This window comes from Saccharopolyspora sp. NPDC049357 (assembly GCF_040677225.1).
Lineage (GTDB): Bacteria > Actinomycetota > Actinomycetes > Mycobacteriales > Pseudonocardiaceae > Saccharopolyspora.
Genome location: NZ_JBFAQJ010000010.1, coordinates 114,954 through 172,624, shown reverse-complemented (window position 1 = coordinate 172,624; position 57,671 = coordinate 114,954). Strand labels below are relative to the sequence as shown.

Genomic DNA, 57,671 nt, shown 5'->3' with positions numbered 1-57,671 from the left:
TGGGGTTCGGGATCGGGGCGGCTGGCTCGCTGCTGGCGCTACTGTCGTACAACGCGATCCAGTTCGCACTCTACGGCCTGTTCGGTGCGAGCGTCTCGGGACTGCTGTCCCATCAGTTCGGAGTGGAAACACCGTGGTGGGTGTGGGTCGTCGCAGCCGTCGCCATGGTGTGCTTCCTCGGCTCACGCAAGATCGAGCTTGGAGCCCAGGTGCTGGCCGTGCTGGTCGGCTTTGAACTGCTGCTGCTGATCGTCTTCGCTGTCGCGGTGCTGTTCAGCAAAGGAGTCTCGGCCCTGGACGTACCGGCGAGCTTCGGTCCCGGCGCCGTACTGGCGGGAGCGCCCGGCGTCGCGATCATGTTCGCGATCGCCTCGATGTTCGGTTTCGAGTCGACTGCGATCTACTCGTCCGAGGCCAAGAACCCGCGCAAGACCGTTCCCCGCGCGACCTACATCGCCGTCATCGTCGTCGCGGTGTTCCTGTCGTTCGTGACGTGGATGCTGGTCTGCTTCTACGGTGCCGGCCAGGTGCGGGAGGCCGCTGGCGCGGCACTGGCAGGTGACCCCGCGGGCTTCGCGCTCGGTCCGCTCGACAGCGTGCTGGGTTCGTGGTCCAGCACCGCCGCGGAGTACCTGCTGTGCACGTCGCTGTTCGCGGGGTTGTTGTCGTTCCACAACATGATCACACGTTATTTCCACGCCATGGCAGGCAAAGGACTGTTCCCGCCGGTGCTCGAGCGCACCAACCGGCATCAGGCGCCCTCAATGGCGTCGCTGAGTCAGTCGCTGCTCGCGGCCGTGGTCATGGTGCCGTTCGCGATCCTGGGCATGAACCCGGTTGGCACCCTGTTCAGCTGGTTCAGCGGCCTGGGCGTCGCCGCCCTGATCGTGCTCTACACGGTCACTTCGATCGCGGTGATCGTCTATTTCCGGCGGAACCGGGTGGAACCGAACCTCTGGACCACTCTCGTCGCGCCCGCACTGGCAAGCCTGCTGATGCTCGGCATCCTCGTTCAAGTGGTGCGCAACTTCGGCGTGCTCACCGGTGGCAGCGCCGTGACGGTGGGCTTGCTGCTCGTACTCGTCCCGCTGACATTTCTGGCCGGCTGGGCCAATTCCCGTCGTGTTTCGGCCCGCGACGAGATCGCAGCCGTGACCGTCGAGGCCACCGAACCCGCCCGACCGCACAACTCGTGAGGAGAGCACGTGCTCGACGCGACGACTCAGCACACCAATTTGTTCCTCGCAGGTGCCTGGAGGCCCGGCAGGGCCGGCACCTTCACAGCGGTCAACCCCAGCACTGGCGAGCCTCTGGCCGAGATTGCCTCCGCTGGTGAGCATGACGTCGACGACGCCGTCACTGCCGCCACTGCGGCCCTGCGCGGCCACTGGGCTGACGTGGCTCCATCGCGGAGAGGTGTCCTGCTCGCACGGCTGGCCGATCTCGTCGAACGCGACTCGCAGATACTGGCCACTCTCGAATCCCTCGAAATGGGAGCACCTTTCGGACTGGCCAGTGGCCTGTTCCTGCCGAGCCTGGCCGCGTCGCTGCGTTACTACTCCGGATGGGCGGACAAGATCAACGGTGAGGTCATCACCACCGACGGCTACTTCGGTGCCCCCACCCACGCCTACACCCGCCGCGAACCCCTCGGTGTGATCGCGGCGATCGTGCCGTGGAACTCGCCGCTGATGATCCTGGGCTGGAAGCTCGCCCCCGCGCTGGCCGCCGGCAACGTCGTGATCGTCAAACCCGCCGAGGACGCGTCACTGGCGATCCTGCACCTCGCGAGCTTGATCGAGGAGGCGGGATTCCCCGCCGGGACCGTCCAGGTACTGCCCGGTTTCGGGGCGGTCACGGGAGAAGCGCTTGCGATTCATCCTGGTGTCCACAAGGTGAGCTTCACCGGTTCGACCGAGGTCGGCAGGCGGATCCTGCGCAACTCCGCGCTCAACTTCACCCGCACAACCCTGGAACTCGGCGGTAAATCACCGCAGATCGTCTTCGCCGACGCCAACCTCGACACCGCGATCCAAGGTCTGGCGACCGGGATGTTCACCAACCAAGGTCAGGTTTGTGCGGCAGGTTCTCGGATTTTGGTGCAGCGCGGGCTTTACGACGCTGTCCTCGACGGACTTAAGGCTGCTGCGGAAACACAGGTTCTCGGCGATCCGTTCGATGAAGCCACCACCATGGGGCCGCTGATCAACCGTTCCCAGCGCGACAAGGTCACCGGCTATGTGGAAAAAGGCAGGTCCGAGGGCGCCCGCTTGGTCGCCGGCGGATCCGAAGTCGACGGTCCGGGCTTCTTCGTAGCACCGACGGTGTTCGCCGGGACCAACGACCTGACCATCGCCCGAGAGGAGATCTTCGGCCCGGTCGGCACGGTCATCCCGTTCGATATCGACGCCGAGGCGATCGCCATGGCCAACGACACCGACTACGGACTCGCCGCGACCGTGTGGACCGGCGACCTCGGCCGCGCACACGCCGTGTCCGCAGCGTTGCACGCTGGCGCAATCGGGGTCAACGGCTGGTCGCCCCTGGCCCCGCAACTGCCCTGGGGCGGAGTCAAGGCCAGCGGTATCGGCCGCGAACTCGGTTACGAGGGGATCCTCGCAAACACCGAGACCAAGACCGTCACCGTCGTGCTGTGAGTCGTGTACTTCCTCGTGATGCTCGCACTGACTCTGAACGTGATGGCCGTGGGGACCCGACCAAAAACGGCCGAGATCTGAGTATTGCCAACGCCTTCGGACATGTACGTCGTACCGAAGTCCAAAATCGGCACCGATATTGAGAGGAAAGAGATTTCGATGACTTCAGACAAGACCATCGCAGATCTGACCCGCCGGGTCCGCATTCTCGAGGCCGAAGCCGAGATCCGCCGGATCCAGGCGCGTTACATGTTCTTGTGTGACACCCCATGCCCGGAGTTCGGGGTCCGGGACGACGAACACCGCATTGAACTGATCATGGAGCTCTACGCCGACGACGCGGTCTGGGAAGGTGTGGGCGAGTACTACGACAACCAGTTCGGTCGCGCCGAGGGCGCCGACGCCATCCGCGCGCACTTCCAGTCGTTCTGGGGCGAAAAGCAGGATCCCGCGTTGTTGCTCAACGCCCACTACCTCACCTCGGAGCAGATCCGGGTCGACGGCGACGAGGCTACGGGCCAGTGGATCCACATGCAGCCCTGGCTGTTCTCCAACGGCAAGTCGCTGCTGCGCTCGAGCAGGCTCAACAACGCCTTTCGCAAGGACGGCGAGACCTGGAAGATCACGCGTACTCGCACCGAAAATGTCTTCGTCGCGCCCCTCTCCACCGGCTGGGCCAGCGACTACCCGTCCGCCTCGGTTCTGATGAAGCCGTAGGCACGCCAAGGCGCTTATGCGGAAAAGGGTGAGTGCGGTGGACTCGGACGAGCCGGTGAAACCGGATCCTGTGGTGCATGTCGTCGACGACGACGCCGATATGCGGAAATCGCTGCTGTTCCTGCTCAACAGCATCGGTTTGCAGGCACTGACCTATCCCGACGCGGATACCTTCCTCTCCGAGTTCGACCCTGCTGAGGAGGCCGTGGTCATCGTCGACGTCCGGATGCCAGGCATCAGCGGACTCCAGTTGCAGGAGCGGCTGCTGGAGATGGACTACCCCGCACCGGTGGTTTTCTGCTCCGCGCACGGCGACATCCCGATGTCGGTCCGCGCGGTCACCCGCGGCGCGGTCGACTTCCTGGAAAAGCCTTACCAGCCACAACGAATGGTGGAAGTGGTCCAGACACAGGTGCGCGAAGCTCGCCGACGCTTCGCCGAACACGATCAACGTATAGCGGTGCGCGAACGGCTGCGGATGCTGACCCAGCGGGAACGCGAAGTGCTGCGACTGGTGATCGAAGGAGTTTCCAGCCAACTCATCGCCCGCCAACTGGGCACCAGCGTCAAGACCGTCGACGTCCACCGTGCCCGGATCAAAGCCAAGACCGAAGCGGACAGCCTCGGTGCTCTGGTGCGCGACGTCCTGCTGCACCGAGTCAGCGTCTGACCGGCCGCTGCCAGAGCCCGAAACGGAAGGAACACGCCATGCCCCTGACCGGCACCGGAACACCAGTCGAACCCGGTGATTACGTGAACGCGACCAAGCGGTTCTGGCACCCCATGGGACCCTCGACATCCGATCCGAAGAGCGAAACGCTGATCATCATCTCCGGCGACGGGAACCACGTGACCGACACCGAGGGAAACCTGTTGCTCGACGGTGTCGGCGGACTCTGGAACGTCAACGTCGGCCACAACCGTGTCGAGGTCAAAGCCGCCATCCACGCCCAACTTGACCAGTTGGCCTATTATCAGATGTTCGACGGGGTCGCCCATCCCCGCGTCTACGACCTCGCCGACCGGATCACCGGGATGTTCGCCAAGGAGGACATGCACCGCGTCCTGTTCGGCACCAACGGGTCCGACGCGATCGAGACCGCGCTCAAACTCGCCCGGCAGTACTGGATCGCCGCGGAGCAGCCCGCACGAACCCGCTTCCTGTCACTGCGCAACGGCTACCACGGCTTGCACATCGGCGGGACCTCGATCGGTGGTAACGCCGTCTACCACTACAACCACGGCCCGCTGCTGCCTGGCGCGCACCTGCTGGATGCGCCCTGGCTGTACCGCAACCCTTGGGACAGTCGCGATCCGGTCGAACTCACGAATCACCTGATCCGACAACTCGAGGAGCAGATCGAGTTCCTCGGGCCGCAGACGATTGCCGCGTTCGTGGCCGAACCCGTTCAGGGAGCGGGAGGCGTCATCGTCCCGCCCGACGACTACTGGCGCCGCGTCCGCGAGGTCCTCGACCGCCACGACATCTTGCTCGTCGCTGATGAAGTGGTCACCGGGTTCGGCCGCACCGGCAACATACTCGGATCCCGAGGCTGGGGCGTCGCGCCCGACATCCTCTGCTTCGCCAAGGGGATCACCGCTGGCTACATCCCACTCGCCGCAACCGTGTTCAACGGCCGCGTATCGAAGACGATCGAGAATGGCCCCGGATTCTCAAACGTCATCATGCACGGCTACACCTACAGCGGGCATCCCACCGCCTGTGCCGCTGCCCTAGCCGTCCTCGACATCGTCGAAGCAGAAGACCTCCCCGGTAACGCAGCCCGCGTCGGGGAAGTGCTCCTCGAATCGATGCGAGACCTCGAACGACACGACGTGGTAGGAGAGACACGAGGCAAGGGGCTCATGGCCGCCGTCGACCTCGTCGCCGACAAGCGGACCCACGAACCCATCGATCCCGCCACCGGCCTCGCCCAACGCATCGCTGCGCAGGCACGCCGCGAAGGTGTTGTGGTGCGCCCGGCCGGAACGAAGATCATTATCTCGCCACCGCTGACCCTCACCGGTGACGAAGCTCGCACGATCGTCCGCGCACTCGACGCCGCCCTCACCGCGGTTGCCTGACCTAGCTAAGGAAAACGCATGACGATCAAGGCCGACGTCGTCCATCGCAATGCCCGCATCCATACCCTCGTTCCCGCCCAGCCACGGGCTTCGGTCCTGCTTGTCGCCGACGGCAGGATCGCCGCGATCGGCGACGAGCAGTTGCTCGAACAGGTCCAAGGCGCCCCCGAGGTCGTCGATCACGGGGGCGCGGTCCTCATGCCCGGCTTGGTCGACGTCCACAACCATCACATGATCGCCGGCCGGGCCGACCTCTTCGAGCTCCAACTCGACCCCACCGCCGATCTCCCCGCGCTCCTCCACGCGATCCGGGACTGGTCGGCCGAGCTCGCACCCGACGCGTGGGTCGTTGGCGGTGGCTGGGGCATCGGAATGATCCCGGAGCTGTCCCACCCGAAGGTGCTCGGCGCCCTCGACGCGGCCGCCGGAGGGCGTCCCGTACTACTCCGTGACGACAGCTGCCACAATCGCTGGGTCAGCTCGGCCGCACTCGCGTTCGCCGGCATCGACGCCGAGTTCCCCGACCCCACCGACGGCACCGTTGTCCGCGACCCCTATACCGCTGCCCCGGTCGGCTTGCTCTTCGAGGCAGCCGTCGCTCCCGTCGAACACGCCTACCTCGCGTCGGCCCCCCCGACCGTGGAGCAAGATGCCGCCGCATGTCGGCGGGGCGTCGAGATCCTGCACACGTTCGGGATCACCGCTTTCCAGGACGCTGCCGCCTCCCTGCCTATGTTGAAAGCACTCAAGCACCTCGACGGGACCGGCCAGCTCGACGCCTGGGTGGTGACCTCACTTCAGATCAACGACAACATCTTCGGCACCCAACCGATCGGGCAAGAACTGATCGACCAGCGTGAGGCTTACCGCAGCCCCCACCACAGGCCCGACTTCGTCAAGATCTTCCTCGACGGCGTCCCACCCGCAAGGACTGCGTCCTTCCTCGAGCCCTATCTTCCCGATGACGTTCACGGCGCCGAATGGCAAGGCAAAACAGCGATGAGCCAGTCGGAACTCACCGAATGGCTCCTGCGCGTCGCTGGACAGGGGCTCTCCGCGAAGATCCACAGCACCGGCGACCGAGCGGTACGCATGAGCCTCGACGCCATCGCTGCTGTCCGTGCGGCCGGGCACACCGCGAACCGGTTCCAGATCGCGCACGGCAACTTCATCGCGGACGACGACCAGCACCGCCTCGTTGAGCTCGACGTCATCGCCGACATCTCGCCGCCACTGTGGTACCCGGGGGATATCGTCCAAGCTCTCCGCTGCTGTCTCCCTCGTGATCGCGTCGAACGACTCCATCCCAACCGGAATCTCCTCGACGCCGGCGTCCTCGTCGCAGGCGGTTCGGACTGGCCGGTCGTGCCCGCGCCCAATCCCTGGCATGGCATACAGGGCTTGGTGACCCGTGCCGACCCAACCGGGGCCTTCCCGGGACAGTTGTGGCCGGAACAGGCGATCTCGCTCTACGAGGCTGTGTACGCCTACACCCTCGGCGCCGCGCGGGCGATGAGCACCGACGACGTCACAGGTTCACTCGAAACAGGAAAGTTCGCGGACTTCGTCGTACTCGACCGCGACCCGTTCGCCGTCCCCATCGACCAAGTGGCTGGCACCACTGTGGAGCAGACCTGGTTCGCCGGCCGCAAGGTCTACGAACTCATTCGTGCCGAGTGATCATTCGAACTCCCTGCGACATGGGAAGTTCCCCACTTGCGGTGTCCCGACAACAATCCGAACAGGACTCGACAGATGGCCACCAGTAACGTAGCTTCTGGCAAGCGTTCCAGCATGGGGCGCGTCGCTTTCGCCAGCGGTGTCGGTACCGCACTCGAATTCTACGACTTCGCGATCTACGGCACGGCCACCGCACTCGTATTCACCAATACGTTCTTCCAGACCGACGACGCTTGGTTCAGCACATTCATGGGCCTGGCCACGTTTGGCATCGGTTTTCTCATGGGCCCGATCGGTGCGGTGCTCTTCGGCTGGATCGGCGACCGATACGGTCGGCGGCGCGCACTGATGCTCACCTTCATGGGAATGGGAGCGGCCACGGTGTTGATGGGCTTGCTTCCGACATACGCGCAGATCGGCCTTGCGGCTCCGATCCTGCTCGTCATACTGCGGCTTGTGCACGGACTCACCGGCGGAGGCGAGATCGGGGGTGCCGCGGTGTTGGCGATCGAGCACGCCCCCACCGAAAAACGCGCGCGGTACGGTGTGTTCGCGGCACTTGGCGCCCCAGTCGGGACGATCCTGGCGAATCTCGCGTTCGCGTTGGTGCTGCTGGCACCTGCTGAGAGCGTCCAGAGCTGGGTCTGGCGGCTGCCCTTCCTGTTCGGTGGGATCGTGTTGCTGATCGGTCTCTGGCTACGAAGAGGTGTGGCAGAGAGCCCCGTGTTCCGGGAGATGATGCGCGAGAAGAAGAGTGTCCTTCAGAAGCAGGCGCCGCTGTCGCAGGTGTTCCGTTCCAACTGGCGACGGGTACTTCTGGCGGCCGGAGTCAGCATCGGGATCAACTCCATCGCGTTCGTCCTGTCCATCTACATGCTTTCCTACGCCACCGCTCCCGCACCGGAGGGGCTAGGGCTGCCTCGCCAACCGATCGTCGTGGGGAGCATCGTCGCCCTGCTGTTGCACGCCGTGGCTAACGTCGTCTCCGCGTTCCTGTCCGACCGTGTCGGTCGCCGCCCGGTGATGATCGGTGGTGCGGTCGCCTCGATTGGCGGCGCGCTGTTCATCTTCCACCTTGCGGCCCATGGCACGGTGGCTTCAGTGAATGCGGCGCTGGCGATCGGATTCGTCGCGACCGGCCTGCTGTTCGGCCCGTTGTACACCTATTTCACCGAACTCTTCCCACCGGAGCAGCGCCAGACCGGGCTCGGTATCGCGTTTCAGGCCGGTGCGGTACTCGGCGGGGGAGTCGCGCCGGTGATCGCCAACCGGATCGTCGCCATCACCGGGGATGCCTCGCATATCGGTTACTATCTCGCCGGGCTTCTGCTCGTCTCGCTGGTGTGCCTGATAGTTCTGCCAGAAACGGCGCCCGCACGAACGCGCGCGAGATCGCTCGACTCTCCGTCGCCGGTTACCTCGGTCGACTAACGGTCGATACCGCAGATGTTTGTGATCCGGCGCGGAACGGTCCACTTTGAAGCACCGAACACTCAGGGTGCCCGGGTGGGTAACCAGCGAAGCTGCCGCAGTGAGGATCGCACCGAGACTCCCATTTCCAGCGCCCAACTCGGCCCAGCGGCACGGAGTTCCGCTGGATCGTGGGTAGCGTTGAAGTCGTTGACCACGATCCGGCCGCTGTCGAGTGGGCTCGTGTTCTACGGGATGCAGGGCAGTCACCTCTCGCAGAGCACCTGATCGCACGTCTGGGAGAAGGCCCGGCGCGCTGGGCTGGGGGAGGACGAGTTCAGATCGCCTCTGGCCAAACGGCCGTACGTCCTGCGACACGCCGCGGTCTCGACGTGGCTCGCTGTCGGCGTGGCGCCGACGCAGGTCGCCGAGTGGGCGGGGCACAGCGTGGCCGCCCTGTTGCAGATCTACGCCAAGGTGCTCGTCGGCCAAGAGGACATCGCCCGTAAGAGGATCCAGGAGCTGGTGAGCAGTGACTGAGTGAAGCGCGTGGCCACAGATACCCGCAGGCGTCCAGATTCAGTCGGGTACAACCGCAGAACGAAACACCGGGTCCGAGTCCTGTTATTGCAGTTCAGGGCCCGGTTTTCGTGGTCAAGCGAAGTGCCCCCGGTGCGATTCGAACGCACACTAGACGGATTTTGAGTCGGCAAGGGCCTCAGGCTTGGGCAAACAGCACGAATCGTGGACGAAGATGGCGCTTCGTAGGCGCCCTTGGCTGCAGTTCACACCCTTCGCACCCAAGCTCAGAACACTGGTTATGGGAAGGTTGCTTGCCGCGGCTGCGCGTGCCCATGTCGTGCGCGGATGCAGATCGAGTTCTATGGCGCATCGTCGGCTCCCGAGAGAGCCCCACCGATCAGTCAAGCTCAAGCCGTTGGCGTTCTGCCTGCACGATCCGCTGATCAATCGGGATCGTGGTGTCGTGCAGCAGGTTCTCGTTGACCGTGGTGACGTCGGTGGCCGCCGTGTTGCTGTCCTTGGTGGTGCTTTCGCGGGCGTAGGCGTCGAACAGGCGGGTCTTGCCTTCGAGCACTTCCTGGAGTCGCTGGTCGATGGTGTCTTTGGCCATCAGACGGTGGACGTGGACCTTGCGGGTCTGACCCATGCGGTGGCAGCGTGCAATGGCCTGGGACTCGGTGCTCGGCTTGAGCTGGGGCTCTGCGATGATAACCACCGATGCCGCCTGGATGTTCATCCCGACCCCGCCGGCGTTGATCTGGCAAGGGAGGACCGCTGGCCCATCGTGCGAGCTGAACTTGTTGACGAGTTCTTGTTTGGCTTCGGGTGAGAGCTTGCCGGTCAGCGGTGGCATCGAACTCGGGCCCACGACCTTGCGCACGGATTCGAGGACGTCGAGAAAGTACGAGAACACCACGACCTTCCAGCCGTTGGCGGCCGACTCCTCGACGATGTCGCGCAGCCGGTCGAGCTTCGCTGAGTCGTTGACGGTGCCTGGCGCGTAGGCGGCTCGCCGCATTGCCATGAAACTGCCGTCGACGACCGCTTTCCGGTACGTGCGCCCGTCGGCGTCGCCGAGTTCAACCCAGTCGTCGAGTTCGAGCTTCTCGGGCAGTTCGGTGAGCACGTCCTCCTGGTTGCGACGCAGATACACCGGTGCCACGGTCCGCCGGAACGCCTCGGGAGCTATGAGCGCATCTTGCCCTCGGATCTTCCGCGCGACATCCGGCTGCAGGTAGGAGACCAGCTGCTTGAACTCCTCTACTCGGTTCTCCATGGGAGTGCCGGAGAGGAAAAGCGCGTGCTCGGCTTGCCGAACGTGAGCGGCAACGACCTGAGAACGCTTGGCGCCCGGGTTCTTCACGTAGTGCGCCTCGTCGACGACGATCACGCCCAGCCGCACTTGGTGAAACTCGGGTAGCCGCCGCAGGGTGTCATAGGTGGTCACCGCGACGCCGCCTTCGCGCATCCACCGTCGTGCCTGCTCATCGCGGTCCCGCCCGTGCAGGATGTGGACGTCGAGGCGGCTGTGCTTGCCGGCCTCGGAAGACCAGTTGACCAGCACACTCGCCGGGCAGACGACCAGGTGGTGCCGCCGGCCGGTCGCGGTGAGGTGTGCCAGCACAGCGAGGGCCTCGATCGTCTTCCCGAGCCCCATCTCATCGCCGAGGATCGCGAAGCGACGCGCCAGCGCGAACTTGGCGCCGAACTCCTGGTAGCCGCGCAGGGAGACGCGGAGGAGGCTCGTGTCGAGTGCCGTCGCGGAGATCTCGCGCTGGATCTCGCCAGGCATCGTCTCCCGCGTGGAGTCCGTGGATCGCTCGCCGGTGACGCGGCCGAGGAGGGTGTTGTAGCTGGCCGCGCGTTGCCGGTAATCGCTCCACAGGGACTTCGGGTCGGTTTGGGTGGCCTCCCCGAACCGCCGGGCTGCCGCGAATGTCCGTTCCGCGAGCGGCCCGCGGAGCACGTTCGCGAGCTCGTCCAACGCCTGCCGTGCCTCGGACTTCTTCCTCGGCGTCGAGAAGAGCATCCGCACGCGGCTGCCCGTGCGTCGCGCCTGCTTGTGCAGCCCACCGACATGGCCGGTCAGAGGGTGGACGCCCTGGCCCAGTTCTTTGACCTCGCGCTCGGCGACCTCCAGGGCATGCAGTGTGCTGAGCAGCTGTTTCTGGGCTTCATCCGGACGGTCTGCGTCGAACCGGAAGACCGCCTTCTTCCGAGCCGAGCCGGCCAGCGCGTCAGCCGCATGGCGGATCTGCTGCGCTGTCTTCGGCCCGATACCAGGGTGGCGCTGCAGCTCCTCGAGCGACGCGAAAGCGACGTCGCCGACGCTCCGTCTCCCCGCCTTCTCGAGGCCGCCGAGCCGGAGCTGCCCCGAGCTCACCTCGCGCAACCTCTCGAGAGGCATCTGCCCCAGAAGCCGCCGGACCTCCTGCTCCTGCAACCAGCGATACTGCTCATGAGCCCGCTGCAAAAGACTCTGGGGTGCCGTGAGAACAGACCCCGCAGCATCCAGGAACGACTTGGCATGCGAGAGCACGGACCTGGCAGCCGAGAAGCCACCCGAAGCCGGCAGAGATCCCCCAGATTCCGGAGCCATTCCTCTCCTCACGTCGCCGAGCATTATGCCGGATCGCAGTTCCGCACTGATCCTCAAGGGCCGGCCAGTCCCAGGCTCCACTGTTCTGGAACTCATCGATCCCAGTGAGGGCTCCGGCTGCCGAGCTCTCGATAGATGGCGCGACCGAAGAAGTGGCCTGTGGGTCCTGATATTCACGAGAAGCGGATGGTGGCATCACTTCTGTCAAGGACCCACAGGCCTTTCTCGCGGTCGCAGCTTGATCAGGTTGCATACCTCAAGTTGGTGTCCCGAGGCGTCGAGCGGAATTGGTGACTCTGTAGTGGCTAGCCGCCGACCCGCGTGAGACGTTCCTCGAGGTCGTTCAGTACGACGTGAACAGGTGCCCAGCAGAGGCGAACGCTCTCCTGATCGAAGTCCGGAAGCTCGGCGAGCTCCTTTCCGGGGTGGACAAAGTTCCGGTAATCACGGACCCGGTGCATGAAGTCGGCGGCGACGAACTGGATCCAGTTCTTGGACCGGGCTGTGTTGATCAGAAGTTCGAGGCCTGCGCGCTGCGGGGTGACGTGCTTACCGTTCTTCCCAGCAGGGAAGCCGTTTTCGCGGATTTCGCGGTCGCGCTCGATCAGCAGGGCTAATAGCATTCCTTCTACGAAGCTTCCGATCCCAATGATCGCAAGCGTGTGCGCCCCGGAACTGGCACATATGTCCGCTTCCTTTGCTCGCTTCACCAGAACGTCGACAGTGGTCTTGCTCTCGATCAGTCCTCGCAGCCTTTGATCAAGGTTTGGCGGCTGGACGAACATGGGCTCGCCGCCGTCATCCGTCAGCTCACCGAGCACCGGGCGGCCGCTGATGTAGGTGATCGCAAGTCGCTCTGGCTGGAGCTTCTCATTGATGATCTGGCAAAAGACGTCCGCTGCGGGCTTGCCCTCGTCGTATTCAAGAGGGTCACATATGCGGCAGAGGAACCGTTCAATCGCTGAGCGATCAGTCGAACGTTCCGTCAGCTGTTCGACAACCCATGGAACTCGTGGGGACCCATCGTACTCCGGTGGGTCGACCCAACCGGCAGCAGAGAAGAGCTGTTCCAGCTGCCACCCCTTCCGCTCGTAATGGCCGCCTGTGTCGACCACGATTGCGGCGATGCGTTCGATCGTCCGCGGGTCCAAGGGGAACATCAACTCTCCTCTTTATCTGCCAAGTGCTGCGCGATCTGTGCGGCGCGGGTCAATCGCTCTGCGATTTTCCGGCCCCTGCGTCGGTAGCCGAGCTCCTGGATTGCTTGCGTGATCCGTTCCTCGCGGTCGAGAGGCAAGCCGTCACTCAGCAACCACCGGAATAGCGCGATCAGTTCGGCTTCCTCGTAGCTATCGATGCTGGTGCCCGGTGCGCGTAGAAGGGGCCTGGGGCCACGACGGCTTGCCAGGTCGGGCTCTGGCGCGCTTCCGCGGACTGTGGGAGTCTTTTCGGGCTTTGGCGTCGGTTCTGGTCGGGGTACCGCAGGTTTGCTCGCGTGGGCAACCGCGTCCTTCCACGCGGCTACGATTTTGCGGGTTTCTCCTTCGGGGTCGGCGAACCAAGCTGACGCCCAGACTCGATGGAAGCGCCATCCCAGCCTCTCCAGGTGTTCCTGCCGGAGCCGGTCGCGATCGCGCGCACTACCGGCTTTGTGGTAGCGGTCTCCGTCGGCCTCAACAGCAAGGACCATCCGGCCGGGCTCGTCGGGGTGAGCCAGGGCGAAGTCAATTCGGTAGCTCGACACGCCCCATTGCGGGTGGACGTCGATGCCTTGGTCTGTCAGTCGCCGTGCGATGTCCTGCTCGAAACCGTTCAACTCGACGTCTTTTGCTCGCCCGATCTCGGCGGGATCGGATCCTCGCTCGGCCATCTCCAGGAAACGCCGCAGCAGCTCGGTGCCCTTCGCTGACTCTTCAGGAGTGAGTGCGCTTGAAGGGAACGAGCTGACAACAGTCATACGAACTCGTGCTCGGGTCACGGCTACGTTGAGTCGCCGGCCGCCGCCCTGCCTGTTGAGTGCGCCGAAGCCGGTACGGTTCACCCGCCCAGTCGGGCCTGCGGCAACGCCGATGCTGAAGATGATCGCGTCTCGCTCGTCGCCCTGTACGGTCTCGATGTTCTTGACGAAGAACCGGCGGTTCGAGTCGCCGTCTTCGGCGAAGAATTTGTCCAGGTCGCGACGGTCGCGACGCGCATTCGTGACCGATTGCTCAATGCGGTCTCGGTGCTTGCTCCCCAATGTGATCACACCGAGTGTTTCGTGAGGGCGATTTTCGGCGTGTTCGATGACGAGTTCGACGACTCGCCGGACCTCTTCCTCGGGCAGGCCCGCCTGCCCGGGTGATGCCGCGCCGGATTCGACTTGTACGTGGCGCAGCGGGGTCTCCTGGCGCGCACCAGGGAAGGTCACGAGGTCGCCGTTGTAGATCTCTTTGTTCGAGAAGGCGATCAGACGTTCATCTTGGCTCCGGTAGTGCCAGCGAAGTGTGCGGCTGATCGGTACGACAGGTCGGAGGGAGGTAAGGATTGATTCGTAGTCGGACAGCTCGTCGGGGTCGTCCTCGTCTTCGCTGTGGCTTTCAAACTGCCGGTCGAAGAACGAGGACGGAGGGAGTTGCTTCTCATCTCCGGCGATGACCAGCCGTTTTCCACGCATGATCGATGTGATCGCTTCGTGTGGCCTGACCTGACTGGCCTCGTCGAAGATCACCAGATCGAAAAGCTGTGCTGCAGGGAGAGTCTGGCTCACCACCAGAGGCGACATCGCCCAGCACGGCCGCAGGGAGAGCAGGACGTCGGGCGCCTGTTCGACCAGCTTGCGCAATGGCATGTGGCGAGTCTTCTTACTGGCCTCCTTGCGCAAGTCCCTGGTCTGCTCAGGGAAATCATCCTTGGCCTGCCGCGCCGCAACCGCTACTTTGCGGCGGATACGCGAAGCTGCGGTATCCCGATGCCTGCGGTCGGCATCCTGGAACTCGGCCGCGTATCGGTCGTGCTGGCTCGGGGTGAACTGGCGCAGCGCCGGGCTGTGCATCCTGAACTCGTCATCCAGGCATCGCAGCCAGGTGTGCCTGAAGATCCGCTTGGCGTCTTTCCCTCGGACGCGCTTCGCCGCGAACTCCTCGAGCAGCGGCGACAGCCCTATGGAGGTGAATCGCTGACGTAGACCGTTGATTTGGGGGAGCCGAAACAGCATCTCCTTGTCCGCTTTCAGCTCCTCGAGCTGTTCGGTGACCCTTGAGATCGGTTGTGATTCGAGGTCGCCAGCCTTGGTGGACAACGCGACGGCAGCCAGCTGCCGTCGGAGTTGCTGGTACTCGTCCATCATGTCGGCGAGCCCTATAACCTGCTCAGGCTTCGTCTCAGGGCCGCCGATCTGCCACCAGCGATCTCGCTGTCTGAGGACTTCCGCAAGTGCGTTGTGTAGTTGGTCCTTCTTTCGGAGTCCGTCCTTCGGCAGCGAACGGGCACGCTTGAGCAGTGACCGGCGCTGCCGCCAGTCCATACCCGGCCGGTGTTTCCTGCGCTCTGCTCGGACGGCAGTCGCGAAGAACATGTCGTCCAGGTCGTTGCCGAAGACCTCTGGCCCGAACCGGTCCACGCTTCGAGCAACTTCATCGAGAAGGTGCAGTATTGGTTGCCAACCGCTGATCTCCTGCGGAAGCGGTAGGCCGGCTTGGCTGACCAGTTTGTGCATCCGGTCGCTACTGCGATTCAAGTTCTGGGTGGTGACCGCGTCCAACTCGTGCATGACACGAGCCATGTCCTTGTCGTCCCATACGTCGGCATGGGCCCACGGAGACTCCTCGTTGAGGATCCGAAGTCCACCCTGCTCGATGAAGTTTTCAAGGTCTTCTTCGATTTTGGGGATGACATCAGCGTGTAGATCTCTCAGTTGTCGGCCGCGAAACGAGCACTGCGATCGGTACTCGTCGCCGAGGTCTATGAGCTCGTCCCGCACCTGATAGGGGCTGAGTCCCCAGGGATCCCGCTTATCGTGCAGCTCGCGTTCGTAGTCGTTCAGCTTCGCGCGGCGGGTAGCAAGACGTTCGTGGATCGAACTGACGTCAACAGGCGGTTCCTGCGTAAGCCGGGCCAGGCTTTCCGATAGCTGCTGCGCGACGTGCTTCTTGTCGATCGTGCTGCGGTGGAGATCAAGTACCAAGTCAGCGAGGTGGACCTGCTCCAAGCGGTCCGTTACCGCCTGGATGGCAGCACGCTTTTCAGCGACGAACAGAACGCGCTTCCCACGTGCGGCCGCCCCGGCGATGATGTTCGCGATCGTCTGGCTCTTTCCCGTTCCGGGAGGACCTTCGATCGACAGGTGGTGGCCGTTCATGGCGGCGTCGATGGCCTCGAACTGAGACGAGTTCGCGTCCACCACGAGAAACTCGTCCTCGGGTTTGAGCGAGTCCGGTGCGGTAGGCTGGTACCCGGCAGCCTCGTTGTGTGCCAGTTTCACGGACTCGTTGTCGCCTGCAAGTGCAGCAATCAGCTCGTGTTTGGCTAGAAGCTCGCCGGCTGCCTGGAGGTCGCGCACCATCGGAAGCTTCTGGTAGTTGAAGATGCCGAGCGCACACCCGTGTTCCAGTTGAAGCTCTAGCCGCTCTGATCGTGCGATCTCTTCCAGAACTTCGAAGGTGCCGTCGACCTGATCCTGGAACTCGACGAGCTCGGTCAATCGGGCGGTGACCTTCTCGTTGATGTCATCAAAGGCGAGATCGAGTCCGTACTCGCGGTCGAGTGCATGTAGCAGCACCGGGTTCAGCTCGGCTTCTGACTCAACGGAGATGCTGAAGTCGTTTCCTGCGGCAGTCTTGGGGTCGAGGGCAATCGGGCGAAGCAAGAGCGGTGCGTAGAGAGGCAGGCTGGGGCGGGAACCGGTTTTGACCGACTTGACCTTGACGAATCCGCTTGCCAGGCGACCGACCTCGACGCCCTGCTCCTCCCGGAAAGTCGTGATTTTCCGGTTCAGGTGCATGGCCCGGGTGCATGCGTCTTTGTGTTGCTGGGCCTCCGGAAACAGGGACTTCAACGAGGTCTTGTTGCCGGAGAGGAGGCGGGCGAGGGTTTCCGTTTCGCATCCGGACAGGTCAAGACTTCCGGTCTTTGAATGACGGAAGTTCACCAGCGTATTCTTGTGGTCGAGATCGATGAGATCTTTCGCCCACTTGTCTGACTGTTCCAGCACCAGTTGTTGCCGCGTGGCATCGGCCGGACTGGCCATCCACTACCTCCATCAGAACGGTCGACCTGTCCGCATCAGCCGAGTCAGGGTCCACCTGCTGAAGGTGAACTTTCCAGTATGCATCAGAGATCGGGTCCTGTCATCATTTGATAGGGAACAAGCTGGTATCCGTCGAGGAACCACGCGAAGCTTCACTCGGATGCGCGCGCAGATGAACCGATTGGCGGAGCGGCCATCGGTGAACAGTCGATGTTGTCCAGCTTGTTACGAAATTCCTGGTTGCTATGCTCCTGGCCGCCAGGTCGCTTGGCTTGCAGATCTTGAACCGGTGAATCTCCTCGTCGTTCAGGAGGTCGCGTCTTCGCTGACGTCACACGTGAGCCAGGCCGAGGGAAGGTTAGAACGGCATACGACACGGGCGTTCACCAGTTGATCAATCAACGCCCGAATGGAGTAGTCAGATGGTGCTGATTCGGGTGGATGTCGGCCGTCGACCGATGAGGCCAGGTAGGGCAAGAAGGCAGCACAAACTATGGCGCCTGCGTGGGGTGCTGTGATGGTAGGTCGCGTACCTATTCCACAGTCGGACGCTAGAATGATCGGAGCACCAGCTGGGGATACTGAGGGTTCCGGGTGTCAATCCACGAGTCCGACGATCACCGCATAGCGAAGGGTGAAGGAGGTGAGAGTGGCCGCGGTCGGCAGGGTCTCGGAGATCAGGTCCGTAACAGCGTTGAGGGCTATACGTCGAGAATCTGGTTCAAACGGGATCTGTCGATGGGGGTGTGCAAATCTCCGTTTCGATCCCGACCTCACCGACAGTCAAGACCGAGCCGGAGGTAGCTGACGATGAAAAGGCCTCCGAGAGCTGGTCTCATCGGAAGTTGCGTGAGGCTTCAGAGTACTTTAAGCGTATCGTTCGACAGAGAACGCCAGTGCTTCTCTAGCTGGCACTCGCACTGACGGCGAACGTTGCTGTGGTAGGGATTCTGGAGTATCTCCTCGGTGCGCAGGTTCCTGGTGAGTCGCCCTTGGAGGTGGGCGCGGCGAAGTCGGGGTTGGCCTTTTCAAGCGCCCTGGCCGTGGTCTTGTTGTGGCGGGATGTTGCGCGTCGTACCGGTTCTCCAAATGGAAGTCGATGCGAGAGTTTCATCCGCACCTTGTGCTGCTCCTCTCGAGCCGCGTCCTGCTCTTCGGGTTGGTTTTGGCGTTGGTCGTGGTCGCTTCCCGTGCGGTTCCAGACCTGTTGAGCGGGGACTCTCTGGTGTCGCGGACACAGTCCGCCGCTGCCAAGGCTACCCACATTGACCTTCCGTCTGATCGATCGAATATCAGTACGTTCGGTGGGTCGTTGGTGGTGATCTTTAGTACGTTGGAATTGGCCTCATTTTGCTGGTCGCTCGCTCTCGTGAAGTCAAGCGTGCTAGCTCCCAGTAAGAGGGCGCTCGTGAACGAACTTGCTTAGGCCGGGGTGCCTGGCGTAGGTCGCGCTCTTATGGACGTCCGTTTCAGTTGGTCTGGGTGTTTCGGCGGTGGGTTCCGATGTAGCCGATGTAGACCTTGCCGTCTTGGGTGTAGTTGTCGAGGTAGTACATGCGGGGGCTGATCATGCCTACCTTGCCGAGTTTGAAGTGGGCTTCCATGACGGTTTCTCCGGTGGGGTCCACGTGAGTGGGGACCGGGAAGCGGCGTTGGTCGCCCCATTCCTGCATCGTGCGGGCGGTTTCCTTGGCTGCGAACTTCTTGGGCGACACGGCTCGATAACCCTGCGGGGTGTTTTCGAGATACTGGCGGAGGCCGTGGGTGTGGTCGCCGGCTTCGCGGGCTTTGACGTAGTCGCAGAGGGCCAGCACGCAGTCCCAGGCCACGCCGGCAACGCGGCCGATCGTGTCGTGTTCGGCGAGTTCGCGCACGATCTCTTCGTCACCGCTGAACACGACGCCCTCTCCGGACTTGGTGGCGAGCATGTCCACCAGTTCCGCGAAGTCGCCCGGGTAGCGGCTCGTTTCCTCCTCCGGCAGGAGCCGGTATGCGTTCTCGGCGTCTCCCGATGCCGCTAGCCGGCGTCGTAGCCAGCGGACTTCGTCAGCGAGTTTTGCCTGATCAGCCAGTGATACCGCGAGTTCGAGCTCTTGTTCCTCACTGGCCTCCTGCATGATGTCGCGTTCGAGTTCGAGTTCCTCGATGCGTTCGAGTCGTTCTTGAAGTTGCCTGGTGACGCGTTCGATCGCGTTCGTGCTCCGGGATGCGTGATCGGCGCGGTTGCGGATCTCCGTGAGCGCTTCGCGGTCGATGTTCGCGATGCCGAGGACTTCTTTGACGAGCTCGATCTGTCCGTCGTGGAAGGTGATTTCCCCATTGATCCCCTCTGCTTGGCTGAGAGCGGTAGGGGCGACGGGTTCCTGGACCGGTGTGACCTCGGAGCCAGCCTCCGGTTCCGGTGTTGTGGACGGGAGCAGGTCGTCAACGAGCAGCTTGTCTTCCAGGCGGGACAGTGCCCGGTGGACAGGCGAGAACCGAGCGGGCTGCGGTCGCTGCACGGCGTGCAGGCGGGTCGCGCGACCCAGAATCGAGCGGACGGTGCCGTCACGCCCGAGGAGTCGACCCGTGCTGAGAATGCGATGTCGTCGCCCATCAGCCGGGACCGCCGGGTCGACATCGGTATCGAAAGTGCGGATCGTCCAGGGAGAAACCGCGTGGCTCGGTCCGAGGATCTCTTCGAACTGGCGCGTGGCGGCTGGATCGAGCACGACCACCTGCGCCATGCCCCGCGTGTCGTGAGTCCAGTGCCCGACCTTGTTCGCGAACGAATCGAACGGTAGCTGCTCGTCGGTGCCGGCGACGAAGTAGAGGCCTTGCCGGTCGACGTCGGTGACCTCTTCCGCGACTTGTTCGACGTCCGGGCCGAAGACGCGACGCGGAGAAGCCGACAGCCACGTACCGCCATCGTGGAGCTTCAGTGCATCGAGAAGATAAGCGGCAAGGCGTGGCACCTTGGCAGGTTTCCCGCCGGGATTCTCGACGCGGAGTCCTAGCCAGGACTCGCCGTCGGCTGACTGGTGGGCGGTCAAGTTGGTCCGCCAGGACCCGTTCGCGCCTGTTTCGGTCAAACGGAGCCTCAGGCTGTGACCGTCCGCCCCATCGCGGTGCACCACCAGGAGTTCTTGTCCCCGAGGGCCGGCAAAGTAGCCCGTCTTTTCCGTTGGTGGGTCCCACGATCCTTTCCCGCGCAGCCAGCTCTCGAACTGGGACTCGACGGCCTGGACCAGGCCGTGGTCCTCAGACACTGTCCAGATTGCCGAGTAAGCCGTGCTGTCCGCGTCTTGCCTGGTCCGACGGACTGTACTCAAGCGCGCGCCCCCTATCCGCGACCGCTGAATGTCGTAGGTGATCACGGTAATCTGGATCACCCGTAGGATCTGCAGGCGGATTCATGATTGGTGCTGATGGTGGCTGAAATTGCGACAACCGTGTGATCCACTTCGACACTCGTCGTGATTGGGGCTCGGTGGGTTGGGTTGGGAGTGCACGGCGGATAGGCCGTTCGGGTGGCGTCGTTGCGTTATCCGGACGGGTGGGGATTTGGGTAAGAGCATCGGGACGCTGTAGCGACTCGATGGAGGGAAGTTCTTGGCGTACAACCCGAAGCAGCCCCGGGATGCTCAGGGCCGCTGGACGAAGCAGGCGTCGGCTGGGGTTGTGGGAACGGCTTTGGTCGCAAGTCTGATGGTGGGCGGCGGGGGTGGTGGGACGACCGCTTCGGTGGGGACGGCGGTTGATTCTGCCGCCGGGTCTCGGGTGACTCAGGCGAAGAACACCAGGAACGGGCGCAACGCTGCGCGCAAGGGGAATGAGCGCGAGGCGTGGGATCGGATGGGGCTCAGGCGGGTTCGGGACGACGTTCGGCGTGATCTCGAGTGCGCTGTGCAGTCCTACGGTGAAGTGCAGCAGTACTTCCTGCGGCATCCGTGCAAGAGGCTGCAGCAGCGGTTGATCCCGCTCGCTGATGCGGAGGGCAACGTGATCGTCGTGTCCGTCATGTGGGCGAGCATGCGGTCACGGTCTGACGCGGCGGGTTTGAAGCGGGTGGAGGACGAGTACGGGACGGGTGACGTGATCCCCGTCGGCACTCAGCTCTTGGGGTTCGGGGGTATCCGCTTCACCGCGCAGCACTACGACTCCGATCAGAAGGGTTCGATGCTCGTCATCGCGGAGGCTGAGCCAGTGCGGGGGGATCCGTCGGATGAGCTCCTGGATGGTGCGGCGTCGGTCGCTGTCTTGTTTCCACGGCCATGAGCCAGAGCCGTGCACTCGTTAAGCGCCGACCGATGACTGCTCTGCCTTGGATGTGGCCGTCATGCAGTCGTTCGTACGCTCGGCGTGCTTCGTCGAGGGAGTACGTCTCGGTGTGGACCGAGAGGGCTCCGGCTCGGGCTAGTTCGAGGACTTCGTGGAATTCCGGGCGGGTTCCCCAGTAGGGGGCTCGGACTGCTGCGTCGAAGGGGAGGTGGCCGAAGCCGGTGGCGAGGGTGCCGCCTCCGATGCCGACCAGGGTGATGTCGGCTTCGAGCGCGGCCACGGCGCCGGCGGTGTCCACGGTGGGTTGGGCGCCGACGAAGTCGAAGATGGCTTGGGCTCCGTGGCCTCCGGTGAGGTCTCGGACCTTCTCGGTGGCCTGCTCGTCGGAGAGCACGGTCTCGTGGGCGTCGACGGTCCGGGCCAGGGCGAGCTTGTCCTCGCTGACGTCCAGGGCGATGACGCGGGCGGCGGTCAGCGCGCGCAGAATTTGGACAGCGAGGTGGCCGAGCCCGCCGACGCCGATGACCACCGCGGTCGAGCCGGGGACCAGCTTGGGCAGCGAGGACTTGATCGCGTGGTACGGGGTCAGGCCCGCATCGGTGAGCGGGGGCCACGGCGACCGGATCCAGACCGTTCAGCGGGGCGAGGTGGTGCGGGTCGTCGACCAGCATGTACTCGGCCATCGGCACCCCGGCGGCGGCAGCCACCTGCCGGGCGCGCACCTTGTCGCCCATCTGCTCGATCACCGCCGCCTCCGGGCCGACGTCAGCCCGGCGTCGGCGACGAATTCCGCGAAGTCGGCGCGCTCGGAGAGGAAGCCGTACCCGGGGTGGACGGCGTCGGCACCCGACTGGCGCGCCGCCTCGATGATCGCCTCGCCGCGGAGGTAGCTCTTCATCGCCGGAGCCGGTCCGATAGGCACGACCCGGTCGGCCAACCGCGCGTGCGCCGCTCCGGCATCGGCTTCGCTGCACACCGCGACCGCCTCGATCCCGAGATCCCGAGCGGCGCGGATGACGCGGACGGCGATCTCACCTCGATTGGCGATGAGCAGCCGCTTCATCCGTCCACGTCGATGACCATCGGGACCTGGCCGCGTCCGCCATCGATTCGCCCTCGGTGACGACCTCCTTGACGGTGCCCGCGGGACCGGCGAGAACCGGGTGGAACGACTTCATGACCTCCACCAGGCCGACGGTGTCCTCAGCGGTGACGGACTGGCCCGCTCCGACGTAATCCGGCGCGGCCGGGCCGGGGCGGCGGTAGTGAGGTCGTACAAGCTCCGCTCGTTCTGGGGTTGGCGTCAACGGCTTGCCCTGATCACGTCGTCGGCGTCACCCCGCGGGGTGGACTCCGTCTGCGAAGGGGGAGCCGCGGAGCCACCGGTGCGACGCACGAGCGTCGCGTGGACCGCCAAGGCGATCGCGATGGAGGTGAGGGCGACCAGCCCCAGCGGTACTGCGGTCCCGGCGCCGCCGAGGCGAAAGAGACGACCGCGACCGCAGAGATTTTTCGCCGGAAAGTCGGTGATCGTCCTGAGTCGTAAGCGCCACGCACCTACGGTTTCGCGTTCGCCTTGATGTCTCGTGAGGCGAGCTTGTACAGCAGCGGTACGAGGGTTCCCCGAGCCGAGAAGTTGCCAAGTTGGCCCCGGGAGAAGGTGGGTACGTCGCCGCTCGGCCCGGCGTCGGTTTCGATGCGCGAGAGTGCTTCCGGCTGACCGCTTCGCGCCGGAGTCGCCGGTCCTCAGGGCGCAACGACCTCTTCAGCCGGTTCGGCGTTCAGCAGGGCTCATCCTGATTGAAGAGCAGGGCAGTGGCGTCAAAGGAGGCTCGCGCAGGCAAGGAGTGGAAAGCGAAATCAGATCCGCATCCGCGCTGATATCCGCAGTTCACCACCGGTGCGGGCTGGTGAGGTACTGCTGGTGCCCCCGGTGCGATTCGAACGCACACTGGACGGATTTTGAGTCCGCTGCCTCTGCCGTTGGGCTACGGGGGCTGGTCTTGTCGTCAGCATACGTGACGGCCGATCAGGGTCTTCCGGGAGGGTGTCCGGTGGGTTACTCCTGGTCAGGGTGTTGTTGCGGTGGCCGGGTGATCGCTTTCCGCGGGGGTCTGGTGGTGGTGATCATGGCGGTTTAGGTTCGCTGGGTCGTGCAGTGTGTGGTGGGTCGAACGCGCGGAGGCCGTGTTGGTCGATGAGGGAACCCGGGTGGAGCCGACGCCCGCTGGATTGCGGCGGAGTCTGAAGAACCGGCACCTGCAGATGATCGCGCTCGGCGGGATCATCGGGGCCAGCTTGTTCATCGGCAGCGGGGCGGTGATCTCGACCGTCGGGCCGGCGGCCGTGCTGTCCTACGCGATCGGCGGGCTCATCGTCGTGCTCGTCATGCGGATGCTCGGTGAGATGGCCACCGCGGCGCCCACGTTGGGCTCCTTCATGGAGTACGCGCGGACGTCGCTGGGGGAGTGGGCGGGGTTCACGCTCGGCTGGCTGTACTGGTACTACTGGGTCGGCGTGGTCGCCTTCGAGGCCGTCGCCGGGGCTGAGCTGATCAACCCGCTGATCCCGATGGTTCCCCAGTGGGTCATCTCGCTCGTGTTGATGATGGTGCTGACCGGGACGAACCTGGTGTCGGTGCGCTCGTTCGGCGAGACCGAGTTCTGGCTGGCCTCCATCAAGGTCATCACCATCGTGATCTTCCTGGTGTGCGGGACCGTGTTCGTCTTCGGGCTCTGGCCCGGGGCCGAGATGTCGGTCGGCAACATCGGCAAGGACGGGTTCTTCGCCAACGGCGGCTTCTCCGTGCTGCACGGCGTGGTGATCGTGATCTTCTCCTACTTCGGTACGGAGATCGTCACCATCGTCTCCGCCGAGTCCGACGAGCCGGAGCGCTCGGTGGCCAAGGCGACCAAGGCCGTGGTGTGGCGGGTGCTGCTGTTCTACGTGGGCTCGGTGACGCTGCTGGTGATGATCACGCCGTGGGACCAGATCCCCACCGAAGGCAGCCCGTACGCGGCGGCGTTCAGCCGGTTCGGGCTCCCCGCGGCGGAAGTGGTCGTCGACGTCGTGGTGTTCACCGCGGTGGTCTCCGTGCTCAACTCCGGTCTCTACACGGCTTCCCGCATGCTGTTCGCGTTGCAGCAGCGCTCGTTCGCTCCCGGGTGGGTGCGCGATCTCAACGGTCGTGGTGTGCCGTGGAAGGCGATCCTGCTGTCCACACTGGTCGGTTACGTCGCTGTTGCGGCGAGTTACGTCGCTCCGGACACGATCTTCTACTTCATCATCAACAGCGCGGGCGCCGTGGCGCTGTTCATCTACGCGATGATCGCGCTCTCGCAGCTGCGGATGCGGCGTCGCCTGGAGCGGGAGGCGCCCGAGTCGCTGAAGCTGAAGATGTGGTTCTTCCCCTACCTGACCTGGATCACCCTCGCGCTGATCGGCACCGTGATCGCCGCCATGGTCTTCGTGCCGGACATCCGGTCGCAGCTCGTGCTGAGCCTGGTCAGCGTCGCCGCGATCCTGTTGATCTACCTGGTGTTCGTGCGGAGGAAACCTTCGAAGGCGTGAGCGCCCACGATGTCGCAATGGTCACGCCGCCTATTAACCTCGGCGTGAAGTCACTACCGGTAAGCTGCGGTTTCCGATGCAAACCGCATTGGCGGACCCCGAGTTCTACTGGAGGATCCCGGTGACGACGCCGGCTGCCGAGGACACACGCGAGGCCAAGCCCGTCGAACGTCGCGTACTCGTGGCCGAGGACGAGGCGTTGATCAGGCTTGACCTCGTGGAGATGCTCCGCGAGGAGGGCTACCAGGTCGTCGGCGAGGCTGGTGACGGACAGGAAGCCGTTCGGCTCGCCGAGGAACTTCGACCCGATCTGGTGATCCTGGACATCAAGATGCCGAAGATGGACGGCATCGAGGCCGCTTCCAACATCGCTGGGGACCGGATCGCGCCGGTGGTCATCCTGACCGCCTTCAGCCAGCGCGATCTGGTGGAGCGGGCGCGCGACGCCGGGGCCATGGCCTACCTGGTCAAGCCCTTCGCCAAGCGCGATCTGGTGCCGGCCATCGAGCTGGCGGTGTCCCGGTTCACCGAGGTGCAGGCCCTGGAAGCCGAGGTCAACGACCTCACCGAACGCCTCGAGGCGCGCAAGACCATCGAGCGGGCCAAGGGCCTGCTGATGAGCAAGCACAACCTCTCCGAACCCGAGTCCTTCCGCTGGCTGCAGCGAACCGCGATGGATCGCCGCACCACGATGAAGGCGGTCGCGCAGGCGGTTCTCGAGAACCTGTCCTAGGCGGGTTCTCCGCAGCCGTTCTGCGTGGCGGTTGGTCGACGACAAGAGGCGGGGTGCCCACGGGCACCCCGCCTCTTTCGCGTCCTGATCACTTCGGCGGCTGGTCGCGCAGGATGCAGGTGAGCCGCGCCGAGCAGGTGCGACGGCCCTTCTCGTCGGTGATCTCGATGTCGTAGGTCGCGGTCGAGCGGCCGCGGTGCAGGGGGCTGGCCACCGCGGTCACCTGGCCCTCCGTGACCGCCCGGTGGTGCGTGCAGGTCAGCTCCAGGCCGACCGCGATGCGGCCCTCGCCGGCTCCCAGCGCCGCGGCGATGGAGCCCGCCTGCTCGGCGAGCACCGCGTTCGCGCCGCCGTGCAGCAGGCCGTAGGGCTGGCGGTTGCCGGCCACCGGCATCGTCGCGACCACTCGATCGGGGCTGTATTCGACGATCTCGATGCCCATCCGGGCGCTGAGCTGTTCGTCGGTGGCGCTCAGCAGCGCCTCCAGGTCGGCGTCGCCGCTGGTCACGGCCTCACCGTTGTCGGTAGCGGGCACTGCTGGTCCTCCCCGTCGCCTGCGGTACTGGCTGTCAGAGCTTCAGCCTAAACTCGCGGCCGTGACGCATTCCGAGGACCGACGCCTGCTGTTGATCGATGGCCACTCGATGGCCTACCGCGCCTTCTACGCCCTGCCGAAGGAGAACTTCCAAACCGGCACCGGGCAGCACACCAACGCGGTGTACGGGTTCACCTCGATGCTGATCAACCTGTTGCGCGACGAGCAGCCCACCCACCTCGCGGTCGCCTTCGACGTCTCCCGCAAGACCTTCCGCAGCGAGACCTTCACCGAGTACAAGGCCAACCGCAGCGCCAGCCCGGACGAGTTCAAGGGCCAGGTCAGCCTCATCCAGGACATCCTCGGCGCGCTGAACATCCCGGTGCTGAGCAAGGACAACTACGAGGCCGACGACGTCATCGCCACGCTGACCACCCAGGCCACCGGCGGCGGCTTCAAGGTCGCGATCTGCACCGGCGACCGCGACGCGCTCCAGCTCGTCACCGACGACGTCACGGTGCTGTACCCGACCAAGGGCGTCTCCGAGCTGACCCGGTTCACCCCGGACGCCGTCGAGGCCAAGTACGGCCTCACCCCCGAGCAGTACCCCGACTTCGCGGCGCTGCGCGGCGACCCGTCGGACAACCTGCCCAAGATCCCGGGGGTCGGGGAGAAGACCGTCACCAAGTGGATCCAGCAGTTCGGCTCGCTCGCCGGTCTCGTGGACCGGGTCGACGAGGTCAAGGGCAAGGCGGGCGACAACCTGCGCGAGCACCTGTCGTCGGTGCTGCTCAACCGGCAGCTCACCGAGCTCGTGCGCGACGTCGAGCTCGATGCCGTGCCGGACGAGCTGGAGGTGCGCGCGTGGGATCGCGACGCCGTGCACCGGCTGTTCGACGACCTGGAGTTCCGGGTGCTGCGCGACCGGCTGTTCGCCACGCTGGCCAGCGCCGAACCCGAGGTAGAAGAGGGCTTCGAGATCACCGGCGGCGTCATCGAGCCCGGCGCGCTCGCCGCGTGGCTCGACCAGCACGCGCGCGGCGGCAACCGCGTCGGCCTGTCCTGCACCGGCACCTGGGCGCGCGGCCACGGCGACCTGGCGGGCATCGCGCTGGCCACCTCCGACGGAGCAGGAGCGTTCGTCGACGTCACCTCGCTGACCAGTGAGGACGAGAAGGCGCTCGCGTCCTGGCTGGCCGATGCCGACGCGCCCAAGGCCGCCCACGACGTCAAGGGCCCGCTGCACGCCATCCGCGACCGCGGCTGGACCATCGCCGGTCTCACCAGCGACACCGCCCTGGCCGCCTACCTGGTGCGTCCCGGCCAGCGCTCCTTCGAACTGCCCGACCTGGTCGTGCGCTACCTGCAGCGAGAACTGCGCGCCGACAGCGGCGAGGACGACGGACAGCTGTCGCTGCTGGAGGACGAGTCGGAGAGCCAGGAGAAGGCCGCCGCGGGTGAGCTGCTGCGCGCCCGCGCGGTCGCCGAACTCGCCGACGCGCTGGACACCGAGCTCGCCGGCATCGACAGCACCAAGCTGCTCACCGACCTCGAACTGCCCCTGCTGCTGGTCCTCTCCGAGCTCGAAGGCGCCGGAATCGCCGTGGACGCCGAGCAGCTGGCCGAACTGGGCGCGCGCTTCGCCGCGCGGGTCAAGCAGGCCGCGCAGGATGCGTACGCGGTCATCGGCAAGGAGATCAACCTCGGCTCGCCGAAGCAGCTGCAGGTGGTCCTCTTCGACGAGCTCAACATGCCGAAGACCAAGCGCACCAAGACCGGCTACACGACTGATGCCGAGGCGCTGCAGACCCTGTTCGAGAAGACCGAGCACCCGTTCCTGCAGCACATGCTGGAACACCGCGACGCCACCCGGCTCAAGACCACAGTGGAGGGTCTGGCCAAGTCGATTTCGGACGACGGGCGCATCCACACCACCTTCAACCAGACGATCGCCGCCACCGGTCGGCTGTCGTCGACCGAGCCGAACCTGCAGAACATCCCGATCCGCACCGAAGAGGGCCGCCGGATTCGCGAGGTGTTCGTCGTCGGTGGCGACTACGCCGAGCTGATGACCGCCGACTACAGCCAGATCGAGATGCGCATCATGGCGCACCTCTCCGGCGACGAAGGGCTCATCGAGGCGTTCAACACCGGCGAGGACCTGCACAACTACGTCGCCTCGCAGGCGTTCGACGTGCCGATCGGCGAGGTCGACCAGGAGCTGCGCCGACGGGTCAAGGCCATGTCCTACGGCCTGGCCTACGGGCTGTCGGCCTACGGCCTGGCGCAGCAGCTGCGCATCTCCGCCGAGGACGCCAAGGCGCAGATGGACGCCTACTTCGCCCGCTTCGGCCGGGTCCGCGACTACCTGCGCGAGGTCGTCGACCAGGCCCGCAAGGACGGCTACACCTCCACCATCATGGGGCGCCGCCGCTACCTGCCCGACCTGCTCAGCGACAACCGGCAGCGCCGCGAGATGGCCGAGCGGATGGCGCTCAACGCCCCGATCCAGGGCAGCGCCGCCGACATCATCAAGGTCGCCATGCTCGGCGTGCACGGGGCCATCAAGGCCGAGGGCCTGCGCTCGCGGACCCTGCTGCAGGTGCACGACGAACTGATCATCGAGGTCGCCGACGGCGAGCGGGACGTGGTGGAGAAGCTGGTGCGCGAGCAGATGGGCTCGGCGTTCCCGCTGGACGTGCCGCTGGAGGTCTCGGTCGGATCGGGTCGCTCCTGGGACTCCGCCGCGCACTGAGCGGCGAGGGGATCTCGACTCGATCACGGAACCACCGTTTCGGGGATGTGCTCCGGCGTGATGTTGTGCAATGGCGAACATCACCGCTGGTGGGGCCCGAATGCGGGTACCGAACACCGGTGCGGATAGCCTGCGGTACACGCTCCGGCCGGGCTCGGCCGCTGCGGCGTTGTGGCCGGCGGGGCGTCACCAGGGCGCGGGCAGGGCCCCAAGAGCTGACCGCGCCGACCCCGAGGAGGAGCATGATCAGCATCGACCGAGTCGACCACCTGGTCCTCACCGTCGCCGATGTGGATCGGGCGGTCGAGTTCTACCAGGGCGTGCTCGGCATGGAGCCGGTGGAGTTCCCCGGTGAGCGGCGTGCGGTTCGCTTCGGCGACCAGACCATCAAGCTGCACGCGGCTGCCGAGCTGGTCGAACCGACCGCGACCCACCCGGTCCCCGGCTCCGCGAACCTGTGCTTCGTCACCAGCCAAGCGCTGGCCGACATCCAGGATCACCTGCGCAACAACGAGGTCCGCATCGAGGAGGGCCCGGTCGGTCGCATCGGCTCCCGAGGCCCCATCACCTCGCTCTACCTGCGTGACCCGGACGGAAACCTGATCGAGATCGCCCGCTACGACGACGAGTGATCCGTCCCGAGCGCGCCGAAAGCCCCCGGAAAACGATCCGGGGGCCTTCGTTCGTCCAGGTCAGAGCGAGAGCTCGGGTTTGAGGCGGCTGGGTGTCCAGACGCGTTGGCGCCAGGCCGCGATCGTGGTCAGCAGCAGGGACGCCACCAGGTAGCAGAGCAGGACCGCCACGGCTTGGCCGACCGAGCCCTCCGTGCCGCCGTAGATGAGGTGGCGCAGCCCGGTCACCACGTAGCCCAGCGGCAGGACCTGGTGCAGCGGGTGCAGGGGTTCCGGGATCGTCTGCCACGGGAACGTGCCGCCCGCCGTGACCAGCTGCAGCACCAGGACCACCAGGGCGATGAACTTGCCCTTCGGGCCGAACGCCGCGTTCAGCGAGTGCACCACCGCGGTGAACGCGAACGAGGTCAGGATCAGGAAGCCGAGCGTCCGCCACTGGTGCGCGGGGTGCACTCCGATGGCGAACACGACCACGGAGAACAGCAGCACCGCCTGCACGAGTCCGATCAGCGCGGCCGGCAGCCAGCCGCCCAGCGCGACGCGCCACGGCGCGACTCCGGCCGCCAGTGCCCGGTTGGACATCGGCCGCATCAGCAGGAAGAGCACGAACCCGCCGACCCACAGCGCCAGGCCCATGAAGTACGGAGCCAGCCCGGCACCGTAGGTGTCGGCCTTGACCTGCGCCTGCGTGTCCACGGCGACCGGGTCGCCGATGGTGTTGGCGGTGGCCTGCCGGGTCTTGTCGTCGGGGTTGGGGATGTCGCCCGCGCCCTTGCCGAGCTCGGTGGCAAGCGTGTTGGAACCGTCGACGAGCTGGCCGGAGCCGTCGTGGAGCTGCCGGGTGCCGCCGACGAGCTGGTCGGCGCCGTCGGCGAGCCTGCTGGTGCCCGACAGGGCCTGCTGCTCGCCGTCGCGCAGCTGCACGGCTCCGTCGTCGACCTGCCCGGCGCCGCTGGTGAGCTGCTGGATGCCGCTGGTCAGCTGAGGGGTGGCGTTGGCCAGCGCCCGGTTGCCGTCGGCGACCTGGCGGGCCCCGTCGGCGAGCGTGTTGAGCTGCCCGACCTGAGTTTGCAGCTTGGTGTTGGCGTCGGTGGCGGGACTGCCCAGATCATCGAGACCGGCGACGATCTTCTGCACGGTGGCCTCGTCGACGCCAGCCTGGCGCAGCTGCGCGGCCGTCTCGGCCTTGGTCCGGTCCAGGTTGTCGACGATGCCCTGGGAGAGGTTGCCGACGACGTTGGCCTTCTGCGCGAGCTGCTCGTTGCCCTGGGCGACCTTCTCGGCGCCGTCGGCCAGCTTCGCGGTCTGTTCCGGCAGCTGCGCGGTCGAGGCCTGGAGCTGCTGCAGTCCGGTGTGCAGCTGGCCGGTGCCGTCGGCCAGCCGGTTGGCGCCCGAGGCGAGCTGCCGCTGCCCGCTGAGCAGCTGGTGCGCGCCGTCGGAGAGCTGCGTGCCGCCCTGCTCGGCCTGGCCGAGCCCGTCGCGCAGCTGCCCGGCGCCGTCGGCGAGCTCGCCCGCGCCGTTGGCGGCCTCGACGGTCTTGTCGTGCACCGTGGAGAAGCCCAGCAGGAACTGCTCGGCGGCGGTCGATCCCGCGTTGGACGCGACGCCCCTGCGGACCTCACCGGCGAGCTTGTCGGCGATGGTGCCCACCAGGTAGTTGTTCGCGTCGTTGGTGATCAGCTGCAGCTTGGCCTGCCGCGGCTCGAAGTCGGCGGGGGAGACCAGGGCGTTGGAGAAGTCCCGGGGGACCACCAGCGCGAAGGTGTAGTCGCCGTTGGCCACGCCGGCTTGGGCGTGCTGGAGATCGGTTCGGGTCCAGGAGAACGTGCCGGAGTCGAGGAGCTCGTCGTAGACGTCCTGGCCGGCGTTGAGCGGCTGGCCGTCCTCCTTCTCGGCGCCGGTGTCGTCGATGACGACCGCGGCGGGCACCGAGTCGAGCTTCCCGTAGGGATCCCAGTTGGCGTAGATGTACATGGCGCCGTAGAGCAGCGGCACCAAGGTGACCGCCAGCAGCGCGAGCTTGGGCAGCTTGCCCGAGGTGAGTCGTCGCAATTCCGTTGCGGCGAGCCGGAAAGTAGTCATCACGGACCTTCAGGTGTCAACCGGCCGAAGTGGACTTCTGGGTGTCGTCCGCGCCGATGCGGACGGCGGGCGCTCCGAGCTTGTCGGCGGAGTGCGTGGAGCAGAGCACGACCACCGCCATGCCTCCTTCGGCGCGGGCGGTGGCCAGGGAGTACCAGAGCTGCGGGTCGTCGCCGTGGCGGTCGGGGCAGTCCAGCACCAGCGCGCGCGTGGTGCGGGACTCGCAGGCCAGGTCGATCAGCAGCCGGGTGCGCTGGTGCGCGGTGAGGTTCTCGAACCGGACGTCGCCGGGCAGTTCGCGTTCGGCCAGCCAGCCGCGCACCTTGCGGCGGGTCGAACCGCGCCGGGCCAGTGCCAGACCTTCGGCGGTCACGTCGCGGACCTGCAGGGAGTCGTCCGGTTCGGTGATCTGCGGGGCGTCGACGACGGCGACGGCGCGGCGCAGCCGGTCCGCGTCGGCCGAGCCGTCCAGCCGGATGCTCCCGCTGCTGGGCTTGAGCCGTCCGGACAGGGCCAGCGCGAGCGCTGTCTTGCCGGCCCCGGCTTCGCCGGTGACCAGCAGGGCCTGACCGTCGGCGACCCGGAGCGAAGTGGGGGCCAGCAGTGGCCCGTGCGCGCCGATGACCTCGACGCCGGTGGCGACGATCTCCACGCCTTCTCCTCGATCCTGTAGGCCTGCGCGCAGGCCCCGGATCGGGGTCAGCGCAGTGCGGTGGCCGGGCGCACCTCCCACATCGTCCACAGTGGCCGGTACCCCTGGCGGGGCCAGAACACCGAGGACAGCGGGTTGGGCGGGTTGTAGTACAGGAAGCTGCCGATGGCGCCCCGGCGCACGAACTCGTTGTGCACCACCGACATCAGCTGCCTGCCGATGCCGGTCCCGCGCGCCTTCTCGTGCACCGACACGCAGTTGATGTATCCCCACGAGCCGGGGCGCAGCCGGTAAGCCCGCGGGGACTTGCCGGTGTCGATCCAGCCGCATTCCGCGACCGCGACGGGCGTGCCGTCCTGCTCCGCGAGCCAGACGGGATCGTCGGAGTGCAGGCGCACTCGGGCGGCGGTCCGCTTCAGCTGCGCGGCATCGGGGCGGTACGTGGCGGTTCCGACGAGGGCGGCGTACTCGAGCTCGGTGAGGGTGAGCTCGACGACGGCGTCCAGGTCGGCCGGTCCGGCGCGACGCACTTTTACGGTACCAGACAGTTCCGTATCTGTGACCGGGGTGGGTGATCGAATCGCGAGCACCGACAACGGCAGGAAACCGTGATCCAGCAGCGCTCGCGTGGCCTGCACGTCACGGCTCGGCCAGACCACCATCGCCGAGGAGTTCGGCCCCGGATCGTCCTGCTCGCCGAGCCATTCCCGGCACGCGCCCAGCAGCGAATCCATCCCCGCGCGCGGATGCTCGCCGATGATCGGGAACAGCTCGAACGCCTCACCGGCCTGCCACAGCCCGCGCGCCGAGCCCTCCGGGTTCGAGGTGTGCGTGATCAACCCGGCCACCGCGTGCCCGTCGGAGGTCCGCGCCGCCACCGGCTCGGCGTCGGTCGGGACGAACTGGTCCTGGGGTAACTGCGGGTCCAGGGCGGCGAACCGCGCGAACTGGGCCTGCATCAAATCCTGCGCGGTCGCCACCGGGGCTCCTCACACCTAGGGCCCGCGCCTCCCTGGCGCGGGCGTGGACGTCGGCCGAGCGGTGAAGCAGCCTTCTCCACCACCTGAGGTTCCGCTATCCGCACCGCCGAGCAAGCCGGCCGCGGGACACCTCAGTCGAGCGTGCACACGAAGATCGCGGTCCCGGGGAACAGCCTCCCGCGAAGCGGGCTCCACTGCCCCCAGATCTGAGTGTGCCCCTCGGGCCACTCCGGTTCGATCAGATCGGTCAAGCGCATCCCGGCCCCCGACAGCGCCCGCACGAAGTCGCCCAGCGTGCGGTGGTGCTCGACGTAGGTGGCGCGGCCGTCGCCGTCGATCTCCAGGTAGGGGGTGCGGTCGAAGTAGGAGTTCGTCGCGGTCAGGCCCGTCGGCCCCGGGTCGTCCGGGAAGACCCACCGCATCGGGTGAGTGACGGCGAACACCCACTTGCCGCCCGGTCGCAGCACCCGGGCCACCTCGCGGAACACCGCGCCCACGTCGGCGACGAACGGCACCCCGCCGAACGCTGAGCAGGCGAGGTCGAAGCTGCCGGTGGCGAAGGGCAGCAGATCGGCGCTGGCCTGGACCAGCGGCACGTGCGTCCCGCTGCGCCGCGCGGCCTCGACCCCGTGCCGGAGCATCCCGGCGGAGATGTCCAGGCCCACGGCTTCGGCCCCCTGCCCGGCCAGCCAGCGCGCGCACGACGCCGCACCGCAGCCGACCTCCAGGACCCGCTTGCCGCGCACGTCCCCGAGCAGGCCGGCGTGCTCCTCGCGCAGACCCTCCGGACACCACACGAAGTCGTCGTCGCCGAGGAAGTCCCCGTGCTCGGCGTGGTAGTCGTCGGCGTCGGCGTCCCACCACAACCGGTTCGCCGAACGCGACTCCGCGGCGTCCACGCTGCGCTTGCGGACACCGACGGTCCCCAGCAACTGCTCTGCCGAGCTATTCTGGGAGCTGGCGTTTTCCGGCTCGTCGGGATGTGTCAAGGATTCCCCCGGGTGAGGTGGTCAGGGCGTGGACGTGAAGAGATTGTGTCGCGCGTCCGAAGCCGGCCTGCCATCCAGGGGTACCGCGGTTTGCCCGGCGATCGAGAAAGCGCGTACGATACCGCCCGCGCCGTGGGTCTTTTTCTCGGCGGCTTCCGCGACCCGGTTCAGACCGGGTTGTGAAGGCCGCTCGGCAAAACGGAATCCGCAGGTCCGGCTATTCGCTGGACCGGACGAAACCGGCCGTGGCGCGGCACAAGCGTAGAACCAGCGACCAACCTATCCGTACCGGAGCAACCCACCTGATGTCCACCGACACCACCACCGTCCCGACTGCAGCCGCCACCAAGCCGCAGGTCGCAGTGAACGACGTCGGGACGGAGGAGGACTTCCTCGCCGCCGTCGACCAGACCATCAAGTACTTCAACGATGGGGACATTGTTGAGGGCACCATCGTCAAGGTCGACCGTGACGAGGTGCTGCTTGACATCGGCTACAAGACCGAGGGCGTCATCCCGTCCCGGGAACTGTCGATCAAGCACGACGTCGACCCCGCCGAGGTCGTCACCGTTGGTGACTTCGTCGAGGCGCTTGTTCTCCAGAAGGAGGACAAGGAAGGCCGACTGATCCTCTCCAAGAAGCGCGCCCAGTACGAGCGTGCCTGGGGCACCATCGAGGAGCTCAAGGAGAAGGACGAGCCCGTCAAGGGCACCGTCATCGAGGTCGTCAAGGGCGGCCTCATCCTCGACATCGGACTGCGCGGCTTCCTGCCCGCGTCCCTGGTCGAGATGCGCCGTGTCCGCGACCTGCAGCCCTACGTCGGCCGCGAGCTCGAAGCCAAGATCATCGAGCTGGACAAGAACCGCAACAACGTGGTCCTGTCCCGTCGCGCCTGGCTGGAGCAGACCCAGTCCGAGGTCCGCAGCGAGTTCCTCAACCAGCTGCAGAAGGGCCAGGTCCGCAAGGGCGTCGTGTCCTCCATCGTCAACTTCGGTGCGTTCGTCGACCTCGGTGGAGTCGACGGTCTGGTGCACGTCTCCGAGCTGTCCTGGAAGCACATCGACCACCCGTCCGAGGTTGTCGAGGTCGGCCAGGAAGTCACCGTCGAGGTCCTCGACGTCGACATGGACCGCGAGCGCGTCTCGCTGTCGCTGAAGGCCACCCAGGAAGACCCGTGGCGTCAGTTCGCCCGCACCCACGCGATCGGCCAGATCGTGCCGGGCAAGGTCACCAAGCTGGTGCCGTTCGGTGCGTTCGTCCGCGTCGACGAGGGCATCGAGGGCCTGGTCCACATCTCCGAGCTGGCCGAGCGCCACGTGGAGATCCCGGAGCAGGTCGTCCAGGTCGGCGACGAGGTGATGATCAAGGTCATCGACATCGACCTCGAGCGTCGCCGGATCTCCCTGTCGCTGAAGCAGGCCAACGAAGGCTTCAGCCCCGACTCGGAGTTCGACCCGACCCAGTACGGCATGGCTGCCGAGTACGACAACGAAGGCAACTACATCTACCCCGAGGGCTTCGATCCGGAGACCCAGGAGTGGCAGGAAGGCTTCGAGTCGGCTCGCGAGGAGTGGGAGCGCCAGTACGCCGAGGCGCACACCCGCTACGAGAAGCACATCGCGCAGATCACCAAGGCTCGCCAGGCCGACGCCGAGGCCGCGGCTGCCGCGGCCGCCGGTGGCGGCGAGGAGGAGCAGCCGGCTCCGACCGGTGGCGGCAACTACTCGTCGGCTTCGAACGACGAGCAGCAGGACAGCGGCTCGCTCGCGAGCGACGCCCAGCTGGCCGCCCTCCGCGAGAAGCTCTCCGGTGGTGCGTGAGCACTGACGCCTGAAGGCTGAAGTCCGAGACGGCCCCGCATCCCTGGTGGATGCGGGGCCGCTTCGCGTCTGGGCGGTCTTGGTCCGAACCGTCCATGATCAACGCCCGTTGCGCCCGGTCAATTCGGGGCAAAACTGCCCCCTCACAGACGGGTGATCAGCTGGCAGGATGTAGCGCATGTTGCGGGTGGGTTTGACCGGAGGCATTGGATCGGGGAAGTCGACGGTGGCGCGGCGGCTCGCCGAGCTCGGCGCGGTGGTGATCGACGCCGACGCGCTCTCGCGCGAGGTCGTCGAACCCCGTAGCGCGGGGCTGGCGGAGCTCGTCGAGCGGTTCGGCGACGCGATCCTGGACGAGTCTGGCGCGCTGGACCGGCCGGCGCTGGCGGCCCTGGCGTTCGCCGATGACCAGTCCCGGCTCGACCTCAACGCGATCGTGCACCCCAAGGTCGCCGAGCTGACCGCGAAGCGGATGGCCGAAGCGCCCGTCGATTCGGTGCTGGTGCACGACATCCCGCTGCTCGTGGAGGCGGGATACTCTCCGCATTATCACCTGGTGATCGTCGTCGATGCCGATGAGGACGTCCGGGTGCAGCGGCTGATCGAACGCGGGCTCGCCGAGCAGGACGCACGCGCGCGCATCGCCGCGCAGGCCACCGACGAGCAGCGCCGCGAGGCCGCCGACGTGTGGCTGGACAACGCGGGCGCGGTCGAGGACCTGCTGACGAGCGTCGACGAGCTGTGGCGGAACCGCCTGGTGCCCTTCGAGGAGAACCTGCGGCTCCGGCAGCGCGCCGAGCCCATGCCACCGAAGCTCATCGACCGGGACCCGGAGTGGGCGGCCCAGGCTCGACGGCTGATCGCCCGAGTGGAGCGAGCGGCGGGGCAGCGCGCGGTGCGCGTCGACCACGTCGGCTCCACCTCGGTGCCGATCACCGCCAAGGACGTCATCGACCTGCAGCTGACCGTCCGCACCCTCGCCGACGCCGACGCCCTGGCCGAGCCGCTGGGTGATGCGGGCTTCCCGGTCGTGCCCGGTATCGACCACGACAACTCCCACGACTTCGCCCCGGATCCGGAGCAGTGGTCCAAGCGCTTCCACGCCGCAGCCGACCCCTGCCGCCACGTGAACCTGCACGTCCGGGTCGAGGGCACCACGGCCTGGCGGGTGGCCCTGCTGTTCCCCGACTGGCTCCGAGCGGACCCCCAGGCCCGCGAGGACTACCTCGCCACGAAGCGTCAGCTCGCCGAGGCCCACGCCGGCGACCGCGACCACGAGGGCTACGCCGAGGCCAAGGAACCCTGGTTCGCCGCGAACCTCCCCAGAGCCATGACCTGGGCCAACGCCACCCACTGGACCCCCTGACACCTGCACCCCCACCGCGGTTTCCCGATTTCAGTGGAAACCAGGACTCCGATTTCAATGGAAGTCGGGAACCTGATTTCCACTGAAATCGCGAGACCCCCAGCCCGAGGGGAGCTGCGGGCCGGGGGCGCGGTGAGGGGGAGAGGTCAGCGGGCGCGGAGGATTCGGGCGAGTTCGGTGTGGCCTTCGCGGTCGGCGTGGTCGAGGGCGGTGACGCCGTCGCGGTCGGGGAGGGTGGGATCGGCCCCGGCGTCGAGGAGGAGCTGCACGACCTGCTGGTAGCGGGGGCCACCGTCGCCCAGGACGACGGCCTCCAGCAGCGCGGTCCAGCCGAGATCGTTGACGTGGTTGACGTCGATGCCCGTTCGCACCGCCGCGCGGACGTAGTCGACGTGCCCGCGCTCGCCCGCGGGGATGAGGGCGGTCCCGCCGTAGCGGTTGGTGAGCGAGAAGTCGGGGTCCGCGGGCAGCAGCGCTTCGAGCATCGCGACGCTCCCGGTCACACCGGTGACCAGGAACGCGCTGTCGCGGCGGTCGTCCTGGGCGTCCGGGTCGGCTCCGGCGCGCACCAGTTCGCGGGCGGCGTCGACGTGATCGCCGAGCGCGGCCAGCAGCAGCGGGGTGCGCCGGTGCTCGTCGCGGGCCTCGACGTTCGCCCCGGCCGCAAGGGCGGCGCGCACGTCGCCCGGATCACCGGAATTCGCGGCCTTCAGGAGTTGTCGGTCGGACACGCTTCGCTCCTGGGGAGGGGGAACAGCCGTCGGCGACGGGGGAGCCGACGGCTGCTCGGCGGGTGCGCAGGAAACCAGCGCGAGGGCTGCGAACATCCCGAGCGCGAGACGTCGGGTCAGCATCGGATCGTCCTTCCACTCGGGGTGACCGGCCCCCGGGGGCAGCGGGGGCCGACCGGGCCGGGGTCAGCGCAGGTCGGCTTGGACGGCCTGCAGACCGGCCTTGGCGAACTCCTCGTCGAGGTCGCCGCTCGGGGCTCCCGCGACGCCGATGCCTGCGATCGGGGAACCGGCGCTCACCGGGACACCGCCCGCGAGGAACAGCGTTCCCGGGATGTCGCGCAGCGTGGCGCCCTGGCCTCCCGCCTGCTCGCTCAGCTCCGAGGTCGGCTTGCCCCAGGCGACGGCGGTGTAGGCCTTGCGCTTGGCCGACTCGACGCTCTGCGGGCCCGCTCCGTCACCGGTCAGCTGCACCCGCTCGTTGCCCGCGCGGTCCACGATCGACACCGTCACGCGCTGCCCCTTGGCCTCGGCGGCGTCCAGCGCGGCCTGCGCGGCCTTGGTGGCGGCGTCGACGCTGAGCACCGGTTGCTGGACGACGGCGGCCGGGCGGGGCTGCGGCGCCTGCTGCGGCGTCGGGTCGGCCTGGGCGACGGTGATGCCGGTCGCTCCACCGAGGACGCCGATGCCCACCAGGGTTCCGACGATGGCGCGGGTGTTGGTCTTCACGGGACTTCTCCTTGGGGGTTGGTGCCTTCCGGGTTGTGCTTCCAGCTTCGGTTCCGGCGGGGCTCGGGGCGTCGGCCCAACGGATCGCTCCCGGGCATCGCGCGGTGGAGCCCGAATCAACCGATCTGTTGATGCCGGGGAGGGGTTCGCGACGTATGCCTGGTGCACGTGTCAGCCTTCGGAGCGACGCCAGGAAGGGATCCCGTGACCGACGAGACCGAGCCGCCCGGCGGGTGGTTGTACCGCGCGATGCACGCGGGCTTCTTCGTGCTGCTGGCCGCGTCGGCGTCGCGCTTCGTCGACGTGCACGGCCTGGCAGGTGTCACGCCGCTGGTGCTGGGCCTGTCGGTGGTGCTGATCGTGATCTACGTACTCGGCATCGCCTTCTGGGAGAGGACCGCGCACCTGAGGCAGGTGTGGGTGGGCGCGGTCGTGGCCGCGTGGTGCGCTCTGGTGCTCGTGGCGCCGAGCTTCGGCTGGTGCGCGGTACCGCTGTTCTTCGTCTGCCTCCGCGTGCTGCGGCCGAAACCGCTGATCGTCGCGGTGGTGCTGCTGACCGCGACCGTGATCTTCGCGCAGCTGCGGATCGCGGAGCAGGTCGAGCTCATCTCGGTGCTGGTGCCGATCGCGGTGGCGACGATGGCCACCGCGGTGTTCCTGGAGCTGCGGCGGGAGAGCGAACGCCGCAGGCAGCTCATCGACCAGCTGGTGCGCACGCGCGGCGAGCTGGCCGAGGCCGAGCGCAGGGCCGGCATCAGCTCCGAGCGTGAACGGCTGGCCCGCGAGATTCACGACACCATCGCCCAGGGCCTGTCGAGCATCCGGATGCTGCTGCAGGCAGCCGAGCGCGCCGGCAACGGCGACGAGCACGTCCGGCGGGCGGGCGAGGTCGCCGAGGACAACCTGGAGGAGGCCCGCCGGTTCGTGCGCGGACTGGCCCCGGCGGCGCTGGAGCGGCGGTCGTTGCAGGCGGCGTTGCGCGCGCTGGCGGATCGCACGGTCGCCGAGACCGGCATCGATGTGCGCTTCGAGGTGGTCGGTGCTCCGCTGTCCACCAGCGAGGACGACGACGCGGTGCTGCTGCGGGTCGCGCAGGGCGCGCTGGCCAACGTCCGCGAGCACAGCGGTGCCCGCACGGTGGGCGTGACGCTGTCCTACCTCGACGACGAGGTCAGCCTCGACGTCCGCGACGACGGCGTCGGCTTCGACCAGGCGAACCCGCCGAGCGGCGCGGGACGCGGTTTCGGGCTGAGCGGCATGCGCGCGCGGGTCGAGCGGCTCGGCGGCACGCTGGCGGTGGAGAGCGTTCGGGGAGAGGGCACCGCGGTGGCGGCGACCCTGCCGGTGGGAGGTGGCTCGTGACGGAGGTCGTGCGCGTGATGGTGGTCGACGACCACGCGGTGGTGCGGGCGGGGCTGCATGCCCTGCTGTCCGGTGATGAGGGCGTGGAGTTCGTCGGCGAGGCGCGCACCGCCGACGAGGCCGTGCAGCGGGCGGGCGCCTACCGGCCGGACGTGGTGCTGATGGACCTGCAGCTGGGCGACGGCGTCGACGGCGTGGAGGCCACCCGCAGGCTGCTGGCCCTGGACGATCCGCCGCACGTCCTCGTGCTGACCACCTACGACGCGGATACCGACATCAACCGCGCCATCGACGCCGGCGCCACCGGCTACCTGCTCAAGGCCGGCCCTCCTGAGGAGCTCTTCCAGGCGATTCGCGCCGCGGCTCGCGGTCAGGCGGCGCTGTCCCCGCAGATCGCCTCCCGCCTGCTGCAGCGCAGCCGATCGCCCGAGCAGGCGCTGAGCGCGCGAGAGGTCGAGATCCTGGAACTGCTGGCGCACGGCCTCGGCAACCGGGAACTGGCTCAGAAGCTGTTCATCAGCGAGGCCACGGTCAAGACCCACCTCGTGCACATCTACGCCAAGCTCGGCGTCGACAACCGCACGGCCGCGGTCAACGCCGCCATCGAACAACGCCTCATCCGCCTCGAAGGCCGACCCCCGCAGCGCTGAACATCACGCCCTCACCTGCGCTGATGTGCTCACCAGGGCGTGTGGCCCCCGATTTCAGTGGAAATCAGACCTCCGATTTCCACTGAAATCGTGACCCTGAGTTCCATGGAAATCGGGGACCGCACGTGGGGACGGGAGGTGGGGAACGGTCACCAGGGGTCGAAGATGCCCCGGTAGGCGAGCCACTGGTCGATCGACCGGTGGAGGCTGATCTCGTCGAGCGTGCGGTGGACCGTCTGGAACGCGTAGTCGGCCTCGCTCTGGCGGATCGCGCCGGTGGCCACCGCGGAGGCGAACTCCGCCGCCCTGGTGATGCGGGGTCGGCCCCGGTCCGAGATCTCCAGGCCCAGCAGGAGGTCCGTGGTGGCCCAGGAGCGGGTGTCGCGGTGGATGGTGATCGCGGTGAGCGTGCTCGGGCTCGGTCGGGAGTGCCGGTTGCGCGGGCGGAACTTCGTCAGGCGAAGGCCCAGGTCGGCCAAGATCCAGGTGATCTCGACGTCGTGCTCCGGTGCCTGCGGAGTCGGGCACTCCACGGCAAGCCCCCAGCGCTCGACGTGGCAGACCTCCAGCTGGTGCACGTACCCCGAAGGATATCTGCGCCGCGAGCTGAAGAGATCGATGACTTCCATCAACCCGGGGGAAATCGCAGCGCTCACGGTTTCAGAGAGTAGCCGCGAAAACCGGCAACTAGATCATCAGTACCGGCTTTTAACATAACTTTTCCGCAATGGTCGGCCGGCGGCCGGAACTGCGCCGGAACCAGCGGTGATGATCACTCCGTTGGCGGTAGCGAACGCGGTCCGGGCACGGGATCTTGGGCGGGCTCGCCCGTCCACGACAGCTCGATGTCGTTGCTGCGCAACCACTTCGGCAGGTCGTAGCCGCAGCGGGTGATCCCCTCCAGCGCCGCGCAGGCCCGCCGCATCGCGCGTTCGGCCGTGTCCGGTTCGAGAAGTCCGGATTGAACCGCGAGCACGAATTCATCCACGTCGAGCAGTTCCACGTCCCGGTCCTGGCGCACTTCCAGATCCAGGTAGTGGTCGACGGTCCGCCATTGGGTGTCACTCGATTCGATGTCGACCACATCGAGGTAGAAGTCGAGGTCCCGCTCGTGGCCGGGCCGCCAGTACCAGCGCGTGACCCGCAACCCGAGCGAGGGCAGCAGCCACGACTCCAGCGCGGCGATCTTCGGCTGCCCGGGCAGCGGCCGGGCGAGGTAGAGCCCGAAGGGCTCGCGGCGGAAGCGGCTCACGGTGCGCACGTGGCCCTTGGGGTCGGTGTTGGTGCCCGCCGCGAGGTCGAAGACCTCGGTCTTCGGCGGATGCACGGGCAGTCCCAGACGCTCGGCGATCTCCCGCTGAGTGGTCACACCGACACTCTAAGCGACCGCATGAGGCGGGCGCGACGTCCGAAGCACGCCGCGCCCGCTATCTCTTCTCCACTGTTCGCAGGTCACCTCCCATCGGTCGGGGATGGTGACGCATTCCATTGTCCGCCCTCATCGGCCGGAAGGCACCCCGTGACGCAACATGATGTCGGTGGTGCCTCGTACGCTGGGGAACGTGGCTTTTGCGACTGAGCGCCCCGATGACTCCGTGCTGGCGCACTCCGAGTTCCGCCCGGTTGGTGACATCCCCCGGACCGACGCCCGGTTCCGCATGGTCAGCGACTACGAACCGGCCGGTGACCAGCCGCAGGCCATCGAGGACCTGGAGCGGCGGATCAACTCCGGCGAGAAGGACGTGGTGCTGCTCGGCGCCACCGGCACCGGCAAGTCGGCCACCACCGCGTGGCTGGTCGAGCGGGTGCAGCGGCCCACGCTGGTGCTGGAGCCCAACAAGACGCTGGCCGCCCAGATGGCCAACGAGCTGCGCGGGTTCTTCCCGGACAACGCCGTGGAGTACTTCGTCAGCTACTACGACTACTACCAGCCCGAGGCCTACGTCCCGCAGACCGACACCTACATCGAGAAGGACTCCTCGATCAACGAGGACGTCGAGCGGCTGCGCCACTCCGCCACCTCGAACCTGCTCTCCCGTCGGGACTGCGTGGTGGTCTCCTCGGTCTCCTGCATCTACGGCCTGGGCACGCCGCAGTCCTACCTCGACCGCGCGATCCCGCTGGCGGTCGGCGGCGAGATCGATCGCGACGTGTTCCTGCGCGCGCTGGTGGACGTGCAGTACAGCCGCAACGACATCGCCTTCGCCCGCGGCACGTTCCGGGTCCGCGGCGACACCGTCGAGATCATCCCCGCCTACGAGGAGCTGGCGGTGCGGGTGGAGTTCTTCGGCGACGAGATCGACCGGCTCTACTACCTGCACCCGCTCACCGGTGAGATCGTTCGCGAGGTGCAGGAGCTGCGGATCTTCCCGGCCACCCACTACGTCGCCGGCCCGGAGCGGATGGACAAGGCGATCCGGGCCATCGAGGGCGAGCTCGAAGACCAGCTGGGCCGCTTGGAGAAGCAGAACAAGCTGCTGGAGGCCCAGCGGCTGCGGATGCGCACCCAGTACGACATCGAGATGATGCGCCAGGTCGGGTTCTGCTCGGGCATCGAGAACTACTCGCGGCACATCGACGGCCGCGAGGCAGGTTCGGCTCCGGCGACGCTGATCGACTACTTCCCGGACGACTTCCTGCTGATCGTCGACGAGTCGCACGTGACCGTCCCGCAGATCGGCGGCATGTACGAGGGCGACGCCTCCCGGAAGCGGACGCTGGTCGAGCACGGCTTCCGGCTGCCCAGCGCGCTGGACAACCGGCCGCTGACCTTCGAGGAGTTCTCCGACCGCATCGGCCAGACCGTCTACCTGTCGGCCACGCCCGGCCCGTACGAGATGGCGCAGGCCGGCGGCGAGTTCGTCGAGCAGGTCATCCGCCCGACCGGGCTGATCGATCCCGAGGTCGTCGTCAAGCCGACCGAGGGCCAGATCGACGACCTGGTGCACGAGATCCGCGAGCGCGCCGACCGCGACGAGCGGGTGCTGGTGACCACGCTGACCAAGAAGATGGCCGAGGACCTCACCGACTACCTGCTGGAGCTGGGCATCCGGGTGCGCTACCTGCACTCGGAGGTCGACACGCTGCGCCGGGTGGAGCTGCTGCGGCAGCTGCGGCTCGGCGAGTACGACGTGCTGATCGGCATCAACCTGCTGCGCGAGGGCCTGGACCTGCCGGAGGTCTCGCTGGTGTCGATCCTGGACGCCGACAAGGAGGGCTTCCTGCGCTCCGGGACGTCGCTGGTGCAGACCATCGGGCGTGCCGCGCGCAACGTGTCCGGCCAGGTGCACATGTACGCCGACCGGATCACCGACTCGATGCAGCACGCCATCGACGAGACCAACCGGCGCCGCGCCAAGCAGATCGCCTACAACGAAGAGCGCGGCATCGATCCGCAGCCGTTGCGCAAGAAGATCGCCGACATCCTCGACCGCGTCTACAGCGAGGCCGAGGACACCGAGGAGTCGGTGTCGGTGGGCGGTTCGGGCCGCAACACCTCGCGCGGGAAGAAGCCCTCGGGCGAGGCGGTGGCCAGCGCAGGCCTGCTGGAGGACCGCGACATCTCCGCGATGCCGCGAGCCGAGATGGCGGACCTGGTGCAGCAGCTCAACGACCAGATGATGAACGCCGCGCGGGAGTTGCAGTTCGAGCTGGCGGCCAGGTTGCGCGACGAGATCGCCGACCTGAAGAAGGAGATCCGCGGGATGGACGCCGCGGGCATCGAATGAGCTGCGATCGCGGGAGGTGATCAAGGTCTCGCCTTCCGCGATCGAGCGGGTTCGCGCCCGGGACGCGCGTTTCGCACCTACTGCCGAGTTCTGGTCGTGACCTCGGACAATTCCCGTTCTCGTCCACAGAGGACTCCATTTTCGGAAATCCGCTCTCCGGTCGAGCCGATTTCCTCACGGAGTTCTCAGGCTCTCGCGACCAGCGATGATTACGGTCCGTTGTTCAGCTCACCGTAAAGGGGGTACCCCGCATTGGTGAGCTACGGTAATTTCCCACTCCTGCTGTGCTCGCGTGGACAGTGTCGGCTTGTGAGGAAACGGAGTTTTCGCCATGGATCTCGACCGATCGCCAAGACCTCGTTCCCTCCGGGGTCCGTCGGCGATCCGGACCGAGATCGAGCTTGCGCCACGTGAACGCGGCAGGACTGGGCAACCCCGACATCCCCAATGTTGAAGACGTGCCACCTCCTTCTCTCCGGTAGATCAACACCGTGGTTGCGCCCCGGGCATCCCCACTGCCCGGGCCGGTGTCAGCGCGCGTCTGAAGGTGGGGTCGCCTTCTCACCTCAGCGGAACGAATGAGACGACGAACGCGGTAATCCACCCGCGCCGAATTCCGGTGCGCGCCCGTTCGTCCTATCAAACGTGGCCGAATCCGCCCCCATTTCGCGACCACCCCCTCGCGAGAGCCTTTCCCAGGAAGGACCAAACGGAATGGAGTCGACCGAAAGCGGTTCCTCGAACCCCGGCGCGGCGTCGGAGATGCTCGATTTCCTGCGCAGATACAGCAGAGAGCAACTCGACTCCCGGCGAATGGACGAGCGTCGGGGCTTCCAGCTCTCCCTGATCCCCGACCTCGCCAACGCGGGCCTGCTCGGCCTGCAAATCCCCAAGCGCTACCAGGGTTGGGAACTCTCGCATTCCGACACCGTCAAGGTCATGCGGCAGGCCGGTGCGATCGACTGCAACCTGGTCACCCTGCTGGCCGTGCACAACACGCTCGGCGTGCCACCGATCCAGCAATTCGCCAGGGAGGACGTCCGCTCGGCCGTGCTGCCCGAGCTCGCGCAGGGGCGCAGGCTCGTGACGAGCGCGGTCAGCGAGCAGAGCATGGGCTCGCACGTGCGGGCGATCGCCAGCACGGCCACCAAGCAGCCCGACGGCTCCTACGTCCTCAACGGCGACAAGCAGTGGATCTCGCTGGGCGCCGACGCCAACTTCATCAACATCTTCGCGCGCCTGACCGATGAGCACGGCCAGGACGCCGGGATCACCGGCTTCCTCGTCGACGCCTCCTCGCCCGGTTTCGTGCGCGGCCCCGAGGTGGTCACCCTCGGCCTCAAGGCCGTGCCGCAGAACAGCCTCAGCCTGGACAACCTGCGCGTCCCGGCCGAGAGCCTGCTCGGCGAGGAGGGCTCGGGCCTCCTGGTCGCCAAGACCGCGTTCACCCGGGGCAGGCTCGTGCTGGCCACCGGCGCCCTCGGTGCCGCGATGCGGGCGCTGGAACTGGCCCAGCGCTTCGCCCGGCGACGCGAGGTCGCGACCGGCAACCTCGCCGAGAACGGCCGGATCCAGCAGATCATCGCCGAATCGGTGGCCGCGGTCCAGGCCGTGGAGACCCTGGTCGAGCACATCGCGGACCTGCTCGACTCGGGCCGCGAGGTCCCCGAGGCCTTCTACTTCACGGCGAAGATCCTGGGCTGCGAGCTGATGTGGCAGGTGGTCGACCGCTGCCTGCAGCTGCTCGGTGCGCGCGGGTTCGTCGACACCAACGTCGTCGGCCAGTTCTACCGCGACTACCGGCTGTTCCGGATCTTCGAGGGCACCACCGAGGCCATCACGGTCTACCTCGGGTCGACGATCCTCAAGCACCCGCAGCAGTTCTTCTCGATCTTCGACGACTTCGACGTCGATTCGAAGCTCGCCGATCACGTGTCCCGGATCGACAAGCTGACCACCACCACGACCACCGGTGGGCAGCAGCGGCACATCCTGGCCAGCCAGATCGGTGAACTGGCCTGCTGGGCGATCATGTCGGTGCTCACCGCCGACGGGCGCAACCGCTCCTCGATGTACTCCCACACGGCGACCTGGAGCGAGCAGCAGCTCGTCGACAAGCTGCGGGTCGCCGAGGACAGCAGGCCGTTCGTGGAACTGCCGACGGTGGACGAGCTCGCGCGCCACATCGGCGAGTTCGAGCTGTCCATCGGCAACGTCGAGCAGCGCAGGCCCGGCATCCAGCACGACCTGGACCTGCTCCTGCGCCGGGGCTGAGGACCGCGGGAAGCATCGAGGGGGCGGGACCGCCGTGTCGGTCCCGCCCCCTCGTCGCAGGTGGTGTTCAGCCCGCCTGGAGATCCCGCTCGCGGCGGTGGATCAGGTCGACGCCTTCGCCGGCCAGCGCCTTGATGGTGTTGAGGCCGTCGCGGCCCCACGGGCGCACCTCGCTGTCGATGACGCAGACCGTGCCCAGCGCCATGCCGGTGCGGTCGATCAGCGGAGCACCCAGGTAGGAGCGGACGTTCATCTTGTCCACGACGTCGTTGCCCGCGAAACGCGGGTAGTCGCAGACGTCCTCGAGGACCAGCGCCATCCGGCGGGCGATGACGTGCGGGCAGTATCCCGTCTCCATCGGGGCCGAACGCGGGTCGGCGTCGGAGTTCGGGTCTTCCATGCCCGCCACCTTGGTGAACAGGCCACCCAGGTACTGGTGGGTGTCGGTGATGAAGTTGACCATGGCGTTGGGCACGCCGAGGGTCTGGGCGACGCGCTGCGCGAACGCGTCGAACTCGGGATCTCCGGCTTCGCCCAGGCCGAGCTGGCGCAGCCGTGCCGCACGCTCGTGCGCGTGTGAGTCGACGGGGCTGAGGTGCCGGTGTCCGGCAGCATCGAAGGTCGTCACGAGTAACTCCGATTTCGGTGGGGGATTCGGGGCGGGGTCATAAGGCGCGGGTCTCCAGCACGTGCTCGATCAGCTGCACCAGCACCGAGGCCGCGGAGCGGCGGTCGCGCGCATCGCAGAGCACGACGGGGATGTGGGGTTTGATGTCCAGTGCTTGCCGTACCTCCTCGGGTTGGTAGCGGAAGCTGTTCTCGAACTGGTTGACCGCCACGAGGAAATCGATTCCGCGACGTTCGAAGAATTCCACGGCCGCGAAGCAGTCCTCGAGCCGACGCGTGTCGGCCAGGACGACCGCGCCCAGGGCGCCGTCGACCAGGTCGTCCCACATGAACCAGAACCGGTCCTGACCCGGTGTGCCGAACAGGAACAGCACGATGTTCTGCGGGTTGAACGTGATTCGACCGAAGTCCATCGCCACGGTGGTCGTGGTCTTGTCTCCCACGCCGGTCAGGTCGTCGTGCCCGACGCTGGCGACGGTGAGCGTCTCCTCCGTGGTCAGCGGCTCGATCTCGCTGACCGAATGGATGAACGTGGTCTTGCCGACTCCGAACCCACCCGCTATGAGGAACTTGAACGAGGTCGGGAATGGCTCAGAGCTGTTGGAGCCCATTCAGCAAAGCCTCCAGTTGATCGCGCTTCGGCACGTCGGCGGGTGCGTGGGTGGTGAGCGCTCCCCAGTCGATGAGATCGGAGAGCAGGACTTTGGTGACTACGGCGGGTTGCCGCAGGTGAGCAGCGACCTCGGCTACCGAGGTGGCGTGCCGGCAGAGCGTCAGCATCTTGGCGTGAACCGGTTCGATGCGTTCCGGCGAGAAGCGCCCGGTGGACCGCACCAGCGACTGCAGGGACAGCGGTTCGCTGGGTTCGGTCCGGCCGTTGGTCAGCGAGTACGGGCGCAGCAGCGGTCCGGCTTCGTTGTCCAGCCACGGTTTGTCCGATGGTCCGGGCATGCTCACCTGCCCATCTCACCGGCGCTCCGCGCGGCGGTGGGCTGCCGCATGGGGGTAGCCAGGTGGTTCGGGACTCGCTTGACGAGCTGAGCGATCTCGTAGCCGAGCACTGCGGCGTCGGCCTCCGGGGTGGCCAGCACGACGAGAACGGCACCGCTACCGGCGGCGGAGACGAACACGACCAGGTCGTTGAACTCGACGACGACCTGGCGGACGCCACCACCGTTCATGCCGAACCGGCGACCGCCGTTGCGGGCCAGCGAGCACTGCGCGGCGGCCCAAGCGGCGAGGGCGTCGGCTTCGTCGTTGTCCAGCCCTCTGTAGTACCGCTTGATTCCGTCGGTCGAGGCGAGCAGGGCACAGCGGGTGTGCGGGACTCGTCGGAGCAGGTCGGCGAGTAGCCAACTCAGGTCGGACGACGAGCCCGCTGCGTCATTGGCCATGGTGGAAAACGTCTCCTGACTCTTCTCACTGCGCGGGGGCAGATCTTGTGCGGGGGAGGGGGTGCGGTGCTGGGTCAGCCCTGGCCCTGTTGGTCGTCCGAAGTGCCGCCCTCGACACCCGAGCGGAAGGACGCGTACAGGCTGGGGCTCGGTCCGCCCTGCGGCTTCTCCTCCGGCGTGGAGGAGCTCTCCGCGAGCTGCGGGACCAGGTAGCTGCGCGTGCGGTCGCGCCGGGGCAGCGCAGGCCGCTCGGCGTTGTCGGCGTTGACCGGACCGGATGTCGTCACCGGGGGAGCCTCCGGCACGGCGCCGGAGTGGCGCCCGTAGGGGTTGTGCTGCTGCCGGGTTGGGCGCTCCTCGCGGACCGCCGGCTGCGGCCCGGTCGTGTAGGCGGGCTGCTGGCCGGTGTGGCGACCGTTGTTGAACGTCTGCGCCGGAGCGGGCATCAGCGATCCACGCGATTCGTGGCCGTTGACCTGCGGTTCGACGGTGTTGAGCACGCTGCTGGAGCTCTGCGCGGCGGACTCGTCCGGCTCGACGTCGGTCTCGCCCAGCAGGTTGTTGGGGATGACCACGTGCGCGTCGGTGCCGCCGTACATGTTGTTCTCGAGCTCGACGCCGATGTGGTGCCGGTTCGCCAGCTGCGCCACCACGTACAGGCCGATGCGACCGTCGCGCAGCTGCGCGTCCCGGTCGACGTCGTCGGGGTTGGTGAGCAGTCCGTTGAGCATGACCCGGCTGCGCTGGTCGATGCCCAGGCCCCGGTCTCGGACGTCGATGGCCAGACCAGCGGTGACGATCTGGCTGTTGATGGTCACCTGCGTGTCGGGTTCGGAGAACGCGGTGGCGTTCTCCACCAGCTCGGCGATGAGGTGGATGACGTCGGCGACGGCGTGGCCGTGCAGCGTGCCGTCGACCGGTGGGATCACCTTGACGCGGGCGTAGTGCTCGACCTCGGCCACCGCGGAGCGCAGCACGGTGTACATCGCGACCGGCTTGCTCCACTGCCGCCGCGGCATCGAACCACCGAGCACGGCGAGCGATTCGGCCTGCCTGCGCACGCCGGTGACCAGGTGGTCCACCGCGAACAGGCCCTTGAGCAGATCCGGGTCCTCGACCTGCTGCTCCAGATCGTCGAGCCGCTGGATGGCGCGGTGGGCCAGGGACTGCACGCGCCGGGCGAGGTTGGCGAAGACCGCGACGCTGGGGTCGATGTTCGTCTGCGAGGGTTCGCTCTGCATGCGCACCAGCGCGAACTCGACGGCCATCTGGGCCTGCCGGAGCTCGTGGGCGAGCAGCTCGTAGGGGTTGCCGGTGACCGGCTCGCCCGTGGGCCACTTGGGCGCGGGCTGCTGACCGGCTTGGATCTGCTCGACGAGCTGGGGCAGTTCGCGGGTTCCCTGGGCGACGGTGCCGCGCAGCGACTCGATCCACTGGTGGGAGTTGCGCAGCGACTCCTGCAGCCTGGCCTGGGCGTCGTGGCCGGATTCGTGGATCCGCCGGTCGACGTCGTCGGCCAGCGCGTTCGTGCGCAGGTATCCGATGACCACGACGGCGATGCTGGCGACGATGCCGACCGCGAGCACGGTGTAGCGCAGTTCAGGCGGAGGTACGAAGACCAGCGCGACCGCCGTGGCGGTCCCGATCAGCGCCGTCGCGGAGAGGGACGCCACGACCAGCCGCTGCAGCTTCGCCCGAAGATCGTTGTGGGGTGGTGCTTCGGGGGCTCGGTCGGTTTGGATCGCGGGTAAGGGGCTTTCAGACATCAGCGTCCTTGGTACGGGGGTTTCGGTGACGGGCACCGCGGTGCCGAAACGTCGGGGGCGTCACCGGGGACAACTGGTGCTCCACTAATGATCAAAAGTATCACTCGGCGTGATGATAGTGCGTCCGGCCGTTGAATTGGACCTTTCCGCCCAATGATGCCTCCATTGAGCGGATGGACGAGGCGGCCGACGACCTGCGCGAGGGCCGCTCACCTCGGAAATCGAGGTGAGCGGCCCTTTCTCGTGTCAGCGGTGAAAAATTGGTTGAAATCGAGAGGATTCGAACGCAAGTACCTGAACGGGTTACATCGACGTTTCCTGCGTCGGGAGTGCGTGCGGGAGGCGGAGCCCCGAAGCGGGGCGAACCGTCCGGGCCGGCTCCGCTGCGCTTTCCCGCTGGGGTTTCCGCCACCCGCACCGCTGAGCGGAACGAGTCCGGAAGCAGCTGCTCAGGCGAAGGCGCTGTGACCGGTGATCGACTTGCCGACGATCAGCGTGTTCATCTCGCGGGAACCCTCGAAGGAGTAGACCGCCTCGGCGTCGGCGAAGAACTTCGCGACCTCGTAGTCCAGAACGATTCCGTTGCCGCCGAACAGCTCCCGGGCCCAGGACACGACCTCGCGCATCTTGGTGGTGGTGAAAGCCTTGGCCAGCGCGGCCTGCTCGGCGCTTCCGGAGCCCTGCGCCACCAGTTCGTTGAGCCGCACCACGACGCCGAACATGGCGGTGATGTTGCCCAGCATCTTGACCAGCAGGTCCTGGATCATCTGGAAGGCGCCGATCGGCTTGCCGAACTGCACGCGGTTCACCGCGTACTCGCGGGCCAGCTCGTAGGCCCGCACCGCCACGCCCAGCGCCTGCCACGCGACGCCACCGCGGGTCATGGCCAGCACCTTCGCGGTGTCGCGGAAGCTGTTGACCTGCTGCAGCCGGTTGGCTTCGGGCACGCGGACGTCGGTGAGGGTGATGTCGGCGTTCTGCACCGTGCGCAGCGCGATCTTGCCCTCGATCTTGGTGGTGGTGAAGCCGGGAGCACCCTTCTCCACCACGAAGCCCTTGACGTTGCCGTCGGCCTCGTCGCGCGCCCACACCACGATCAGGTCGGCGAAGGTGCCGTTGCCGATCCAGCGCTTGGCGCCGTTGAGCACCCATTCGTCGCCGTCCTTGCGGGCGGTGGTGCGCATGCCACCGGCGACGTCGGAGCCGCCCTCGGGCTCGGTCAGCGCGAACGCGCCGATCCGGTTCATCTCCACCATGTCCGGGATCCAGCGATCGCGTTGCTGCTGGTCACCGCCGTGGTAGATGCTGCCCATCGCGAGTCCGGTGTGGACGCCGGAGAACACCGCCAGCGACGGGTCGATGCGGTTGAGCTCCAGGCTCAGGAAACCGGTGAACAGCGGGCTGCGCGGCTTGCCGTCGCCGTGCTCGGGGAACTGGTAGCTCGCCAGCCGCAGCTTGGCGAACTTCTCGACGACCTCGAAGGGGAACTCCGAGGTGTCCCACGCCTGGTTGGCCAGCGGCTTGACCTCGCGCTCCAGGTACTCGCGGATCTCGGCGAGCTCTGCGCGCTCGGACTCGCTGAGCAGGTCGTAGAAGCCGAAGAAATCGGGGTTGGTGATCACGGGCTTGGGCATTTTTCTCTTCCTCGTCAGACTGTTTCGTTCGGTTCTGTTTCGATTCCGAACAGCGCGGCGTTGATCGCGTTGTGCTTGCGGTCGCGGAGGCTCGCGCGTTCGCGGTAGGCGTCGGGGCCCGAGCCGTAGGCGTTCTCGGTCTGCTCGACCAGCGAGGTGATCGTGGCGTCGTCGAGCTCCGGTCGGCCCAGCTCAGCCCAGCGGTCGGCCATGCCCACGCCCAGGTGCGCCATCATGTGGCGGATCCCGCCGGGACCGCCTCCGAGGTGGAAGCTCTCGAACGGGCCGATCGTCGCGTAGCGACCGCCCAGCGACGCCTTCATCACCGCGTCCAGCTCCTCGGCGGACACGACGCCCTGCTGCACCAGCGAGATGGACTCGCGCATGAGGGCGCTCTGCAACCGGTTGGCGACGAATCCGTCGACTTCCTTGTGGATCCGCACCGGCGTCTTGCCCAGGCCGCGGTAGAACTCGATGGCCTGCTGGACGACCTCCTCGGCCGTCGCGCCGGGCACGATCTCCACCAGCGGCACCACCTGCGGCGGGTTGAACGGGTGGGCGATCAGCAGCCGCGCGGCCACCTCCTCGTCCAGCTCGGCGGCGATCGCCGAGGCCACGATCCCGGAGCTGGAGGAGGCCAGCACCGCGTCAGCCGGGGCGTGTCGGGCGATCTCGGCGAACAGCTGCTGCTTGAACTCCAGCCGCTCCGGGCCGTTCTCCTGCACCAGCTGCGCGTTCTCCACCGCCTTGGCCAGGTCGTCGGTGGCGGTGATGCGGCTGCGCAGCGCGGCGACGTCGGCGCCCGGGATGCTCTCCGCGAGCATCGGCAGCGCTTCGTCGATGGCCGCGTCCAGGTCGTCGCGCGGATCGGTGACCCGGACCTCCAGGCCGGCGCGCGCGAACAGCGCCGCCCAGGCCAGGCCGATGGTCCCGGCTCCCACGACCGCCACCTCGCTCCACTTCGGATTCATCGCTGCGTCCCCTCCCCGAGGTAGTCGTGAACCGGCTCGACGCCCGAGAGCGTCAGATCGGTGATGATGTGGCTGGCCGAGACGACCGCGCGCACCGGGAGGTCCGCCAGTGGCGCCAGCGCGTGCTCGAACAGCTGCAACCGCGCGGGACCGGTGAAGGCCTGCTTGACGGTGATGTCGGTGATGCGGGTGCGCACCAGCTCGGCGATCCGCGGCCGGTGGTCGTAGCCGGGGACGAGCTTGAGCATGAACGTCGGCACCGTGATCTCGGCCTCGGCGGCGGCGAGGTCCACGGGGAACCACTTGTAGCCCATGGTCGCCGTCGCGACCCGCTCCGAGCCGTAGTCCAGCGTCCCCACCAGCGCGGAGTCCTCGACCTTGAGCGCCGGTTCGCCCATCACCTTCGGGTAGGCGCTGGCCTCGCGGCCGGCGACGGTGGCGGCGAAGTTGTTCAGGTACATCGCGTGCAGGTACTCGCCGCGCTCCTCGCCGAAGCGCACCGGAATCGCCTGTCCCGCTTCGACGTACGGGCCGAACGAGGTGACCTCGCCCATGTTCATGATCTCGAAGCGCACCAGCGGCTCGTCGAACTCCAGCGGCTCGGGAACCACTGCGCGCAACGCCTCGGGGTCGGTGCGGTAGACGATGTTGAGGTACTCGCGGTCGGTGAACCGCGCGACCGCCGGGGCGTAGGCCGGGGCGTTCAGCGGTGTCGCCACGTGCTGCAGGATTCGGTCTCGGTTCATCGTCCAGTCCACTTCGGTGCGCGCTTCTCGGTGAAGGCCCGGACGCCCTCGGCGAAGTCGGCGGACTCCTGGAGCCCGCGGATCTCGCGGCGCTGGGCGGCGAACGCCTCCGGCTCGGGCAGCCGGTCGGCGTGCCGGACGACCTGCTTGACCGCGGCCAGCGCCAGCGGTGCGTTGGCCGTCAGCTCCTCGGCAAGTTCCAGCGCGGCCTCCAGCGCGGCGCCGTCGTCTGCGACCCGGTTGACCAGGCCGAGCTCGGCGGCGCGACCGGCGTCGATGCTGCGGCCGGTCAGCAGCAGTTCCACGGCCAGGTGGTGCGGGATCCGCTTGGGCAGCCGGATCGCGCCGCCACCACCGGCGATGAGCCCTCGCTTGACCTCCGGCAGCGCGAACGTCGCGCCCGAGGACGCGACCACCAGGTCGCAGGCCAGCGCCAGTTCGAAGCCGCCGCCCATCGCGAAGCCCTCCACGGCCGCGATCAGCGGCTTGACGTTGTCGAACTCGGTCAGCCCGGCGAAACCGCGGTCACCAACGCCAGGGGATTCCCCGCGCGCGGCGGCCTTGAGGTCCATGCCCGCGCTGAAGGTGCCCGCCTCGCCGGTCAGCACACCCACTCGCAGCTGAGGGTTGGCGTCGAGCTCGTCGACGGCGGCGGCGATGCCGTGCGCGACGTCGGCGTTGATCGCGTTGCGCGCCTCGGGCCGGTTGAGGGTGATGACCAGGACGCTGCCGCGGGTCTCGGTCCGCACGGTCGTGTTCGGAGTGGTCATGCCGCGTTCTCCTCGTTGCGCTCGTCGAGTTCGGTGAAGACCGCGTCGGTGTCCTGGCCGGGGATCGGCGGGTGCAGTCGGATGGAGGCCGGGGTGGCGGAGAACTGGATCGGGACCCCCACCTGCCGGTAGCTGCCCTCGGTGGGGTGCTCGGCCAGGTCGAGCAGGTGGCCTTCCCGCACGTAGGGGTCGTCGGCGGCTTCGTCGAGCCGCAGGACCGGGCCGACCGGGATGCTGTGCTCGGTGCACACCTGGACCCACTCGGCGGTGGTCAGCGTCGGCGTCACCGACTCCATGAGCTCGACCAGCGCCGTTCCGTGCTCCCGCGCGTCGATGTAGTCGCCGGCCAGGCGCGGATCGGCGGCGAGGTCATCGCGTCCGGCGGCGGTGAACAGGTCGCGGAAGTTCTTCGGCGAGTAGGGCATGATCATCGCGAATCCGTCCTTGGTGGGACGGGCGCGGTGGCCGGTGTTCATCGACAGCGGGAATCCGGTGTCGGTCTCCGGCGGTTCGAAGATCCGGCCCTGCAGGTGCTCGACCAGGTTGAACGCCAGCATCGTGTCGGCCATCGGCACCTCGACCAGCTGTCCCTGGCCGGTCGCGCGCTGGTGCACCAGCGCGGCCAGCGCCGAGTAGGCGATCGTCAGCGCGGCGACCTTGTCGCCGAAGATGCTCGGCAGCACCACGGGCTTGCCGATGTCGCCGGCGCGCTGGGCGATGTCGAGCAGCCCGGAGGCGGCCTGCACGGTCTCGTCGTACGCGGCGAGCTCGGCGCGGTCGGAGTCCGGGCGGAAGCCCTGGGCGTGGGCGTAGATCAGGTGGGGGTTGTCGGCGGCGAGGCTGTCGTAGTCCAGGGCGAGGCGCCGCAGCGCGTTGATGCGCATGTTGGTGATCACGATGTCGGCGCTGCTGATGAGTTCGCGGGCGCGCTGGGCGTCGTCGGCGTCCTTGAGGTTGAGCGCGACGCTGCGCTTGTTGCGGTTGACGTTCATCGCCAGCGGCGTCATGCCGGGGGTGCGGTGGACGTTGCCGAGCCGTGCGGTGTCCTTCGGCGACTCGATCTTGATCACGTCGGCGCCGAGGTCGCCGAGGATCTGGGCCGCGTACGGGCCCATGACCACGGTCGACAGGTCGATGACGCGCACGCCGGCCAAGGGACCGGAGGCGTTGTCGGCGGGGGTTGCCATCACCACTCCTAGTGCGTCGGGAAATTGTCCCGAATCGACTTGTTTGCTTCGCTAACTACGTTAGGTCGGCGGTGGAGCGGTGTTCAATTGATCAGTGGAACCGTATCGCGAACAATGGCGTGACCGCAGCGGTCACGCCATCGGATCGGCCATCGATCCCTTCGCGGCGGCGATGAGTTCGTGCAGCTCAGGCTGCTCCTCGGTGCGGTCCTGGCGCCAAATCAGGCCGGTTGCGAGACTGGGCGAGAAATCCTGTATGGGGAGCACGGTGATGTTCTCGTCACGCAGTTTCTGCATTCCGCTCTTCGGGTCGAGCATGGAAATCGCGAATGCTCCGCCGTTGGCGATGACCTCTGCGGTGCTGCCGTAATCACCGGTGTCCAGCGTCATGCGGCGGTGCACTCCGGCGGCGGTCAGCCGCGCCTCCAGCTCGTCCCAGTAGTCCGGCAGCATCCGCGCCACCGGGCGCACGTAGGTCAGCCCGACCAGCTCGTGCAGCGACACCGCCTCGCGGCCGGCGAAATCCGCGGCGGGCAGCACCGCCCCCAGCGGCTCGCGCATCAGCTCGAACACCTCGATGCCCTCGGCGTGCACCGGCAGGTGCACCAGGGCCATCGCCAGCTCCCCCCGCTGCACCCCGAGCAGCAGTTCGCGGCTCCCGCCGGGCCAGCGCTTCAGCTCGCACACCTCGGCGCAGCGGCGGGTGAACACCGTCAGCCGCTCCCGCAACGTCGAGTGCAGACCGGGCGGAACGCCGAGGTAGACGACGGGCCGGTGCCGTCCGATCGCCTCCCGCAGCCGCCACGGCACGTCGTCGAACCGGCTCAGCGCGTCCCGGGCGATCGGCAGCAGCGCGGTCCCGGACTCGGTCAGCTGCACGTGGTGCGAGTCCCGCTCGAACAGCACGGTTCCGAGTTCTCGTTCGAGATCCCGGATCCGTTGGCTCAGGGGAGAGGTGGCCATGTGCAACGACCGCGCGGCGCCCGAGAAGCTCAGCTTCTCCGCCACGGCCACGAAGTACCGAAGATGAAAGATCTCCATCGCCCGACAACATTACGCCGCCAGGCCCAACCCACTGGGCCACACGCCCATCCCACCCCCGTCGCAGACCCACCCAGGTGCCGTCCCCGACCGTGCACCCGGAATACGGCCGTAATCAGGGACCCGATTACGGCGGTATTCGGGGTTCTGGAGGCGGTCGTGATCCGGGGGGTCAAGTTGGGACGCGGCGGGGAGGGGTTAGCTGGTGATGTCTTTGCGGTTGAAGCGCCAGATGGCGAGGGTGGTGAAGACCGCGGCGTAGGACAGGGCCGAGAAGCAGCCCGTGATCATCGACGAGGGGTCGATGTCCTCGCTGAGGAGGTCGGAGTAGGCCGTGGAGAAGTGGGTGGGGAGGTAGTTGCGGAGATCGCCGAGGGCGGAGATCTGGTCGATGATCTCCGAGAGGATGGAGATCAGGACCGCTCCACCCACCGCGCCCAGCGGAGCGTCGGTGTTGACGCTGAGGAACAGGGCGAGACCGGCGATCCAGCTGAGGTGCACAGCGACGTAGAGCGTCGCGGCGGCCAGGCTCAGCACCCCGCGCGGGAAGGTCAGGGCTTCGCCGGTGGTGCTGATGAGGTCGCCGGTGCCGAACCAGACCACGCCCACCGCCAGCGCGACCCCGACCAGCAGGACCACGCCGAGGACCGACAGCAGCGCGGCGACCTTCGCCTTCTGCCGCAGCAGCCGCATCCGCGGAACCGGCGCGGCGAGCAGGTATTTCAGGCTCGACCAGGACGCCTCGCTGGCCACGGTGTCGCCGAAGAACAACGCCACCACCACGACCAGC

Annotated in this window: 46 protein-coding genes and 1 tRNA gene (2 of these 47 cut by a window edge); 18 read left to right on the top strand and 29 right to left on the bottom strand. The window is 67.0% G+C overall.

Annotation, left to right across the window (positions count from 1 at the left end):
* The 8 genes from AB0J91_RS11550 to AB0J91_RS11515 all read left to right on the top strand — a co-directional run.
* On the top strand, positions 1 to 1,196 hold the 3' portion of the coding sequence (locus AB0J91_RS11550; protein WP_363866862.1) for an APC family permease. Its footprint begins 289 nt before the window's first position; the window shows 1,196 of its 1,485 coding nt (coding positions 290-1,485); its start codon lies beyond the left edge, outside the window; it ends in the stop codon at positions 1,194 to 1,196.
* Between the two features lie 9 nt (positions 1,197 to 1,205).
* A complete protein-coding gene (locus tag AB0J91_RS11545; protein ID WP_363866859.1) occupies positions 1,206 to 2,657 on the top strand; it encodes an aldehyde dehydrogenase family protein in 1,452 nt (483 codons plus the stop codon).
* Positions 2,658 to 2,816: 159 nt separating this feature from the next.
* Positions 2,817 to 3,374 (top strand): nuclear transport factor 2 family protein, encoded by a 558-nt coding sequence (locus AB0J91_RS11540; protein ID WP_363866940.1) that lies wholly within the window; start codon positions 2,817 to 2,819, stop codon positions 3,372 to 3,374.
* A 37-nt stretch (positions 3,375 to 3,411) separates the two neighbouring features.
* Positions 3,412 to 4,044, top strand: a complete 633-nt coding sequence (locus tag AB0J91_RS11535; protein WP_363866856.1) for a response regulator — start codon at positions 3,412 to 3,414, stop codon at positions 4,042 to 4,044.
* Positions 4,045 to 4,082: 38 nt separating this feature from the next.
* A complete protein-coding gene (locus AB0J91_RS11530) occupies positions 4,083 to 5,459 on the top strand; it encodes an aminotransferase class III-fold pyridoxal phosphate-dependent enzyme (RefSeq protein ID WP_363866853.1) in 1,377 nt (458 codons plus the stop codon).
* 18 nt (positions 5,460 to 5,477) lie between these two features.
* Positions 5,478 to 7,139: an amidohydrolase gene (locus AB0J91_RS11525; RefSeq protein WP_363866850.1), complete on the top strand. Its 1,662-nt coding sequence runs from the start codon at positions 5,478 to 5,480 to the stop codon at positions 7,137 to 7,139.
* A 75-nt stretch (positions 7,140 to 7,214) separates the two neighbouring features.
* Entirely contained in the window at positions 7,215 to 8,570 is a 1,356-nt protein-coding gene (locus tag AB0J91_RS11520) for an MFS transporter (protein WP_363866847.1), read from the top strand.
* Between the two features lie 387 nt (positions 8,571 to 8,957).
* On the top strand, positions 8,958 to 9,089 hold the full coding sequence (locus AB0J91_RS11515) for a hypothetical protein (RefSeq protein ID WP_363866845.1): 132 nt from the start codon (positions 8,958 to 8,960) through the stop codon (positions 9,087 to 9,089).
* A gap of 379 nt (positions 9,090 to 9,468) precedes the next feature.
* On the opposite strand, the gene AB0J91_RS11510 is transcribed toward AB0J91_RS11515, so the two are convergent.
* The 8 genes from AB0J91_RS11510 to AB0J91_RS11475 form a co-directional block, all read right to left on the bottom strand.
* Positions 9,469 to 11,514, bottom strand: a complete 2,046-nt coding sequence (locus tag AB0J91_RS11510; RefSeq protein ID WP_363866842.1) for an SNF2-related protein — start codon at positions 11,512 to 11,514, stop codon at positions 9,469 to 9,471.
* 461 nt (positions 11,515 to 11,975) lie between these two features.
* The gene (locus AB0J91_RS11505) at positions 11,976 to 12,830 is read right to left on the bottom strand and encodes a hypothetical protein (RefSeq protein ID WP_363866839.1); all 855 of its coding nucleotides are present in this window, start codon (positions 12,828 to 12,830) and stop codon (positions 11,976 to 11,978) included.
* The gene (locus tag AB0J91_RS11500) at positions 12,830 to 16,897 is read right to left on the bottom strand and encodes an AAA domain-containing protein (RefSeq protein ID WP_363866836.1); all 4,068 of its coding nucleotides are present in this window, start codon (positions 16,895 to 16,897) and stop codon (positions 12,830 to 12,832) included. Before AB0J91_RS11500 ends, AB0J91_RS11505 begins: the two co-directional genes overlap by 1 nt.
* 1,469 nt (positions 16,898 to 18,366) lie before the next feature.
* Complete coding sequence (locus tag AB0J91_RS11495; protein ID WP_363866833.1) at positions 18,367 to 20,145, bottom strand: hypothetical protein; 1,779 nt, start codon at positions 20,143 to 20,145, stop codon at positions 18,367 to 18,369.
* A gap of 917 nt (positions 20,146 to 21,062) precedes the next feature.
* A complete protein-coding gene (locus AB0J91_RS11490) occupies positions 21,063 to 21,686 on the bottom strand; it encodes a zinc-binding dehydrogenase (protein WP_363866830.1) in 624 nt (207 codons plus the stop codon).
* A 213-nt stretch (positions 21,687 to 21,899) separates the two neighbouring features.
* Positions 21,900 to 22,220, bottom strand: a complete 321-nt coding sequence (locus AB0J91_RS11485) for a biotin carboxylase N-terminal domain-containing protein (RefSeq protein WP_363866827.1) — start codon at positions 22,218 to 22,220, stop codon at positions 21,900 to 21,902.
* Positions 22,189 to 22,464: a biotin/lipoyl-containing protein gene (locus AB0J91_RS11480; RefSeq protein ID WP_363866825.1), complete on the bottom strand. Its 276-nt coding sequence runs from the start codon at positions 22,462 to 22,464 to the stop codon at positions 22,189 to 22,191. Before AB0J91_RS11480 ends, AB0J91_RS11485 begins: the two co-directional genes overlap by 32 nt.
* Before the next feature lie 615 nt (positions 22,465 to 23,079).
* Positions 23,080 to 23,155: transfer RNA gene (locus tag AB0J91_RS11475), tRNA-Leu, on the bottom strand.
* Between the two features lie 267 nt (positions 23,156 to 23,422).
* On the opposite strand from AB0J91_RS11475, the gene AB0J91_RS11470 reads away from it, so the two are divergent.
* A complete protein-coding gene (locus AB0J91_RS11470; protein ID WP_363793213.1) occupies positions 23,423 to 24,727 on the top strand; it encodes an amino acid permease in 1,305 nt (434 codons plus the stop codon).
* 121 nt (positions 24,728 to 24,848) lie between these two features.
* On the top strand, positions 24,849 to 25,460 hold the full coding sequence (locus AB0J91_RS11465; RefSeq protein ID WP_093416966.1) for a response regulator: 612 nt from the start codon (positions 24,849 to 24,851) through the stop codon (positions 25,458 to 25,460).
* 88 nt (positions 25,461 to 25,548) lie between these two features.
* On the opposite strand, the gene AB0J91_RS11460 is transcribed toward AB0J91_RS11465, so the two are convergent.
* Positions 25,549 to 25,968, bottom strand: a complete 420-nt coding sequence (locus tag AB0J91_RS11460) for a hotdog fold thioesterase (protein WP_363793216.1) — start codon at positions 25,966 to 25,968, stop codon at positions 25,549 to 25,551.
* A gap of 88 nt (positions 25,969 to 26,056) precedes the next feature.
* On the opposite strand from AB0J91_RS11460, the gene polA reads away from it, so the two are divergent.
* Positions 26,057 to 28,750, top strand: a complete 2,694-nt coding sequence (gene polA, locus AB0J91_RS11455; RefSeq protein ID WP_363866822.1) for a DNA polymerase I — start codon at positions 26,057 to 26,059, stop codon at positions 28,748 to 28,750.
* Between the two features lie 242 nt (positions 28,751 to 28,992).
* Positions 28,993 to 29,382, top strand: a complete 390-nt coding sequence (locus tag AB0J91_RS11450) for a VOC family protein (RefSeq protein ID WP_363866819.1) — start codon at positions 28,993 to 28,995, stop codon at positions 29,380 to 29,382.
* Positions 29,383 to 29,442: 60 nt separating this feature from the next.
* Here the strand turns inward: AB0J91_RS11450 and AB0J91_RS11445 are convergent, their stop codons facing one another.
* From AB0J91_RS11445 to AB0J91_RS11430, 4 genes are all read right to left on the bottom strand, one after another.
* A complete protein-coding gene (locus tag AB0J91_RS11445; RefSeq protein ID WP_363866817.1) occupies positions 29,443 to 31,464 on the bottom strand; it encodes a YhgE/Pip domain-containing protein in 2,022 nt (673 codons plus the stop codon).
* A 16-nt stretch (positions 31,465 to 31,480) separates the two neighbouring features.
* Positions 31,481 to 32,116 (bottom strand): ATP-binding cassette domain-containing protein, encoded by a 636-nt coding sequence (locus AB0J91_RS11440; RefSeq protein ID WP_363866814.1) that lies wholly within the window; start codon positions 32,114 to 32,116, stop codon positions 31,481 to 31,483.
* 47 nt (positions 32,117 to 32,163) lie between these two features.
* Positions 32,164 to 33,096, bottom strand: a complete 933-nt coding sequence (locus tag AB0J91_RS11435) for a GNAT family N-acetyltransferase (protein ID WP_363866811.1) — start codon at positions 33,094 to 33,096, stop codon at positions 32,164 to 32,166.
* Positions 33,097 to 33,227: 131 nt separating this feature from the next.
* Entirely contained in the window at positions 33,228 to 34,085 is an 858-nt protein-coding gene (locus tag AB0J91_RS11430) for a class I SAM-dependent methyltransferase (protein WP_363792862.1), read from the bottom strand.
* 305 nt (positions 34,086 to 34,390) lie between these two features.
* Between AB0J91_RS11430 and rpsA the strand changes: the two genes are divergently transcribed.
* Complete coding sequence (gene rpsA, locus AB0J91_RS11425; RefSeq protein WP_363866808.1) at positions 34,391 to 35,905, top strand: 30S ribosomal protein S1; 1,515 nt, start codon at positions 34,391 to 34,393, stop codon at positions 35,903 to 35,905.
* Positions 35,906 to 36,083: 178 nt separating this feature from the next.
* Positions 36,084 to 37,271 carry a dephospho-CoA kinase gene (gene coaE, locus AB0J91_RS11420; protein ID WP_363866805.1) on the top strand — a complete coding sequence of 396 codons (1,188 nt, stop codon included), beginning with the start codon at positions 36,084 to 36,086 and terminating at the stop codon, positions 37,269 to 37,271.
* Between the two features lie 146 nt (positions 37,272 to 37,417).
* Here coaE and AB0J91_RS11415 read toward each other — a convergent pair whose 3' ends face one another.
* Both AB0J91_RS11415 and AB0J91_RS11410 read right to left on the bottom strand, forming a co-directional pair.
* The gene (locus AB0J91_RS11415; protein WP_363866802.1) at positions 37,418 to 38,002 is read right to left on the bottom strand and encodes an ankyrin repeat domain-containing protein; all 585 of its coding nucleotides are present in this window, start codon (positions 38,000 to 38,002) and stop codon (positions 37,418 to 37,420) included.
* Positions 38,003 to 38,188: 186 nt separating this feature from the next.
* Positions 38,189 to 38,731 (bottom strand): heme-binding protein, encoded by a 543-nt coding sequence (locus AB0J91_RS11410; RefSeq protein WP_363866799.1) that lies wholly within the window; start codon positions 38,729 to 38,731, stop codon positions 38,189 to 38,191.
* A gap of 204 nt (positions 38,732 to 38,935) precedes the next feature.
* Here AB0J91_RS11410 and AB0J91_RS11405 point away from each other — a divergent pair, with 204 nt between their 5' ends.
* A complete protein-coding gene (locus tag AB0J91_RS11405) occupies positions 38,936 to 40,093 on the top strand; it encodes a sensor histidine kinase (protein ID WP_363866796.1) in 1,158 nt (385 codons plus the stop codon).
* 17 nt (positions 40,094 to 40,110) lie between these two features.
* On the top strand, positions 40,111 to 40,743 hold the full coding sequence (locus tag AB0J91_RS11400; RefSeq protein ID WP_363866937.1) for a response regulator transcription factor: 633 nt from the start codon (positions 40,111 to 40,113) through the stop codon (positions 40,741 to 40,743).
* A 149-nt stretch (positions 40,744 to 40,892) separates the two neighbouring features.
* On the opposite strand, the gene AB0J91_RS11395 is transcribed toward AB0J91_RS11400, so the two are convergent.
* Entirely contained in the window at positions 40,893 to 41,399 is a 507-nt protein-coding gene (locus AB0J91_RS11395; RefSeq protein WP_363866793.1) for a hypothetical protein, read from the bottom strand.
* Between the two features lie 116 nt (positions 41,400 to 41,515).
* Positions 41,516 to 42,112 (bottom strand): DUF402 domain-containing protein, encoded by a 597-nt coding sequence (locus AB0J91_RS11390; protein ID WP_363866790.1) that lies wholly within the window; start codon positions 42,110 to 42,112, stop codon positions 41,516 to 41,518.
* A gap of 193 nt (positions 42,113 to 42,305) precedes the next feature.
* Here AB0J91_RS11390 and uvrB point away from each other — a divergent pair, with 193 nt between their 5' ends.
* Both uvrB and AB0J91_RS11380 read left to right on the top strand, forming a co-directional pair.
* Positions 42,306 to 44,471, top strand: coding sequence for an excinuclease ABC subunit UvrB (gene uvrB / locus AB0J91_RS11385; RefSeq protein ID WP_363792877.1), 2,166 nt, complete (start codon positions 42,306 to 42,308; stop codon positions 44,469 to 44,471).
* 714 nt (positions 44,472 to 45,185) lie between these two features.
* Positions 45,186 to 46,745 (top strand): acyl-CoA dehydrogenase family protein, encoded by a 1,560-nt coding sequence (locus AB0J91_RS11380; RefSeq protein ID WP_363866786.1) that lies wholly within the window; start codon positions 45,186 to 45,188, stop codon positions 46,743 to 46,745.
* Positions 46,746 to 46,812: 67 nt separating this feature from the next.
* Here AB0J91_RS11380 and AB0J91_RS11375 read toward each other — a convergent pair whose 3' ends face one another.
* The 12 genes from AB0J91_RS11375 to AB0J91_RS11320 all read right to left on the bottom strand — a co-directional run.
* Entirely contained in the window at positions 46,813 to 47,373 is a 561-nt protein-coding gene (locus AB0J91_RS11375) for a GAF domain-containing protein (protein ID WP_363866783.1), read from the bottom strand.
* Positions 47,374 to 47,410: 37 nt separating this feature from the next.
* Positions 47,411 to 47,983, bottom strand: a complete 573-nt coding sequence (locus AB0J91_RS11370; protein WP_363866780.1) for an ATP/GTP-binding protein — start codon at positions 47,981 to 47,983, stop codon at positions 47,411 to 47,413.
* Complete coding sequence (locus AB0J91_RS11365; RefSeq protein ID WP_132676843.1) at positions 47,964 to 48,323, bottom strand: DUF742 domain-containing protein; 360 nt, start codon at positions 48,321 to 48,323, stop codon at positions 47,964 to 47,966. Before AB0J91_RS11365 ends, AB0J91_RS11370 begins: the two co-directional genes overlap by 20 nt.
* A gap of 2 nt (positions 48,324 to 48,325) precedes the next feature.
* Complete coding sequence (locus AB0J91_RS11360) at positions 48,326 to 48,766, bottom strand: roadblock/LC7 domain-containing protein (protein WP_132684740.1); 441 nt, start codon at positions 48,764 to 48,766, stop codon at positions 48,326 to 48,328.
* Between the two features lie 74 nt (positions 48,767 to 48,840).
* Positions 48,841 to 50,532, bottom strand: coding sequence for an ATP-binding protein (locus AB0J91_RS11355; protein ID WP_363866777.1), 1,692 nt, complete (start codon positions 50,530 to 50,532; stop codon positions 48,841 to 48,843).
* A gap of 449 nt (positions 50,533 to 50,981) precedes the next feature.
* On the bottom strand, positions 50,982 to 52,166 hold the full coding sequence (locus AB0J91_RS11350) for an acyl-CoA dehydrogenase family protein (protein ID WP_363866774.1): 1,185 nt from the start codon (positions 52,164 to 52,166) through the stop codon (positions 50,982 to 50,984).
* Between the two features lie 14 nt (positions 52,167 to 52,180).
* Complete coding sequence (locus AB0J91_RS11345) at positions 52,181 to 53,137, bottom strand: 3-hydroxyacyl-CoA dehydrogenase NAD-binding domain-containing protein (protein ID WP_363866771.1); 957 nt, start codon at positions 53,135 to 53,137, stop codon at positions 52,181 to 52,183.
* Entirely contained in the window at positions 53,134 to 53,883 is a 750-nt protein-coding gene (locus AB0J91_RS11340; RefSeq protein ID WP_363866768.1) for an acetoacetate decarboxylase, read from the bottom strand. Before AB0J91_RS11340 ends, AB0J91_RS11345 begins: the two co-directional genes overlap by 4 nt.
* The gene (locus AB0J91_RS11335) at positions 53,880 to 54,653 is read right to left on the bottom strand and encodes a crotonase/enoyl-CoA hydratase family protein (RefSeq protein WP_363866765.1); all 774 of its coding nucleotides are present in this window, start codon (positions 54,651 to 54,653) and stop codon (positions 53,880 to 53,882) included. The genes AB0J91_RS11340 and AB0J91_RS11335 overlap by 4 nt, the downstream gene beginning before the upstream one ends.
* Positions 54,650 to 55,840 (bottom strand): CoA transferase, encoded by a 1,191-nt coding sequence (locus tag AB0J91_RS11330; RefSeq protein ID WP_363866762.1) that lies wholly within the window; start codon positions 55,838 to 55,840, stop codon positions 54,650 to 54,652. The genes AB0J91_RS11335 and AB0J91_RS11330 overlap by 4 nt, the downstream gene beginning before the upstream one ends.
* A 132-nt stretch (positions 55,841 to 55,972) precedes the next feature.
* Positions 55,973 to 56,881 carry a LysR family transcriptional regulator gene (locus AB0J91_RS11325; protein ID WP_363866759.1) on the bottom strand — a complete coding sequence of 303 codons (909 nt, stop codon included), beginning with the start codon at positions 56,879 to 56,881 and terminating at the stop codon, positions 55,973 to 55,975.
* A 198-nt stretch (positions 56,882 to 57,079) separates the two neighbouring features.
* On the bottom strand, positions 57,080 to 57,671 hold the 3' portion of the coding sequence (locus tag AB0J91_RS11320) for an ABC transporter permease subunit (RefSeq protein WP_363793220.1). 266 nt of this gene lie beyond the right edge of the window; 592 of the gene's 858 nt are visible here — the last part of the coding sequence; its start codon lies beyond the right edge, outside the window; the stop codon is at positions 57,080 to 57,082.

Excerpts from the sequence above, each read along its gene's own strand:
- AB0J91_RS11355 (WP_363866777.1), bottom strand. The coding sequence starts at position 50,532 with ATGTCTGAAAGCCCCTTACCCGCGATCCAAACCGACCGAGCCCCCGAA.
- AB0J91_RS11530 (WP_363866853.1), top strand. The coding sequence starts at position 4,083 with ATGCCCCTGACCGGCACCGGAACACCAGTCGAACCCGGTGATTACGTG.
- AB0J91_RS11505 (WP_363866839.1), bottom strand. The coding sequence starts at position 12,830 with ATGTTCCCCTTGGACCCGCGGACGATCGAACGCATCGCCGCAATCGTG.
- AB0J91_RS11340 (WP_363866768.1), bottom strand. The coding sequence starts at position 53,883 with ATGAACCGAGACCGAATCCTGCAGCACGTGGCGACACCGCTGAACGCC.
- AB0J91_RS11445 (WP_363866817.1), bottom strand. The coding sequence starts at position 31,464 with ATGACTACTTTCCGGCTCGCCGCAACGGAATTGCGACGACTCACCTCG.
- AB0J91_RS11485 (WP_363866827.1), bottom strand. The coding sequence starts at position 22,220 with ATGAAGCGGCTGCTCATCGCCAATCGAGGTGAGATCGCCGTCCGCGTC.
- AB0J91_RS11330 (WP_363866762.1), bottom strand. The coding sequence starts at position 55,840 with ATGGCAACCCCCGCCGACAACGCCTCCGGTCCCTTGGCCGGCGTGCGC.
- AB0J91_RS11360 (WP_132684740.1), bottom strand. The coding sequence starts at position 48,766 with ATGGCCAATGACGCAGCGGGCTCGTCGTCCGACCTGAGTTGGCTACTC.
- AB0J91_RS11325 (WP_363866759.1), bottom strand. The coding sequence starts at position 56,881 with ATGGAGATCTTTCATCTTCGGTACTTCGTGGCCGTGGCGGAGAAGCTG.
- AB0J91_RS11365 (WP_132676843.1), bottom strand. The coding sequence starts at position 48,323 with ATGCCCGGACCATCGGACAAACCGTGGCTGGACAACGAAGCCGGACCG.
- AB0J91_RS11335 (WP_363866765.1), bottom strand. The coding sequence starts at position 54,653 with ATGACCACTCCGAACACGACCGTGCGGACCGAGACCCGCGGCAGCGTC.
- AB0J91_RS11450 (WP_363866819.1), top strand. The coding sequence starts at position 28,993 with ATGATCAGCATCGACCGAGTCGACCACCTGGTCCTCACCGTCGCCGAT.
- AB0J91_RS11525 (WP_363866850.1), top strand. The coding sequence starts at position 5,478 with ATGACGATCAAGGCCGACGTCGTCCATCGCAATGCCCGCATCCATACC.
- AB0J91_RS11380 (WP_363866786.1), top strand. The coding sequence starts at position 45,186 with ATGGAGTCGACCGAAAGCGGTTCCTCGAACCCCGGCGCGGCGTCGGAG.
- AB0J91_RS11470 (WP_363793213.1), top strand. The coding sequence starts at position 23,423 with ATGATCGCGCTCGGCGGGATCATCGGGGCCAGCTTGTTCATCGGCAGC.
- rpsA (WP_363866808.1), top strand. The coding sequence starts at position 34,391 with ATGTCCACCGACACCACCACCGTCCCGACTGCAGCCGCCACCAAGCCG.
- AB0J91_RS11345 (WP_363866771.1), bottom strand. The coding sequence starts at position 53,137 with ATGAATCCGAAGTGGAGCGAGGTGGCGGTCGTGGGAGCCGGGACCATC.
- AB0J91_RS11400 (WP_363866937.1), top strand. The coding sequence starts at position 40,111 with ATGGTGGTCGACGACCACGCGGTGGTGCGGGCGGGGCTGCATGCCCTG.
- AB0J91_RS11350 (WP_363866774.1), bottom strand. The coding sequence starts at position 52,166 with ATGCCCAAGCCCGTGATCACCAACCCCGATTTCTTCGGCTTCTACGAC.
- coaE (WP_363866805.1), top strand. The coding sequence starts at position 36,084 with ATGTTGCGGGTGGGTTTGACCGGAGGCATTGGATCGGGGAAGTCGACG.
- AB0J91_RS11520 (WP_363866847.1), top strand. The coding sequence starts at position 7,215 with ATGGCCACCAGTAACGTAGCTTCTGGCAAGCGTTCCAGCATGGGGCGC.
- AB0J91_RS11370 (WP_363866780.1), bottom strand. The coding sequence starts at position 47,983 with ATGGGCTCCAACAGCTCTGAGCCATTCCCGACCTCGTTCAAGTTCCTC.
- AB0J91_RS11540 (WP_363866940.1), top strand. The coding sequence starts at position 2,817 with ATGACTTCAGACAAGACCATCGCAGATCTGACCCGCCGGGTCCGCATT.
- AB0J91_RS11500 (WP_363866836.1), bottom strand. The coding sequence starts at position 16,897 with ATGGCCAGTCCGGCCGATGCCACGCGGCAACAACTGGTGCTGGAACAG.